Here is a 57,480-nt window from a genome sequence, read left to right on the forward strand (position 1 = left end):
CCACATCGCCGACCGCCACCGGTTTGAGGAAGGTCATACCGTCAGCGCGTACCGTTACCACACGTCCCCCGGCAATCTCTTTCGCCAGGATTGCGCCGCCCATATCCATCTGTGACATCAGCCAGCCGCCAAAAATATCCCCATTGGCGTTAGTATCGGCAGGCATGGCCAGCGTACGCAGCACCATTTCTCCCTGCGGGAGCCTGTTCTCGTCATTATTCATGCATTGTTCTCAGTATTAAGGCTGAAACACCCGGCAGCGAGCCGGGTAGCTGTCTATTTCTCGTCCTGCGGCATCAGACGATAGATATAGAGGCCGCTGATCAGGGTAAAGAGCAGGGTCAGTCCGGTCAGACCGAAGACTTTAAAGTTAACCCAGAATGCCTGAGAGAGCCAAAAAGCGACATAAATATTGGCCAGGCCGCAGACGAGGAAAAAGATCGCCCAGGCAATGTTCAGCCTGCGCCAGGCAGAGGCGGGCAGCGTCAGCTCCTTACCCAGCATGGTCTGAATCAGCGGCTGTTTCATAAATAACTGGCTGTAGATTAGCACCGCGGCAAACAGCGTATAGATCACCGTCACCTTCCACTTGATAAACTCATCATTATGGAAAACCAGCGTCAGGGTGCCGAAGACCGCCACCAGCACAAAGGTAATAATGGTCATTTTTTCCAGCCGGCGATAGAGCAGCCAGCTGACCACCAGCGCCAGACCGGTAGCGACGATCAGCGCGCCGGAAGCAACGAAAATATCGTAGAGCTTATAGAAAACAAAAAAGACGACGAGAGGAAGAAAATCGAGTAACTGCTTCATAAGGGCTTCCAAATACCAGACTGAGGCGAGGTTAAGCAGCGGACGCCCTGACGAGCGCCCGCAGGCGTTAACTAACGTAACAGCATATAAAGACGATAGAGATAGATGATCAGAATGGCCGACACCAGATTGCTCAGCGCGTTAAGCACCACAGAGGCGACGTTCGCCGGCAGAACCGTCAGCGAGGAAGCCATGAGCAAAACCGTGATTTTTGCCAGCAGCCAGAATGCCACTGCCGGCGCGACAATTTTCATCTGGCTCCAGACCAGACGCATACTGGTGCGCAGGGCAGCGAATACGCCAATTTTTTCCGTGCTCAGGATAACCGGCGCCAGCGCCAGGAGCATCGCCAGGATGACGCCCGGCACGACCAGCACCATAAAGCCGAGCTGAACAACCAGCGTTACAATGAACACCAGCAGCAGCAAACGCGGCAGCAGCGGAGCAGAGGCGCCGAGGGCACGCAGCGCGCTGATTCGCTCGCCGGCGGTCACCATCGGGATCAGGCTCAGCATCCCGCCCAGCAGCAGCGTATTGCCAACCAGGGCAGCAAAGGTGCCGGCCGCAGAGGCACGCAGTAAAACATTCTGCTGCTCTGGCGTCATATTCTGCACCATTTCAAGCAGGCTCATGCCCGAGCCACCGTCGCCATCGGTCAGCAGAGAGAGCTGATCGGCTCCCGGCGTCAGGGCATGACCAATCAGAACGGTAATAAATGAGGTCAGCAGCGAAAGCAGCACGATGGTGACCAGCTGGTGGCGTAAAAAATTCCCCGTGTCACGGTATAACGAACCAGCCGTGATAGACATGTAGACTCCTTGAGTGCGGTATTTTGCGATCCCGCGATTGTACATGGTCTGAAGGCAACCTGGCACCCTGACTTACATAACTTTCGATTAAAGAAGAGATTACCCTTCTGGCACCTTCTAAACGTTTTTCATTTCCTTCCGTAAACCGACCGCATTTCACTTTACAAAGACTCTTAACGGCGCTGAAAGTTGATCTATATCAACCACATGTTTTTTAAGGACTTTGAAAAAAATGATTCGGATGATGTTTCCGGTTTTTCGTTGTAAAAATACGGACTTGTGGAACGTTAACTATTGAACACAGGTTATTTTTTGCTAAGGAGTAGTGATGAAACTGAAAGCTTTGGGCGTTGCCGCCTTAACCCTGATGCCGCTGATGGCCTCTGCCCATCAGGCAGGGGATTTTTTTATGCGCGCAGGTACAGCCACGGTACGCCCGACCGGCGGATCGGATAACGTACTGGGGCTGGGGGAGTTTGATGTCAGTAATAATACCCAGTTGGGCCTCACGTTCACCTATATGGCAACCGATAATATCGGTATTGAGCTGCTGGGCGCGACGCCGTTCCGGCATAAGGTTGGGCTAAAATCCACCGGTAACCTGGCGACCGTTCACCAGCTGCCGCCAACGCTGATGGCGCAGTGGTATTTTATGGATAACAGCAGCAAGTGGCAGCCCTATGCGGGCGTCGGCGTCAATTATACCTGGTTCTATGATTCTGATTTCAATCAGACCGGACGTGACGCCGGCCTCACTAATCTGAAGGTTAAAAACTCTTGGGGCGTGGCGGGGCAGGTTGGCCTGGACTACCAGCTAACGCCCGACTGGCTGCTGAACGCCTCGGTCTGGTATATGAATATTGATACTAAAGTCAGCTTTGATGCCGGTGCATCACATCAGAGTATTGATACCAATATTAACCCTTTTGTTTTCTTCTTCGGCGCGGGCTACCGCTTCTGACCCGATGCAGGCACAAAAAAAGGCGCATCAATGCGCCTTTTTACGTTCAGAGTCAGAACTATTTGATCTGCATTTTATTCGACACCGCCGTCACGCCTTTCACGCTACGGGTGAGCTGAACGGCGCGGTTAGCCATCTGTGGTGAAGTGACAAAACCACTGAGCTGAACGTGCCCTTTAAAGGTTTCCACGTTGATTTCGGTGGATTTCAGCGACTCATCCTTCAGCAGCTCCGTTTTCACTTTTGTGGTAATTACCGTATCGTCAATATATCCGCCGGTTCCTTCCTTGGTTGGGGTAGGCGCACAGGCACTCAGCGTAATTGCTACTACTACGGCGGTAACCATACCTGTCAGGACTTTAAATAACTTCATGGTTCATCTCCCTGTTATCTTCACTATTATTTTCAGTAAGCGACAGCTGCGTTACAGAATCTGTTCTGCAGAATGAATTGTTAGCCATAAAAGCAGATTTATCAACGTAGCTGAAGAAAAAGAGCGTAAAAATAGTGCCTTACCAGTGAGGCAAGGCACGGTAAGGCTCAGCGCGTGGCCGCCTTCAGCGAGCTGACAAAGGCAGTAAGTTCAGCCAGCATAACCGGCGGATTGGCGTGATGGCGTTCAATGATCTTGACGATAGCCGACCCTGAAATGGCGCCTGCCGCCCCGGCTGAGAGCGCTTCTTTTACCTGACCAGGTTCGGAAATACCAAAGCCCTGTAAAGGTGGTGCGGCGTGATATTCGCGCAGTTTGGTGACCAGATGTTCCAGAGACTGGCTGGCACCACGCGACTCGGTCCCGGTGACGCCAGCCCGCGAAAGCAGGTAAGTGTAGCCGCGGCCATGAGAGGCAATTTCGCGCAGCAGATCGTCACTGGCATTCGGCGGGCAGATAAAAATTGGCGCCACGTTATGACGCAGCGCTGCCTGACGGAAAGGCGCTGATTCTTCAACCGGCACGTCTGCTACCAGCACCGAGTCCACCCCGGCTTCCTGACAGCGGGCGTAAAAATTGTCGATGCCGTTGGAAAATACCAGGTTAGCGTACATCAGCAGGCCAACCGGCACCGTGGGATGTTTTTGCCGGATGGCGGCCAGCATTTCAAAACAGTGCGACGGCGTTACGCCTGCCGCAAAGGCCCGCAGGGTGGCGTTCTGGATGGTAGGGCCATCCGCCAGCGGATCGGAAAAGGGGATTCCCAGCTCCAGCGCGTCCGCGCCGCCCTCAATCAGCGCATCGACAATTTGCAGGGAAAGCTCGGGAGAGGGGTCGCCAAGGGTCACGAACGGCACAAAAGCGCCTTCTTTTCGTTCTGCAAGACGACGAAACAGCTGATCGTAGCGCTCCATTAAATTTCTCCCTTAGCGGTCAGAATATCGTGAACGGTGAAAATATCTTTATCGCCCCGCCCCGAAAGGTTAACAACCAGCAGCTGCTCTTTATCCGGCGCTTCCCGCATCATCTTGAGCGCGTGCGCCAGAGCATGAGAGGACTCCAGTGCCGGGATAATACCTTCGCTCCGGCAAAGGATTTTAAACGCCTCCATCGCTTCATCGTCGGTAATGGAGACATAGTCCGCCCGTCCGGTGCTGTTAAGGTGTGCGTGCTGGGGTCCGACGGAAGGAAAGTCCAGCCCGGCAGAAATGGAGTAAGACTCCTCAATCTGGCCGTCTGCCGTCTGCATCATCGGCGCCTTCATTCCGAAATAGATGCCGACGCGGCCGTGCTTCAGCGGGGCGCCGTGCTCGCCGGACTCAATCCCGTGACCGGCAGGCTCCACGCCGATCAGGCCGACAGAGGCCTCATCAATAAAGTCGGCGAACATGCCGATAGCGTTAGAGCCGCCGCCCACGCAGGCGATAACGGCATCAGGCAGGCGGCCCTCTTTTTCGAGGATCTGCGCTTTAGTCTCTTCGCCTATCATTCGCTGAAATTCACGCACGATGGTCGGGAAAGGGTGCGGACCGGCAGCCGTACCCAGCATATAGTGTGCGGTCTCGTAGCTTCCTGACCAGTCACGCAGCGCCTCGTTACAGGCATCTTTCAGGGTGGCGGAACCGCTGTGTACAGGGATCACCTCTGCGCCCATCAGGCGCATCCGGAATACGTTAGGGGACTGACGCTCAATGTCTTTCGCGCCCATATAAATGCGGCACTTCAGGCCCAGCAGCGCGCTGGCCAGGGCGGAGGCGACGCCATGCTGTCCGGCGCCGGTCTCGGCAATAATTTCGTTTTTACCCATACGCTTCGCCAGCAGCGCCTGGCCCAGTACCTGGTTGGTCTTATGCGCACCGCCATGCAGCAGATCTTCCCGCTTCAGGTAGAGGCGTGTACGGGTGCCTGCGGTAAGGTTTTTGCACAGGGTCAGCGCGGTAGGGCGGCCCGCATAGTTCTTCAGCAGGTCGGTGAATTCGGCCTGAAATTCGGGATCGCGCTGAGCGCTGACGAAAGCTTCTTCGAGCTGATTCAGCGCCGGCATCAGGATTTGCGGCACGTACATGCCGCCAAATTCACCAAAATAGGGGTTTAATAAAGTCATATCGCTTCTCTTCCTTAATGGACAGGCAGCGCCTGCCCTTATGGTCAGTAGGCCTTCAGGGTCTGAAACACCGAGGCAATTTTTGACGCATCTTTGATACCAGGCTTGCTTTCCACGCCTGAATTGAAGTCCAGTCCGGCGCAGCCCATTTGAGCTGCGCTCACACAGTTATCCGGGCCCAGTCCGCCAGCCAGCAGAACGTTATCCAGCGTCCGATCGCGCAGCAGTGACCAGTCGAAGCTGGCACCCGTACCTCCCGCGCCGTTATCAAAGACGTAGCGATCGATATGGGGCCAGTCGCGCACGGGCAGCGCGTCAACAATACTGAACGCCTTCCAGATTTGTGTGTTTTGCGGAAGCTGCTCACGAAGCGCGGCGACGAAAGCCTTATCTTCTTTTCCGTGCAGCTGGACGGCAGAGAGGGCGAGCGTGCGGGCAGTGGTGACAATGTCACTTATTGCCGCATCGCGGAACACGCCGACGTACTTAAGGCTGGCGCCGTTCATAACCTCCTGCGCTGTTTCCAGGGTGAGCTGGCGCGGCGATCCTTCAGCGAAAATCAGGCCGCCATAAATAGCTCCCGCTTCCAGCGCACTGCGGGCATCTTCAGCGTGGGTCAGACCACAGACTTTGTTCTCACCCAGCATCACGCGGCGTATCGCGGCCGCCAGGTCATCCTCTGACATCAGCGCAGAGCCGATTAAAAATCCGTTAGCGAAGTGGCTGAGTTCGCGCACCTGCGCATAGCTGTTGATGCCGGACTCGCTGATCACCGTCACGCCATGCGCCACTTTTGGCGCCAGACGGCGGGTTCGGTCGAGATCGATCGACAGATCGCGCAGATCGCGATTATTAATGCCGATGACTTTTGCGCCAAGCGCCGTTGCCCGCTCAAGCTCCTCATCGCTAATCACTTCGGTCAGCACGCCCATATTCAGACTGTGCGCGACGGCGGCGAGCTGACGATACTGTTCGTCGTTCAGGACGGAGAGCATCAGCAGTATGGCGTCTGCCTGGTAAAAACGCGCCAGATAGACCTGATAAGGGTCAATCATAAAATCTTTGCACAGCACCGGCTGGGTAATGGTGGCGCTGACGATGGGCAGGAAGTCAAAGCTGCCCTGAAAATATTTTTCGTCGGTCAGCACGGAGACCGCGGAAGCGTAGTGCTTATAAATGCCCGCGATGGTCGCCGGATTGAAATCCTCACGGATCAGCCCTTTTGAGGGAGAGGCTTTCTTACACTCCAGGATAAAGGCGGTTCTGGCCCCCTGCAGGGCATGGTAAAAGTTGCGGGTGGCGGGCTTAATCTCGTTCTGAAACGAGGCCAGCGGCTGCTGCTGCTGGCGGGCCGCCAGCCACACCGCTTTATCCTGGACGATTTTAGCGAGTACGGTTTCCTGCATGATTATCCTCTTGCTGCCAGTGCGATAACGCGTTCGTAAGGCTGTCCACTCTGGATGACGCTGAGCGCCCGCTGCGCATTCTCACGCAGATCTTCGTGTCCAAATATTTTCAGCAGTAGGGCAACGTTCGCCGCAACGGCCTCTTCGTGCGCGCGCTCGCCTTTACCCTGGAGTAAACGCGTCAGAATGTCACGGTTTTCTTCCGGCGTGCCGCCCGCCAGCGCTTCCTGAGGATGGAAGCTCAGCCCGAAATCTTCCGGCGTCAGCTGATAGCTGGTGATTTCGCCTTCGCGCAGTTCGGCAACGTGCGTTGCGCTGTGCAGGGCAACCTCATCCATGCCGCCGCCGTGGACAACCGCCGCACGCTGATAGCCCAGCATCTTCAGCGTATGGGCGATGGGCAATACCAGCTCGGGACTGTAGACGCCAATTACCGCCAGCGGCGGGCGCGCCGGATTAATCAAAGGCCCCAGCACGTTAAACAGCGTACGGGTTTTTAACTGCTGGCGAACCGGCATCGCATGGCGAAAGCCCGTGTGATACTGCGGCGCAAACAGGAAACAGACGTTCAGCTCGTCCAGCGCCTGACGGGCCTGTTCGGCGGGCAGGTCAAGACTGATACCGAAAGCGGCCAGCAGATCGGAAGAGCCCGACTTGCTGGAGACGCTGCGATTGCCATGCTTGGCGACCTTCAGCCCACAGGCGGCGGCAACGAAGGCGCTGGCGGTTGAGATGTTAATGCTGTTGCTGCCGTCGCCGCCGGTGCCGACAATATCGGCAAAAGCGTAGTCCGGGCGCGGAAAGGGCTTAGCATCTTCAAGCAGCGCAGTTGCCGCACCGGCGATCTCTTCCGGGCGTTCGCCCCGGACCTTCATGGCGACCAGCGCAGCGGCAAGCTGGGTCGGTTCCAGTTGTCCGGTAATAATGGCTGAAAAAAGCTGATGGCTCTCTGCCTGCGTCAGGGTGTTCGCCTGGTAAAGTTTTTCCAGAATCGCGTTCATGGTTCTCTCCTTTTTATTATGCCAGCGCCCAGGCGAGCGTTTGCTCAAGCAGGCGGGCTCCCTGCGTGGTCAGAATGGATTCGGGATGAAACTGAAAGCCGCAGACCCGATCTTTGTCGTGGCGAACGGCCATCACCATGCCGTTGAAGGTGGCATTGACCGTCAGTTCGTCAGGAACGTTGCTGCCTACCAGCGAGTGATAGCGCGCCACCGGTAAAGGGCTACTCAGCCCGGCAAACATGCCTTCACCATCATGTGCAATCGCGGAAGCCTTGCCGTGCAGGATTTCCCCCGCCTGGCCGACGTAACCGCCATAGGCTTCGACAATAGCCTGATGGCCCAGACAGATCCCTATAATCGGCAACCGTCCACGCATACGCGCCAGCAGCGCTGGCATACAGCCAGCTTCAGACGGTGAGCCGGGTCCTGGCGAAAGCATCAGCACCGGGTTTTCCATGCTTTGCAACCGCGCTATCAGCGTTTCCGCCGGCACATTGTTGCGATAGATCACCACCTCATGTCCTGAAGCGCGCAGCTGGTCAACGAGGTTGTAGGTAAAAGAGTCGAAGTTATCGAGCAGCAGAATGTCGGCCATCAGAAAATCTCCTTGCAGTGATGCGCGGTGGCAATCGCGCGCAGAACGGCGCGGGCTTTATTCCGGCTTTCATCCGCTTCAGCCTGGGGAATGGAATCCAGCACCACGCCGGCGCCGGCCTGAACGGTAGCAATACCGTCCTCAACATAGGCGGAGCGGATGACGATACAGGTATCGAGATCGCCGCTGGCGGTAAAGTAACCGACCGCGCCGCCGTAGCTGCCCCGGCGGGTACCTTCCGCCGCCGCGATAAGCTGCATCGCCCTGACTTTTGGCGCACCGCTGAGGGTGCCCATATTCATACAGGCGCTGTAGGCGTGGAGGACATCCAGATCCTTGCGCAGCGTGCCGACCACGCGGGAGACCAGGTGCATCACAAATGAATAGCGGTCAACCTTGGTCAAATCGGCAACGTAACGGCTTCCCGGCTCGCAGATGCGGGCCAGATCGTTGCGGGCCAGATCGACCAGCATCAGATGCTCGGCGAGTTCTTTATGATCGGTACGCATTTCCAGCTCAATACGACTGTCAAGATCGCGGTCCAGCGAACCATCAGCGTGGCGGCCACGAGGACGTGTACCGGCGATGGGATAAATTTCAATCTGGCGATTACCGGCATCGTATTTGAGCGAGCTTTCCGGTGAGGCGCCAAACAGGCTAAAGTCCCGGTCCTGCATAAAGAACATATAAGGACTTGGATTACTCTTTTTCAGCGTGTCATAAGCCGCCAGCGGAGAAGGGCAAGGCAGCGAAAAACGCCGTGAAGGCACAACCTGGAAAATTTCGCCGACGCGGATCGCTTCCTGCATCTGACGGACAACGTCGCAGTACTCTTCATCGCTCTGGTTGCAGCTTAACGTCATCGATTCTGGCGTCCGCACCGGCAGCGCGGGTGCGGGTTGTAACATCTGGCTGTGCAGCTGTTCGATGCGGCTTTGCAGGCGCAAAAACTCCGTCGGCGCTGGCGTAAACAGGCTGGCCTGAAGCCGCGCCGTCTGGCGCTGGTGGTCAATCACCAGCAGCGTTTCCGCCAGATAAAAACAGTAGTCAGGGCAGCGCTGATCGTTCTTCAGCGCAGGCAGGTCTTCGAAACCGGCAACGAGATCGTAGGCAAAGAGGCCACCAAGCAGCACCGCTTCCCGCTCTTCCTCCGGGCTGTTCACCAGCTGTGGGATCAGGCGCAGCGCATCGAAAACCGAAACGGCCTTCAGCCGTGAATCTTCATCCTGAACGGTCGCGTCATGCGGGAAGGTCAGCTCGCGACCATCGGGACGGACCACGTTTACCACGCTGGCCGGCAGCGCCGCATCCAGCAGGGAGAGAATGGCCCGGCCGTTTTCGGAAAGCGCCTGCACGCTGACGCCGTTGCCAAAGGCTTTAATGCATAAGGCGCTGTCGACAATCAGCAGGCTTTTCAGGTTACGTTTACTGTCGATATCGGCAGATTCAAGCAGCAGCGTGGCAGGACGGGCCCCACATAATTGATGAAATACGGAGGCCGGATCCTCGCGGTAGGGCGCGCTGCCGGTAATCAACTTCACTGTAGGTTTGGCATTTGGCATGAGGTCAGTTCTCTGAATTTAGCGAAAAAAAAAGCCCGCATCAGGCGGGCTCAGGTATCTGCTCTGTGTCGCGAACGACGCGCAGGACTCCTTCACCCTTTCAGGGAGAAGTGCGCCAGCTGCCGGTGAGGACCATCGTAATCAGCGTCATGAGAGAGACCTTTTAAAGTGAACTTGCGTACTAGTTAACTGGTTCGGGCGGCAAAAGTCAATACTCTTTTTCCCTGCTGCGGAAATTCTGGTTATCATGCTGCGACATTTTTCCGCGCTCACGGAGCCGTTTTGACTGAACCTAGCCCCCATAACGCCTGGCCGATATACGATCTTCACAGCCATACGCAAGCCTCCGATGGATTACTGACGCCTGAGGCGCTGGTGCTGCGCGCGGTGGAGCAGCGTGTCGGGGTCCTGGCCATTACCGACCATGATACGACGGCTGGCGTAAAGCCCGCTCAGGCAGCCATTGAGCAATTTCAGTTGCCGCTGCGATTAATTGCCGGGGTTGAGATTTCGACGCTCTGGGAAAATCATGAAATTCATATCGTTGGCCTTGGTGTGGACTGCGACCATCCAACGCTGACGGCCTTTTTGCAGGAGCAGAATGAACGGCGGATGGAGCGTGCCAGACTGATTGCGGAACGGCTGGAGAAAGCGAATATTCCCGATGCGTTAAGCGGCGCGCTGGCGCTGGCCGGAGAAGGGGCTATCACCCGGGGTCACTTCGCCCGCTTTCTTATCAGTCAGGGTAAAGCCGACACAATGGCACAGGTCTTTAAAAAATATCTGGCCCGGGGGAAAACCGGTTACGTCCCGCCACAGTGGTGTACAATTAAACAAGCTATTGATGCCATTCATCATTCTGGCGGTCGCAGCGTGCTGGCCCATCCGGGACGCTATGGACTCTCGGCAAAATGGCTGAAGCGCCTGATTGCGCACTTCAGTGAAGTGGGAGGCGATGCGATGGAAGTCGCGCAGTGTCAGCAGGCGCCCAATGAGCGTACTCAGCTTGCCCGCTACGCTCAGGATTACCAGCTGGCCGCCTCGCAGGGCTCCGATTTCCATCAGCCCTGTCCGTGGATCGAACTGGGCAAAAAATTATGGCTTCCGGGGGGCGTCGAAGCCGTCTGGCAACGTTTCCCGGAAATCGCACGGGATTGAATGGCCGTCGTAACGGCAACCAGGAGATTTGTAATGAGTCAATTTTTCTATATACACCCGGAAAACCCACAACCGCGCCTGATTAAGCAGGCGGTGGAGCTGCTTAACAAAGGCAGCGTGATCGTTTACCCCACCGATTCCGGCTATGCGCTGGGCTGCAAGCTTGAAGATAAAAACGCGATGGAGCGTATCTGCCGCATCAGAAAGCTGGATGGTAATCATAATTTCACGCTGGTTTGCCGCGATTTGTCGGAGCTTTCAACCTACGCGCACGTAGACAATACGGCGTTCAGGCTGATAAAAAATAACACTCCCGGCAACTACACCTTCATTCTGAAGGCGACTAAAGAGGTTCCCCGGCGTCTGATGAACGACAAGCGGAAAACGATCGGCCTGCGGGTCCCTTCCAATCCGATTGCGCTGGCGCTGCTGGAAGCGCTGAATGAGCCGATGATGTCGACCTCCCTGATTCTGCCGGGCAATAGCATCACCGAGTCCGATCCGGAAGCGATTCAGGATGAAATAGGCAAGCTGGTGGATTTGATTATCCACGGCGGCTACCTGGGGCAACATCCCACCACGGTGATCGATCTGACGGAAAATACGCCAGAAGTGGTCAGGGAAGGGATGGGGGACGTGACGCCTTTCCTCTAAATCCCCCACCTGCCGGCAATTCCACGCCGGCAGGTTTTTTAATTTGCCTTTAAGTTAATTCATTATTCTGAATTAACAGCCAGACGCTTCAATCAGGTCGTCGAGGCCGTTAACCATGTTTCAAAGTTCTTATAAGGGATATAAAGCGAAACATCCTTAAGCGGAGCTGGACTATTTTTATGGCGTTTTATTTCACTGGTGAAGCCAACGATCACGCCACCAATAGTTTCATCGCTATTATAGACGGCACCACCGGACATTCCTTTAACGACGCCAGCATTGGAAACCATCGCCACGCAGGGGCGTTTATTCCACTCATTTCTGATGCCGGTTCGCGCTAAATTAACGCCTGAGGATTCCACCGGCATCGCGGAGATAAAGCTGTAGCCGTACATTTTTACCGGCTCACCAATATCACCACTGCGAAATTTCGGCAGCGATTTAATGTCGTTTTTATGGTAGATGATCGCGAGGTCGCAATAGGGATGGTAAGCCTTCACGCGCTGGACGGAAAGCTTCGCCACGTGGGCTGCGGTAAGGCTGTACTCAGGGGTGATAGGAATGCTGGAGCCCAGCGCACCAATACCCAGAATGGTTGGAATGCCGGTAAAGTTCATATCTACGCGCTTCATCGCTTCGCTGCTGTACTCATACTGGCCAACAGAGCAGCCAGCCAGAGCCAGCGTCAGCAAAGCGGACGTTGGGATCGCCATTATTCTTTTCATGATCGTTCACACTGTCTCGGACACGTCAGGAAATCCCTGGTGAAGATTGATGACGTGTAAGGCCGAAGCTGATGTTAACCAGCTATATTAATAAGGAGCTGAACTCCTCGCTTTTATCTAAAGGCAAATCTGATATTTTTTTATAAATACTAACTTAAGCTAAATCTAAATAATTATAATGAAATCTTATTGTGGCCTCTTGTGCCTGTTTGAATTCTACACAATCAAATCAGCGTGGCAAATCAATTCCGGTATAATTAAGGTAATAGCTGAGATGATAAGGAATTAACTCAACCTTCACTCCGGATAAGCTGATTATTTGTTGTTAAGGCTGTAAACATGACGGTTTATTTTTATTACCAAAGCATAAAATTTTGCTCGGTTATTAAAATTTGGCATTAAAAACCAGCTTATTATTTTTTGGTGGTCATGCGTGCTGAACTCTTCATGAGAGGGGCATCCTTCTGCTTTAATACCCTGATTACAGACCTTTTTTCAAATGCAACTTTGATCGCAAAAATAGCGGCGAACGGGTCTCTTAACAGCCAGCGTCTCCGGGTTGACCGAAATCCTAAAGCATAAGCGTCTTATCTGATTGAGCGCGCCTTTTCACCAGATGAACCGGTACCTTCGCGGCGGCAGGTGCAAAGTCAGTTTCCTCTGGTTCTTCGCCGCCGCAGGCGTGACGCTGTCCGGCAAAGGGACGTTGTATAGCGTTATCAATGGCAGGGAAGTTAGTGTAGAATGCGCTTCCCCTGAAATGGACAGCGAGTCAGCGGCCCGCCGCAGTGGCGTTCCTGCATCCACGTCTGTTTCCTCCACGGGGATCAATTCATTAATGACGCCTGGGAAGGCGACACAGAGGATGCTCCATGAGCGAAAAGTTACAAAAAGTCTTAGCGCGCGCTGGCCACGGCTCCCGCCGCGAGATTGAAACCATGATTTCCGCCGGACGCGTCAGCGTGGACGGCAAACTTGCCACCCTGGGCGACCGCGTCCTGCCGAGCAAGGCCCTGAAGATCCGTATCGATGGTCACCTTGTTTCCGTGGCTGAATCCACCGCCGAAGTTTGCCGCGTACTGGCGTATTACAAGCCGGAAGGTGAACTCTGTACCCGTAACGATCCGGAAGGCCGTCCCACCGTCTTCGATCGTCTGCCAAAACTGCGTGGTGCACGCTGGATTGCCGTCGGGCGTCTGGACGTAAACACCTGCGGTCTGCTGCTGTTCACCACCGACGGTGAGCTGGCCAATCGTCTGATGCACCCAAGCCGTGAAGTGGAAAGGGAGTATGCTGTCCGCGTATTTGGTCAGGTTGATGAAGACAAGCTTAAGCAGCTGAGCCGTGGCGTTCAGCTGGAAGATGGCCCGGCCGCGTTTAAAACGCTGAAGTTTACCGGCGGAGAAGGGATTAACCAGTGGTATACCGTGACGCTGACCGAAGGGCGTAACCGCGAAGTGCGTCGTCTGTGGGAATCAGTAGGGGTACAGGTCAGCCGTCTGATCCGAACCCGCTACGGTGATATCAGTCTGCCTAAGGGCCTACCGCGAGGCGGATGGACCGAACTTGATCTTCCGCCAACGAACTACCTGCGCGAGCTGGTGGATCTGCCGCCGGAGACCGCCAGCAAAGTGCCGGTCGAAAAAGACCGTCGCCGCACTAAAGCAAATCAGATTCGCCGTGCGGTTAAGCGTCATTCTCAGGTCAGCAGCGGCAGCCGTCGTCCTGCCGGCAAGCGCTGATTGCCGGGAACCACGAAAAGGGCGACGCAAGTCGCCTTTTTTTATGACGGATTTTCATGCATCTCGTAGCGGATAAAGTCACTACCAGTCAATGCCCTGCTGGGCCTGGATGCCAGCCTCAAAGGCGTGCTTAACCGGACGCATTTCGGTAACGGTATCCGCCATCGCCAGAATATCCCGATGACAGCCTCTCCCCGTCACGATCACGCTCTGATGAGGGGGGCGTGCTGCCAGCGCGGCGACCACCTCGTCGAGCGGCAGATAATCAAAACTGATCATATAGGTCAGCTCATCCAGAATAACCAGATCCAGCGTTGCATCACTCAGCATGCGCCTGGCATGCTCCCAGGTTTGCAGGCAGGCGGCAGTATCGGTTTCTCTGTTCTGGGTATCCCAGGTGAACCCCGTCGCCATTACCTGAAATTCGACGCCGTGAGGCTCAAGCAGATTGCGCTCGCCGTTCGGCCACTCACCTTTTATAAACTGAATCACGCCTGCCCGCCGCTGATGCCCCACCGCACGGGTCACCGTGCCGAAAGCCGCGGTGGTTTTGCCTTTGCCGTTGCCGGTGTAAACCATCAGGATCCCGCGCGTTTCCGTTGCAGCCGCAACGCGGGCATCCACTTTTTCCTTCAGCTTTTGCTGGCGCTGCTGGTGACGATCGGCGGCCATTATTCTGCTGCTCCGGGTTTACGTCCGGGCTGCGCATCAAAACTGATGCCCGTCTCATCCCTGCTCGCATCCCCCATCAGATAGAGATAGAGGGGCATAATATCCGCTGGGGTTTTAAGTTTACCGGCATCTTCCTGCGGGAAAGCGCTGGCGCGCATTTTCGTTCTTGTGCCACCGGGATTGATGCAGTTAACGCGCAGAGGAAGATCGCGGTACTCATCCGCCAGCACCTGCATCATCCCTTCAGTGGCAAATTTTGAAACCGCATAGGCGCCCCAGTTGGCGCGACCCTGACGACCGACGCTTGAAGTGGTGAAGACCAGAGAACCAGCGGGGGATTTCAGCAGCAGAGGCAGTAGCGCCTGGGTCAGGAAGAAAGTAGCGTCAATATTCACGCGCATCACCTGCTGCCAGACCTGCGGGTCCTGTTCCGCCATCGGCACAATATCGCCCAGCAGACCGGCATTGTGCAGCACGCCGTCCAGCCGAGGCACCTCACTGGCTATCTCTTCAGCGAGCTGAAGGCAGCGCTCCGGGGTGGCCCGATCCAGGTCGAGAAGAAACAGGCTCGCGGGGGCTTTTTCCAGCGCGGCTATCTCATCCGCAACGACGCGCAGCTTCTGCGGGTTTCTGCCGAGCAGCAGCACTCTGGCCCCGTAACGGGCATAGGTGAGGGCGGCTTCACGGCCAATGCCGTCGCTGGCGCCGGTAACAAGAATAATGCGATCGGTCAGCAAATTGCTCTCAGGTTGATAATCCACGGTAAACTCCTCTGGCGGTTGCGGTCAGGCAGGCGGAATTGTTATTCCGGCGCCTCTGTCCGCGCTGAATAGTCTGCTTTATGCCTTAAAACGGGGCCCAGTTCAACGGAAGACGCCGGTAAAAACGTGCATTCCGGTCCGGATTCGGGCGACGCGGGGCAGCGACTCGGCTACACTAGCAGCTGATCTAATACGATGTTAAATAAGGCGGAATGAGTGGAATTACTCTCTTATTATGGACTTTTTCTGGCCAAAACGGTCACGGTAGTGGTGGCTATTGCCGCCGTGGCGCTGCTGTTTACCCATCTCGCGATGCGTAAACGCTCGCAGGGCGGCCAGCTGAAACTAACCCACCTGGGTGAGCGCTACAAAGAGATGAAAGATGACATGATGCTGGCAACCATGACGCATCAGGATCAAAAACTGTGGCACAAAGAGCATAAAAAGAAAGAAAAACGGGAGGCTAAAGCCGCTAAGCTGCGGGCGAAGCAGGGAATCAAGGCCGAAACCGGAAAGCCCACGCTGTTTGTCATGGACTTTAAAGGCAGCATGGATGCTCATGAGGTGGCTTCGCTACGCGAAGAAGTTTCAGCGGTCATCGCCGTAGCCCGGCCGGAAGATGAAGTACTGCTGCGGCTGGAAAGCCCCGGCGGCGTGGTGCATGGCTACGGTCTTGCCTCCTCTCAACTGCAGCGCCTGCGTGACAAGGGCATTCGCCTGACCGTCGCGGTCGATAAAGTCGCCGCAAGCGGCGGTTATATGATGGCCTGCGTAGCTGACCGCATTGTGGCGGCTCCGTTCTCCATCATCGGTTCTATCGGTGTGGTTGCTCAGATCCCAAACTTCAACCGCCTGCTCAAGCGCAATGAGATCGATGTTGAACTGCATACGGCAGGGGAATATAAGCGCACGCTGACGCTGTTCGGAGAAAATACCGAGCAGGGACGGGAAAAATTCAGGGAAGATCTGAACGAAACCCATCTGCTCTTCAAAACGTTCGTTCACCAGATGCGGCCTGCGCTGGATATCGACAATGTGGCAACCGGTGAACACTGGTTTGGTACTCAGGCGCTTGAAAAGGGGCTGATCGATGCCATCGGTACCAGCGACGATCTGATCATTGACCAGCTGGCCGGTCACCAGGTCATTTCGGTGCGTTTTGTTACGCGTAAAAAAATGATGGATCGCTTTACCCAAAGCGCGGCGGGCAGCGTAGAACGCCTGCTGCTGCGTCTCTGGCAGCGAGGCGAGAAACCGCTGCTCTGAGGAAGGGATTCAGGCAGCGGCGTCGCTGGTCGCTGCCTTTAATCAAGTTGCCTTCGGAATTACTCTTCAAGGTGGTAACGGGCGGAAAGCGTGGTGGCCAGGAATTTAAACACGTTGAACACCTGGGTACTTCTGGCTGTAGGTAACCCTTGCTCATCCAGAAAGTAATCGCCACGGAAAACCAGCACGTCGCCGTTCTGTTCCACGTCAGTTGCAGTCAGCCCCGGAAAAGCAAGTTCATGTTCCGCAATCATGCCGTTAGCCTCGCTTAGCAGGGAAGCCCGATCGATACCCTGAGTCTGATTCACAGATTTCTCTCCTTTATAGTCCTATTTACCGACGCTATATTACGTCCGGCGCTGTCAGAACCGCAAGGCGGTTAAAAAAACGCCCTGCCGTTAGCAGGCGACTATTTTCTGCCCGGTGAAAGCGGGTTTTTTTGTTCACTTTCTGGCGTAAACGTCAGGCAGATGCTAATTAAGTTGCGTATCGAATTTTATCAGGTAGAGTGTGGGCGTTTCGGGTTCCGGGCGTAAAACAGGCTTTACGCTTTGTTAGAAATTCGCTTAACAGGTTGTAAAATGTGTCGTAAAACAGCCAGTTGGCTTTAACGGCAGAGGGCATTAAGCACCGTCCGTTAATCAGAGATTGTTTTCAATCCCGGCCGTAATAGCGTTATGCGACTCTTGTGTTTCAGAACAAACGGCACAATTTACTCTCGGATGTTTTAAACAGGTAAAGGTAAATATGGGCAAAGCTCTCGTAATAGTTGAGTCCCCGGCAAAAGCCAAAACGATCAATAAATATCTTGGAAATGACTACGTGGTGAAATCCAGCGTCGGTCATATCCGTGATTTGCCGACCAGTGGATCAACGGTTAAAAAGAGCGCTGACTCTACAACCAGTAAAACAACCAAAAAAGTTAAAAAGGACGAAAAAACGGCGCTGGTAAACCGCATGGGCGTCGATCCTTACCACGGCTGGGAAGCGAATTATCAGATCCTCCCTGGCAAGGAAAAGGTCGTTTCCGAGCTTAAAGCGCTCGCAGAGAATGCCGACCACATCTATCTCGCAACCGACCTTGACCGCGAAGGGGAAGCCATTGCCTGGCACCTGCGGGAAGTGATCGGCGGCGATGACTCGCGCTTCAGCCGCGTCGTCTTTAATGAAATCACCAAGAATGCGATCCGTCAGGCTTTTGAAAAGCCGGGCGAACTGAATATCGACCGGGTCAATGCGCAGCAGGCAAGGCGATTTATGGACCGCGTGGTGGGCTATATGGTCTCACCTCTGCTGTGGAAAAAAATCGCCCGCGGTCTCTCCGCCGGCCGCGTTCAGTCCGTAGCCGTACGCCTGGTCGTGGAGCGTGAGCGGGAAATTAAAGCTTTTGTCCCGGAAGAGTACTGGGAGCTTCACGCCGATCTGAACACCCCGAAAGGAACGGGCCTGCCGATGGAAGTTACCCATCAGCACGACAAACCTTTCCGTCCGGTGAACGGCGAGCAGACGCAGGCAGCGGTCAGCCTGCTGGAAAAAGCGCGCTATCAGGTAACCGACCGTGAAGATAAGCCCACCAGCAGCAAGCCTGGTGCACCTTACATTACCTCCACGCTGCAACAGGCGGCCAGTACCCGTCTGGGCTACGGCGTGAAGAAAACCATGATGATGGCGCAGCGTCTCTATGAGGCGGGTCATATCACTTATATGCGTACTGACTCCACCAACCTGAGTCAGGATGCGGTCAGCATGGTGCGCGGCTATATCGAAGATGAGTTCGGCGCTAAGTATCTGCCGAAGGCCGCTAACGTCTATACCAGCAAAGATAACTCTCAGGAAGCGCACGAAGCGATCCGCCCATCTGACGTCGGCGTTCTGGCCGACCATCTGAAAGACATGGAAGCGGATGCGCAGAAGCTGTATCAGCTCATCTGGCGACAGTTTGTCGCCTGTCAGATGATGCCTGCGCAGTATGATTCAACCACGCTGACCGTTACGGCGGGTGATTTCAAACTTAAAGCGAAGGGCCGCACGCTGCGCTTTGACGGCTGGACAAAAGTGATGCCTGCGCTGCGTAAAGGCGATGAAGATCGCACCTTGCCGCCGGTTGAAGTGGGAGAGGAGCTTAAGCTGCAACAGCTGAAGCCAAGCCAGCACTTCACCAAGCCGCCGGCACGCTTCAGCGAAGCATCGCTGGTCCGCGAGCTGGAAAAACGCGGGATCGGTCGACCTTCGACCTATGCGTCAATCATCTCTACCATCCAGGATCGCGGCTACGTGCGTGTTGAGAGCCGCCGCTTCTATGCGGAAAAGATGGGGGAAATCGTAACCGACAGGCTGGAAGCTAACTTCCGCGAGCTGATGAATTACGACTTCACCGCGCATATGGAAGACAATCTGGATAAGGTCGCGAATAACGAAGCGCAGTGGAAAGGCGTGCTGGATAAATTCTTCGCGGATTTCAGCCAGCAGCTTGAGCAGGCGGATAAGGATCCGGAAGAGGGCGGCATGCAGCCGAACCAGATGATCCTGACCTCCATCGACTGCCCGACTTGCGGCCGTAAAATGGGTATCCGTACCGCCAGCACCGGCGTGTTCCTTGGCTGTTCCGGTTACGCACTGCCGCCTAAAGAGCGCTGTAAGCAGACCATCAACCTGATCCCTGAGAATGAAGTCCTGAATATTCTTGAGGGTGAAGATGCCGAAACCAACGCGCTTCGCGCCCGTCGTCGCTGCCAGAAGTGCGGCACGGCCATGGACAGCTATCTGATCGACAATCAGCGTAAGCTTCACGTCTGCGGTAATAACCCAGGCTGTGATGGTTATGAGATCGAGCAGGGCGAGTTCCGCATTAAAGGCTACGATGGCCCGATTGTTGAGTGCGAAAAATGTGGCTCCGAAATGCACCTGAAAATGGGTCGTTTCGGCAAATACATGGCTTGTACTAACGACGAATGTAAAAACACCCGTAAGATCCTGCGCAACGGCGACGTCGCGCCACCGAAAGAAGATCCGGTGCCGCTGCCTGAGCTTGAGTGTGAAAAGTCAGATGCTTACTTTGTTCTGCGCGACGGTGCCGCAGGCGTCTTCCTGGCGGCAAATACGTTCCCTAAATCCCGGGAAACGCGCGCACCGCTGGTGGAAGAGCTTCAGCGATTCCGCGATCGCCTGCCTGAAAAGCTGCGTTATCTGGCTGATGCGCCTGCCGCTGATGCCGAAGGCAACAAGTCGGTCGTCCGCTTTAGCCGTAAAACAAAGCAGCAGTATGTCAGCACCGAAAAAGAGGGCAAGGCGACGGGCTGGAGCGCTTTCTACGTTGACGGCAAATGGACCGTGACGGAAAAAAGTACCGCAAAAGCGGATAAAGCTTCCGCTAAGAAGTAATCACAGGGCCGGCATTTGCCGGCCCTCTCTTTTTCTCCCGCAGGCCCGCTATACATCTCAGCCATGTTTGGTATAGTGGTTATAAATATCCCCTTTCTTATTATCTAATTGCATTAGACCGGGCACTTTGGCGCTAAGCCTGCAAGCGTAACCGGCGTGTCGCTCCAACCCCTGGACGGAATGAAAAATGAAATTGCAGCAGCTGCGTTATATTGTCGAAGTGGTTAACCATAACCTTAACGTCTCTTCCACCGCAGAGGGGCTCTATACCTCTCAGCCCGGCATCAGTAAGCAGGTGCGTATGCTGGAGGATGAGCTGGGGATTCAGATTTTTGCCCGAAGCGGTAAACACCTGACGCAGGTTACGCCAGCGGGGCAGGAGATTATCCGCATTGCCCGTGAAGTCCTCTCTAAAGTCGATGCCATCAAGTCCGTTGCGGGCGAACATACCTGGCCTGACAAGGGGTCGCTTTACGTTGCCACAACGCACACGCAGGCTCGCTACGCGCTGCCGAATGTGATTAAAGGGTTTATTGAGCGCTATCCGCGCGTCTCGCTGCATATGCATCAGGGATCGCCTACGCAGATTGCTGAGGCGGTTTCAAAAGGGAATGCAGACTTCGCCATCGCGACTGAAGCCCTGCATCTTTATGATGATTTAGTGATGCTGCCTTGCTATCACTGGAACCGGGCTATAGTCGTCACCGCTGACCATCCGCTGGCCGGAAAAGAGAAAGTGACCATTGAGGAACTTGCGGAATTCCCGTTAGTAACCTACACCTTTGGCTTTACGGGCCGTTCAGAACTGGATACGGCGTTCAACAGGGCAGGGCTGACCCCGCGTATCGTCTTTACCGCCACCGATGCGGATGTGATTAAAACCTACGTCAGGCTGGGACTGGGTGTTGGCGTGATTGCCAGCATGGCGGTCGACCCTGTATCCGATCCCGACCTGGTAAGAATCGAGGCGGCAGAGGTCTTTAGTAACAGTACGACTAAAATCGGCTTTCGCCGCAGTACCTTTTTACGAAGCTATATGTATGACTTCATCCAGCGCTTTGCGCCCCATCTGACGCGCGATGTTGTTGATACTGCTGTAAGTTTAAAATCCAACGATGATATCGAAGCGATGTTTAAAGATATCAAACTGCCGGCCCGATAAATCTCACCACGCCCCTTTCTCTTCCGTCAAGAGCCGCTCAGGCGGCTCCCTCTCGTTACCAGATGGACCTTTCTTAAGCTTTAACGATAAAACCTTTTTATTATTTTACGTAAATGAAACATCTATCACAGGTTTTTCCATTGTTATTCATTAAATGAGAAATAGTACACATTTTTCAGCGGACAGCTTTGCGGGTTACCAGGATGATTCTCATACTCTAGTTAACAAGACGTTGAGGGCTGCGGTTTCAAAGGAAGCGCGGCCGGGGCAACAGGAATTAATGGATCTGAACGGCGCTGGCGAGAGGGTAATCCGCTGTGATTTTTCCTCTTCAGTTATCAGTTTTGCTAATGACAGGCGATAAAGATTATCTTGTTTGATAAATCTCATTAATCGTTCTGTTAAATAAAAATGACTGGATTTCGCTTCGCAAAATGTTTAGGATTCATCCTAATTTCTGATTGGTTCAGACAATCGTTTTAATAAGAGTGATTATCAAAAACTATGGCTACCAGATTAACAGCACAACATGACTTCGGGCATAAAACCCTTAAGGTTCAGCGTAACAGCAATCTGAAACGCAAAGCATGGTTAGCAGTATTCGCAGGCTCAGCGGTGTTCTGGATTGTTGCAGTATTCATGATTTGGCGTATGTGGGGTTAATTATGCAGCTACAGGCATTAAGTCGTAAATCAGAGCAAACGCGCAAAATTAAAGAGACGTACTGTAAAGATAAAGAAACGTCTGAGGTGACTATTCCTGACTCATGGAGCCTCAATCAGTTACAGCGTAACTTTATTGAATCAATGATGGATAAAACAAACAAATAACCAAAAGTTATAACGCAATGCCTTTATAAATTGTTGGGCTATAAAATAAATAAAGCGTTATGGGTGATGACTTATAAACCTGGTCAGGCAGCTTATCGCCAGCAATATAATCCCGGGTATTTATAATGTAGCGAATGTTGTTGTTTTGAATGGTTTTTTTTCGGTGGTTTCTGATTAATTCGCAGAGTGAGGGCAGAGCAATGAATTTAACCCAAATGACCTGGTTTAGTACCTGGACCTTCTCCGCTTTATTCTGGACAAGCTTACTTTGGCTGGTCATGGTAATCAGATAGTGGCGACAATAGCCAGTTAATGAATTCTTTAAAAACGCCCTGGGGTTCAGACCGCAGGGCGTTTTTGTCTGGGCGACAGTCTTAAAATTGCACATTTGGTGTTGTTATCAAAACGTTACTTTAAGTTTGTACTATCTTTAAATGAGACCCTGTAATGACTCAGGTTATCTGTGATGAGAGTCGAACAAAGGAGGAGTAATGTCGTCCACCCTACACCAAATAAGTAAGGATACGCTGGAGGTCAAAGGCCAACGTTACCATTACTACAGTCTTCCTCATGCCGCTGAGCAACTCGGCGATATCTCCCGCTTGCCCAAATCTCTGAAAGTCCTGATGGAAAATCTGCTGCGCTGGCAGGATGAAAGCTCCGTGACCACCGATGATATTGCGGCGCTGGCCGGATGGCTGAAAGATGCGCACGCCGATCGTGAAATCGCTTACCGGCCTGCCCGCGTTTTAATGCAGGATTTTACCGGGGTTCCGGCCGTGGTCGACCTCGCTGCCATGCGTGAAGCGGTTAATCGTCTCGGTGGGGATGTGGCTAAGGTAAATCCACTTTCACCTGTCGATCTGGTGATCGATCACTCCGTAACGGTTGATAAATTCGGTAATGATGACGCGTTTGGAGAGAACGTCAGGCTGGAGATGGAGCGTAACCACGAGCGCTACGTATTTCTCCGCTGGGGCCAGAAAGCCTTCAATAAATTCAGCGTCGTGCCGCCAGGTACCGGTATTTGTCACCAGGTAAACCTTGAGTATCTGGGTAAATCCGTCTGGCATGAAACGCTCGATGGTGAGGAAGTGGCCTATCCGGATACGCTTGTAGGCACCGATTCGCATACCACCATGATCAACGCGCTGGGCGTGTTAGGATGGGGCGTTGGCGGCATTGAGGCGGAAGCCGCAATGCTGGGTCAGCCGGTATCGATGCTGATCCCGGATGTAGTGGGCTTTAAGCTCACTGGCAAACTTAATCCAGGGATTACCGCAACAGATCTGGTACTGACCGTCACGCAGATGCTGCGTAAGCACGGCGTGGTCGGTAAATTCGTCGAATTTTACGGCGATGGACTGGACGATTTGCCGCTGGCCGATCGCGCGACCATCGCCAATATGGCGCCTGAGTATGGTGCAACCTGCGGATTCTTCCCGGTCGATGATGTCACGCTGGGTTATATGAAGCTGACCGGCCGCAGCAGCGAGCAGGTCGCGTTAGTCGAAGCCTACACCAAAGCGCAGGGGCTGTGGCGCGAACCCGGCGATGAGCCTGTGTTCTCCAGCTCACTGGCGCTGGATATGAGTACCGTAGAAGCCAGCGTGGCCGGCCCGAAACGCCCGCAGGACCGCGTGTCTCTGAACGGCGTCCCTCAGGCTTTCCAGGCCAGCCATGAGCTTGAAGTTAACCACGCTCAGAAGCAGCACAAGGCGGTAAGCTATACGGATAGCGAGACAGGGCGTTCGCACGACCTGGAAGATGGCGCCGTAGTCATTTCCGCCATCACTTCCTGCACGAATACCTCGAACGCAAGCATATTGATGGCTGCCGGCCTGCTGGCGAAAAAAGCGGTAACGCTCGGACTCCAGCGGAAACCCTGGGTAAAAGCGTCACTGGCACCCGGTTCAAAAGTGGTATCCGATTATCTTGCCACTGCCCGGTTAACGCCTTACCTCGATAAATTAGGCTTTAACCTGGTGGGTTACGGATGTACGACCTGTATCGGTAACTCCGGCCCACTTCCTGACGCTGTAGAAAGTGCCATCAAAGAGGGCGATCTTACCGTAGGCGCGGTGCTTTCCGGCAACCGCAACTTTGAAGGGCGCATTCACCCTTATGTGAAAACTAACTGGCTCGCCTCTCCGCCGCTGGTGGTTGCCTACGCGCTGGCAGGGAATATGAATGTCAATCTGGCAACGGATCCTCTGGGCGAGGATAAAACGGGTAAGCCTGTCTATCTGAAGGATATCTGGCCATCGCCGGAAGAGATTGATGAAGCGGTCCAGCTGGTTTCCACCGAAATGTTCCATAAAGAGTATGCTGAAGTTTTCGAAGGCACGCCTGAGTGGCAGGAAATTAAGGTTAGTGAAGCGGCAACCTACGACTGGGATGAGGGGTCGACCTATATCCGGCTTTCGCCTTTCTTTGACGATATGGGCAAAGAGCCTGCGCCGGTAACGGATATCCGGGGCGCGAGGATTCTGGCGATGCTCGGTGATTCGGTCACCACTGACCACATCTCACCGGCTGGGAGCATTAAAGCGGAAAGTCCGGCAGGGCGCTATCTTCAGGAGCATGGCGTCGAGCGCGGCGATTTTAACTCCTATGGTTCACGACGCGGCAATCACGAAGTGATGATGCGCGGCACGTTCGCCAACATCCGTATCCGTAATGAAATGGTGCCTGGGGTGGAAGGCGGCGTTACCCGCTTCGTTCCGGGTAATGAACAGATGGCCATTTATGACGCCGCCATGAAATATCAGCAGCAGGCGACGCCGCTGGCGATAATTGCCGGTAAAGAATATGGTTCAGGTTCGAGCCGCGACTGGGCGGCAAAAGGACCGCGTCTGCTGGGAATCCGGGTGGTTATTGCCGAATCCTTTGAACGCATCCACCGCTCTAACCTAATCGGTATGGGAATTCTGCCGCTGGAGTTTCCGGAAGGCGTGAGCAGGAAAACGCTTCAGTTAACCGGTGATGAGCAGATAGATGTTGAGAACCTCGACCAGCTTAAACCCGGCGGTACCGTGAGCGTTACGCTGACGCGGGCGAATGGCGAGAAAGAAACGCTGGAGACGCGTTGCCGTATCGATACCGGCAATGAGCTGACCTATTATAAAAACGATGGGATTTTGCACTACGTTATTCGCAATATGCTCACCTGATGGAAAAGGGACGGGAAACCGTCCCTTTTTTGCAGGGCTGCTACTCTTTGGTCAGCAGGTGACCCATTTTCGCCGCCTTGGTATCAAGGTAGTGCGCATTTGCGGGGTTACGGCCCACGATAAGCGGCACGCGTTCAACAATATTGATGCCAGCCTCGCTCAGGATCTCCACCTTGCGCGGATTATTGGTCAGCAGGCGAACCTCATTCACCCCCAGCAGCTTGAACATATCTGCGCACAGCGTGAAGTCGCGCTCATCGGCGGCAAACCCCAGCTGGTGGTTAGCCTCAACCGTATCAAATCCTTTGTCCTGCAACGCATAGGCGCGAATTTTATTCAGCAGCCCGATATTGCGGCCCTCCTGGCGGTGGTAGAGCAGCACGCCCCGGCCTTCTTCCGCAATGTGATTAAGGGCGGCCTCAAGCTGAAAACCGCAGTCGCATCGCAGACTGAACAGGGCATCCCCCGTCAGGCACTCTGAGTGAACGCGGGCCAGAACGGCTTCGCTGTTGCTGATTTCACCATACACCAGCGCAACGTGATCCTGTCCGGTCGCCAGTTCTTCAAAACCGACCATCAGGAAATCGCCCCATGGCGTCGGCAGTTTAGCTTCTGCCACCTTCTTAAGCTGCATGTGATTCTCCAGAATCTTAAGATGTTGCGCTATCATCATGGTAGCGCGCTGTCAGCTGTCTGACATTTGATTAAGGCTATTTTGCCACAATCAGAACAGAGACGGTAAACGAGATAGTGCGATTGCGCTAAATGCGCACAATTATCACCTTCTGCGACAGTATGTTATTATTTTTGGTCAACTATTCGTTAGGTCAGGTCAGCAGACCAGAACCGGTGTTAAGGACAACTATGTTAGCTATCATGAAACGCACCACTCTGGGTACGCTGTTGTTACTGATTATGCCGGTTGGCGTCTGGCTGTCGGGGTGGCAGTGGCATCCAACCGAAATGGGCGCAGGCTATAAAGCCCTGTTCTGGGTAACGGAAACCGTCACCCGCCCCTGGGGGATCCTGACCAGTGCCGTTCTCTGCGGCTGGTTTTTCTGGTGTCTGCGCTTCCGGCTAAAACCGGCCGTCATCCTGCTGCTGATCGTCACCGCAGCGCTGCTGACCGGACAATACAGTAAAAGCTATATCAAAGAGCAGGTGCAGGAACCACGCCCGTATGTACTCTGGCTGGAAAAAACTCAGGGTCTGGACCCGCAACTGTTTTACGGGCAGGCGCGTGAGATTCGTAGCCAGCAGGTGATTGAGACGATAGAGAATGATGCCCAGCTGCCGCAGTGGTTGAAAGATCACTGGGCGTTTGAAACCGGCTTTGCATTTCCCTCAGGGCATACCATGTTTGCAGCAAGCTGGGCGCTGTTGGGCATTGGCCTGCTCTGGCCGCGCCGCCGCATTCTGACGGTAGTGGTTATACTCGCCTGGGCGACCGGCGTAATGGCAAGTCGTCTGGTGCTGGGAATGCACTGGCCAGGCGATCTGATCACCTCAACCCTGATAAGCTGGCTGCTGATTACGGTAGCTACCTGGCTGGTACAGCGCTTTGCTGGCCCGCTAACCGTGCCGCCAGCCGAGCATAAAGAGATAGAAGCGCGCGAGCAGGAGTAATTGAGTTCTGGACTTTTGCCCCCATAACAGGGGTATCGCAAAAGATGATTTCCAGCGTCCAGCCGCGCACCGATCTATCAGGCAAGCAACCGGGCATTTTTTTTGGCATAATTCATCTGATAATCATCAGACTATGGGACGGACTGTGAAATATTTGCTGATTTTCTTACTTGTATTAGCGATCTTCATCATCTCGGTTACGCTCGGAGCGCATAACGATCAGGTGGTGACGTTCAACTACCTGCTGGCGCAGGGGCAGTATCGTATTTCAACGCTTCTGGCGATCCTGTTTGCCGCTGGCTTTATTCTGGGGTGGGCGATTTGCGGTCTGTTCTGGCTTCGCGTCCGGGTCTCGCTCGCGCATTCTCAACGTAAACTGAAACGTCTCCAGCAGCAGCTGGGGCAGGCAGAGGAACCCGTGAACGCGTCCTCTGTCCCTGCCATAAAGGAATAATTACTCATGCTGGAACTGCTTTTTCTGTTACTCCCTGTCGCCGCCGCCTACGGCTGGTATATGGGGCGCAGAAGTGCGCAACAGAATAAGCAACAGGAAGCCAGCCGCCTCTCACGGGATTACGTTGCCGGCGTCAACTTTCTGCTTTCTAATCAGCAGGATAAGGCAGTGGATCTCTTTCTTGATATGCTGAAAGAGGACAGCGGAACGGTTGAAGCACACCTGACGCTCGGTAATCTTTTTCGCTCAAGAGGGGAAGTGGATCGCGCTATCCGTATTCACCAGGCGCTAATGGAAAGCGCTTCCCTGACTTACGATCAGCGGCTTCTGGCCGTTCAGCAACTCGGCCGCGACTATATGGCGGCCGGTTTTTACGATCGTGCCGAAGAGATGTTTGCCCAGCTGGTGGATGAAACGGATTTTCGCATCGGCGCGCTTCAGCAGCTGCTGATTATTCATCAGGCGACAAGCGACTGGCCTAAAGCCATTGAGGTGGCCGAGCGGCTGGTTAAGCTGGGTAAAGAAAAGCAGCGAATGGAAATTGCCCATTTTTACTGCGAGCTGGCCCTTCAGGCGATGGGCAGCGACGATCTCGACAGGGCGATGGGGCTACTCAGGAAAGCAGAGTCTGCCGACCGGCAGAGCGCGCGGGTCTCGATCATGATGGGGCGCATCTTTATGGCGAACCGCGACTATGCAAAAGCCGTGGAACAGTTGAAGCGCGTCATTGAGCAGGATAAAGAGCTGGTCAGCGAAACGCTGGAAATGCTGGAAACCTGCTACCATGAGCTAAACCAGCCTGACGCCTGGGCAGACTATCTTAAACGGTGCGTGGAAGAGAACACCGGTGCGGTGGCTGAACTCTATCTGTCTGAGGTCATTGAGCAGAAAGAGGGCGGTGAAGTCGCTCAGCTCTATATCAACCGTCAGCTGCAGCGTCATCCGACTATGCGGGTGTTCCACCGGCTGATGGATTTTCACCTGCACGAAGCGGAAGACGGGCGGGCAAAAGAGAGCCTGATGGTCCTGCGCGACATGGTGGGGGAGCAGATCCGCACCAAGCCTCGCTATCGCTGTCACAAATGTGGCTTTACCGCTCACGCCCTCTACTGGCACTGTCCTTCCTGCCGGGCATGGTCCTCCGTCAAACCTATTCGCGGCCTTGATGGTCAGTAAAAACGCGGCTTAACGTCGCGAATACTGACGCTCAGCGCTTGTTTATTAGTTACAACATACTAATATCTCAAAGCAGGAAAAGGTTTCAGAAGCTTCAGCGAAATCCCCGGTCTGGCAGAAATGAGTCGCAAAAGTCAGCGGGTTAACTGTGAATTTCGCTATCCCACAGGTAGAATGCTTGCCGTTTATCTCCTGCGCCGCCCGGTGCTTCATCTTCAGAGGGCTTATCATGCATTCACCTCAGGTAACTGGTTCACCGATTCTGCTGGCGTTAGATTACGCCGATCTCAATAGCGCTCTGGCCTTTGTTGACGGCATTGAGCCAGGCAGCTGTCGTCTGAAAGTCGGCAAGGAGATGTTTACGCTGTTTGGACCGCAGCTGGTACGCGACTTGCAGGGTCGTGGCTTTGAGGTGTTTCTCGACTTAAAATTTCATGATATCCCTAATACGACCGCGCATGCGGTGGCCGCGGCGGCTGATTTAGGCGTATGGATGGTCAATGTCCACGCCAGCGGGGGAGCGCGCATGATGACAGCGGCCAGAGAGGCGTTGCTGCCGTTCGGTAAGGATGCGCCAATGCTGATTGCGGTTACGGTACTGACCAGCATGGATGCAGAAGATCTGAAAGGGCTGGGCATTGATGTTTCTCCGGCCGAACATGCCGAGCGCCTGGCGCGTCTTACTCATCAGTGCGGGCTGGATGGCGTTGTCTGCTCTGCGCATGAAGCGGTACGCCTGAAAAGCGCCATCGGACAGGACTTTAAACTGATCACTCCAGGTATCCGGCCCGAGGGCAGCGATGCCGGCGATCAGCGCCGTATTATGACCCCGCAGCAGGCCCGCCAGGCTGGCGTAGACTATATGGTAATCGGTCGTCCGGTGACCCAGTCTGCCGATCCGGCTGCGACCCTGGCTTCAATTCTGGCATCGTTACGGGAGGCATAATGGCCGATAACAACAGCAGGTTAGTCTACTCAACGGATTCAGGCCGCATTGATCGGCCTGAAGCAGTGGTGCAGCGTCCGAAAGGGGATGGCATCGTGCGGATTCAGCGGCAAACCAGCGGCAGAAAAGGCAAGGGCGTCAGCCTGATCGCCGGAATCGATTTACCGGACGCAGATCTGGAAAAATTAGCGGCTGAGCTGAAGAAAAAATGTGGATGCGGCGGCTCGGTAAAAGAGGGCGTGATTGAGATTCAGGGTGATAAGCGCGAACTGATTAAAACGCTGCTTGAAGCTAAAGGAATGAAGGTTAAGCTCGCCGGCGGCTGACATAAGAAAGCCGCGAGAAATCGCGGCTCTCATTTACGGGGATGCAGGCTGTGAAAGCACAGGACTTACCGGTCGATTTGGTGACCGATAATGCCCCCTACCGCTGCGCCGCCAACGGTGCCCAGACCGCTGCCGTTCGTGAGCACAGAACCACCGATTGCACCGGCCCCTGCACCGATAGCGGTATTACGATCGCGTTTAGACCAGTTTGAGCAGGCGCTCAGTGAAAGAACCAACGTGGTGGCCAGCAGGCCTGCTGTGATGCGTTTTGCAGTCAAAGACATAATCATTTCTCCATAATTTTACTGCGCTAAATATTCCATTAAGTATAGCCGCTTATAGCACTTCTCAACCTTTAACCGCTCATTATCAGACGAATATTTCACCAGGTAGCGTCAGTTTAAACAGGACCGGTCGGAAGCCTGAGCGCGCAATACTCTGCATACTTGAGTAACCGCGCCTGGTCAACTGAGCAGAAGTAAAGATCTTACTCATTCAGGCTTATATCTGGCCTGAGTTAATTTCATTCACCAGAGATAGCGGGAGATACGTCACTGACAGGGTTAGAGTCTTTTTACCGCCGTCATGACCCTGATATTACCATGGTTTTGTTTGCCAGGTATATTCCGTTAATCTGCTAACTATTCTACAAATCCGTAAAGGGCAAATCCGATCCCGCATCATGCGCCTTGCCAAAAACCTCTCTTGCCAGCTCAACTTGTGCTCTGTAGCCATTTCCTGCCGCGCATCCAGCTAAAAGCTCCATACATTAAAAGCGCCGTAGCGATGAAAATAAAAGAAAGAACGCACGGAGAAAAGTGATGTTAGAACAACTCAAACAGCAGGTACTGGAAGCCAATCTTGCCCTGCCAGAGCATGGCCTTGTGGTTTTCACCTGGGGCAACGTCAGCGCAGTCGATCGCTCCTCTGGCCTGATGGTTATTAAGCCTTCCGGCGTCAGCTATCCGGTGATGCAGCGTGACGATATGGTCGTGGTCGATATCGCTACAGGAGAGGTTGTTGAGGGCAGCAAGCGACCTTCCTCCGATACGGACACCCACAGAGCGCTCTATCTGGCCTGGCCTGAAGTTGGCAGTATTGTGCATACGCACTCCCGTCATGCCACTATCTGGGCACAGGCGGGTAAATCCATTCCGGCCTGGGGCACGACACACGCTGATGATTTTTATGGTGCTATTCCCTGTACCCGACAGATGCGTCCCGGAGAGATCCAGACGCGCTATGAATGGGAAACCGGGCAGGTGATCGTTGAAACCTTCCGTGAAGAAGGCCTGGACCCGATGGCTATTCCGGCGGTACTGGTCAACTCCCATGGCCCGTTTTGCTGGGGCAAAACTCCTCAGGAGGCAGTGCATTCGGCCGTAGTGCTGGAAGAGGTGGCCTATATGGGCATCTACAGCCAGCTTCTGACGCCGTCACTCCCTTCGATTCAGCAACCGCTGCTGGATTGCCACTATTTACGCAAGCACGGCAGTAATGCGTGGTATGGACAAAAATAGTCTTTCCGATAGTTACTTAATCCTTCCAGAACGCCATTCCGCCTGACTTCGTCACCCTGATGCCTGTTTTTCCCCAGCCGTAAGGCTGGGAATGTCCCGTCCTCTTTTTTCTTAAAAATCAAAAGCTCGTTTAGTGATTTGACGCTCTGCATTACGCTGGGGGCGCGCTTGAGCGCACCCATAAACAGAGGATAAGACTATGACAGTGATTAATCAGACAACATGCAGGCTGTTCACCGAAGCTGGACAAACGACTCAGCTATCCGCGTATTATGAAGAGGGGCGTCGTACCATGTGGATGATGCTGAGAGCGCAACCGCGACCCAGCTTTAACCACGAGCTTATTGAAGAGATCATGAATCTTAGCTACGCCGCGCAGCGCGCCGGTATAGCCATAGATTTTTGGGTGACGGGCTCGCTGGTGCCGACCATGTTCAACGCAGGCGGCGACTTACGGTTTTTCGTGGAGTCGATCAAAAACGGGCGCCGTGAGGCGCTGCGTGCCTACGCCCGGGCGTGCGTGGACTGCATTCACGCCGCTGCCCGCGGGTTTGATACGGGCGCGGTCAGCATCGCGATGATCGAGGGGAGCGCACTGGGCGGCGGATTTGAAGCCGCCCTGGCACACCACTTTATTCTGGCGCAAAACACCGCAAGAATGGGCTTCCCGGAAATCGCCTTCAATCTGTTTCCCGGCATGGGAGGCTACTCGCTGGTCGCGCGACGTGCCGGAATGAAGCTGGCTGAAGAGCTGATTTGTGAAGGCGAATCGCACACGGCTGAGTGGTTTGAAACACGGGGCCTGGTCGATAAGCTGTTTCAGCCGGGTGAAGGATATCAGGCCACCCGCACCTTTATCGATGTTCTGCGGCCCAAGCTGAACGGAGTAAGGGCAATGCTGAAAGCGCGTCAGCGCGTGCTGCAACTGACGCGGGCGGAGCTGATGGACATTACCGAGGACTGGGTCGATTTCGCCTTCTCCATTGAACCCAAGGATATCGCCTATATGGAACGTCTGGTTCAGCTACAAAACCGGCACAGTGCCCAGGTACTGCGTAAAGTTGGATAATTACTGACCGGCAGGAAGCCGCGCAAGCCAGTGCTCGAGTTCATCGGCGGGCATTGGCTTCGCGTACAGATACCCCTGACGAATATCCACGCCGTTTTCCATCACAAACGCTTCCTCCTCCGGCGTTTCGATGCCCTCCGCGATCACGCTTAAATCCAGCGCCCTGGCGACGGCGACGATCGCCTTTACCAGCGACTGGGATACCGGCTGATCGTTAACGCCACGGACAAAACTCTGATCCAGCTTGATGGTGTCGACCGGCATCCTGGCGAGCTGTGACAGGGAAGAGTAGCCGGTGCCAAAATCATCCAGGTGCACTTCCGCACCCAGTTCTTTGAACTGCGCCATCAGTGATAACGCCTTCTCTTCATTTTCGATCAGGCAGCTCTCCGTCAGCTCAATATCTATCGGGCTTTTGGTCAGTCCGAGCCGATCCAGTGCCTGTTTAAGATCGGCATAGATACTCTGATCGACCAGCTGTCTGGGCGACACATTTACCGCCACGCGGAGAAAAATGCCTTTTTCCTGCCAGCGCATAATCTGCTCAAGGGCCGTCAGCATCACCCAGCGTCCCAGCGGGACAATCAGACCTGACTCTTCGGCATAGGAGATAAAGCTGCCGGGAGGAACGAGCCCGCGCTCGGGTGAGAGCCAGCGCACCAGCGCTTCCACGCTGGTAACCTTGCCCGCCGGGTCCAGCTTGGGCTGATAATGAATAATCAGCTGGTTTAGCTCCAGCGCTTTACGAAGGTTTGTATCCAGCCAGAGGTACTCGAACACGCGCTTATTCATCTCGGCGCTGAAAATGCAGTATTTACCCCGGCCGCTCTCTTTAGCGGTGTACATGGCAGTATCCGCGTTACGGATCAGGCTCTCCCGATCTTCGCCATGCTGCGGGCTGACCGCGATGCCAATTGAACAGCCGGAATAGACCTCTATCAGGCCAATGCGGAAAGGCTGCCGGAGCCGATCCAGGATACGGGACGCCATGGCCTCCAGCGTAGCCTGGTGGGTATCGGTGGCCAGCACGATGAATTCGTCGCCGCCAAGACGGGCGAGGGTCTGATTTTTTTCCAGACAGCTAAGAATGGCCAGCGAAACGGCCTGAAGCAGCTGATCGCCAAACATATGGCCGTAGGCATCGTTGACCTTTTTGAAATTATCCAGGTCGAGATAGACGATACCGGTCTGGCCCTCCTGACGCTCCTCAAGGGCCGTCGCTATCTCCTGGTTAATCGCATGACGATTGGGCAGGCCGGTGATGCTGTCCGTGTTGGCTAACAGCCTCAGGCGCTCCTGGGCGCGGCGTTCTTCCGTAATGTCGGTGCCAGAACAGATGAGATAGATTTCATTTCTGCCGCTGCCGCTATGCACGAATTTATTGCGGAACAGGAAGAGACGCTGCCCCTTTTTCGTTTTGATCCAGCGTTCCACTTCGTAAGAGCTGCCGTCGCGGAAAAAACCACTGATGTTACGGCGCGACGCGGCGGCTTCTTTCCGGGTCATAAAAAGCTGGAAAACGTTACGGCCTATAACCTCCTGTTCATTCAGGCCGGTGTATTCTTCGCTCATGCGATTAAAACGCTGAATATTGCCACGCTGATCGAGGATAACAATTACCGAGTTGGCCTCGGACACAACTTGTTCGGCAAAAGAGAGCCCCAGCACCAGATCGCGGGCCACTGCAGTGGTATCACCCCAGGCGGACGCGCTGCCAGCCCATTCAGACTGGTTAACCTTCCTGCCAACCAGATGCATCGCCAGCTCTTCACCGTAGAAAGAGAGAGTCAAATTAATGCTGGATGTAATCACCGTCATACTGCGCAGCAGTTTTGCCTGCGCAAAGGTCAGGGGCACGGCAATATGCGTGCTGGACGTTTCATCTTCAGCAAAGTGCAGTGCGTCACTGTCGGAGGTTAAGCGCCAATGGGGGCTCGACGTACCAAACCAGGTATATAGTCGCGATTGCCCCAGTTCATCGGTCATCAGTGGTTTCCTCGGAAAATCCTTAGCGGTCTGTATCTTCTTATTTTAACAACAGTATTCGGCAATCAGATGAATCACAAGTTCTCTGATGAATATATTTTTTTAGCTGGGCGGTAAAGCGGGGATAAAACGCCCCGATCGGACGATCGGGGACGCGGCTTAACAGGGGCATTTTCCCAGCTTGCCCGCCTGGCTTGGGAAGCGGGCATCCAGACAATAACGGTGAAACTCTTTTTCCGTCATGGGTTTAGTGCCAGGGTGCTGTTGATGCATATGGCGTAAATAGGTGGGGTAATCCTGTACGCCCACCATCAGACGGAAACTTTGCGCCAGCCGTGACATTAGCAGCCTTAACGTTAACGGTGCTGGAGCAGATGAAACTTCCATCACGGCAACACAGCGGCGGATTTTCAGCGTGCTTAAGGAACGGCGGGCGAAAATGGCATCAGACATGGCTGACCTCTTTTCTCAGTGATGGATCGGTTTCATGTACGGTAGGCGTCGGGCTGGCCAGCGCACGGCGGATCACAAAGAAGGCGGAAATCAGCATGGTGACCGCAACAAGCATAAAGAAGGCGCAGAGGGCGGCGTTAATCTGATTACTGAATACAATAGTTTGCATATCCGCCACGCTTTTCGCCGGGGCGATGACAATACCTTCTTCGATGCCTCTTGAGAATTTGTTGGCCTGAGCAAGGAAGCCAATGTTCGCTTTCTCATGGAAGATTTTCTGCCATCCGGCGGTCATTGAGGTAATGAACAGCCAGATGGTTGGCAAAATGGTGACCCAGGCGTAGCGCTGTTTCTTCATTTTAAACAGCACAACGGTGCCCAGTATCAGCGCCATGGAGGCCAGCATCTGGTTGCCGATACCAAACAGCGGCCAGAGGGTGTTGATGCCGCCTAGCGGATCGATGACGCCCTGATAGACGAAGAAGCCCCAGCCCGCCACGGCGACGGTGGTGCCCGCCATATTGCCCAGCCATGAACGGTTATTCGCCAGCGAAGGGACCACCGTACCGGCAAGATCCTGCACCATAAAGCGGCAGGCGCGGGTGCCAGCATCCACGGCGGTCAGGATAAACAGCGCTTCAAACAGGATCGCGAAGTGATACCAGAACGCCATCATCGTCCGGCTGTTAAATACCTCGGTGATGATGTGCGCCATACCAACCGCAAAAGTTGGCGCGCCGCCGGCACGGGAGAGGATAGTGGTTTCACCCACATCGCGGGCCACCGCGCTCAGCATTTCAGGCGTAACCACAAAGCCCCAGCTGTTGATCGCCTGGGAAGCGCTCTCCACGGTAGTGCCGATCAGCGCTGCCGGTGAGTTCATGGCAAAGTAAACGCCCGGATCGATCACCGACGCGCAGATTAACGCCATGATGGCGACGAACGACTCCATCAGCATGGCGCCGTAGCCGATAAAGCGGATATGACTTTCCCTTTCCACCAGCTTCGGCGTGGTGCCGCTGGAAACCAGGGCGTGAAAGCCGGAGATGGCACCGCAGGCGATGGTGATAAAAAGGAACGGGAAGAGGCTGCCTGAGAAGACCGGTCCGCTGCCGTCGATAAATTTGGTCACCGCGGGCATTTTCATTTCAGGCATGGCGAATATGATACCGATAGCCAGGCCGATAATAACGCCAATTTTCAGGAAGGTTGACAGATAATCGCGCGGCGCAAGCAGTAGCCAGACGGGCAGCACTGAGGCGATAAAACCATAAATAACCAGCACCCAGGTCAGCGTGGTGCCCTTGAGGGTAAAGAAGGGGCCCCAGTAGGGATGCTGGGCAATATCGCCGCCATAGACGATGGCCGCCATCATCAGCACGAAACCGATCAGCGAGACCTCGGCAATTTTACCTGGCCGGATAACGCGCATATAGATGCCCATAAAGAGCGCGATTGGAATAGTGGCGGCGATGGTGAAGAGTCCCCAGGGGCTGTTTGCCAGCGCTTTGACCACAACCAGCGCCAGAGCTGAAAGAATAATGATCATTACGCCCAGCGCGCCGAGCATGGTGACCACGCCAGCAAACGCACCCAGCTCCTGCTTCGCCATTTCACCTAAAGAGCGTCCATCCCGGCGGGTGGAGATAAACAGAATCAGGAAATCCTGCACCGCGCCCGCCATCATCACGCCAATCAGGATCCAGATAGTGCCGGGTAAAAAGCCCATCTGCGCCGCCAGGATAGGGCCGACCAGCGGGCCTGCACCGGCAATCGCCGCAAAGTGGTGACCAAACAGCACCCATTTATTGGTGGGAACATAGTCCAGACCGTCGTTATTACGCTCCGCAGGCGTTCTGCGGCGGTCGTCCAGCTCAAAGATATCGCGGGCGATAAACAAGCTGTAGAAGCGGTAGGCGATGCTGTAGCAGGCCACCGAGGCGATAACCAGCCACATTGCGTTGACATGCTCTCCACGGCTGAGGGCAAGCATGGCGAACGCGCCTGCGCCCACCAACGCCACGGCTGACCAGATAACACCGGTTTTGACGTTTTTCATCCATTACTCCTTCCATGTTCGATAAGCGATCTGCTCATGAATTAAAAGTAATGTAATTATTTGTTTGTGAAAGTTACCAACGGAAGAAGTGTGAGGAGGAAGGCGTTTTATACTCTGACTGATATTGGGATGGCGAAGAGGGAGAAAGTGGAGGGTAAAAAAGAGGTGGGATAATTGCTTATCCCACCTTATGAAGCTATCAGACGGCCGGACGCGCCACGACGCTGCGGTTTTCCATACGAACTTCAGCGATGGTCACATCAATCACATCCGTCACGCGGTAGGCCACGTCGCCTTTGATCTGCACGGTGCCGTTTTCCTGGCTGCACACCAGCTCATCGCGCACGGCGTGAATGAACGGGGCAGGGATAAAGGCCACGGCGCCGTTGGCGGTCAGGCGCACGCGCATGCCGCCACGGGAGACGTCAATAATCTCCGCGCTGAAGCGCTCATCGGTACCCGCCGATTTTTGCAGGAAACGGGAGTAGAGCCAGTCGCCCACGTCGCGCTCGGCCATGCGGTTCTGACGGCGTCGCTCGCCCATTTTCACCGTAATCTCATCCTGAGGAGGCGTTGCGGTTTCGCCTTTGATCATCGCCTTAAGCAGGCGGTGGTTGATCATATCGCCGTATTTACGGATTGGCGAAGTCCAGGTCGCGTACGCGTCCAGACCGAGACCAAAGTGAGGGCCGGGCTGGGTGCTGACTTCGGCAAAGGACTGGAAACGGCGGATGCGGCTGTCGAGGAACTGGGTAGGCTGCGCGTCAAGTTCGCGTCGCAGCGTGCGGAAGCCTTCCAGCGTGGCGATCGCCTGGGGATCGACCTTCACGCCGTGATTTTCCAGCACGGCGGCGGCCTGTTCGGCGCCAGCGGCATCAAAGCCCAGGTGAATGTTATAGATACCAAAGCCCATTTTATCGCGCAGCACGGTTGCGGCACAGATATTGGCGGTGATCATCGCCTCTTCAACGATGCGGTTGGCGATGCGGCGATGCTCGGCAATGATGTCCAGCACTTCGCCTTTTTCGCCCAGCAGGAAGCGGAAATCCGGGCGATCTTTGAACACCAGCGCGTGGGCCTGTCGCCACTCTGCACGGGCCAGACAGACGCGATGCAGTAAACGGATCTGGTTTCCTACGGCATCGCTTGCTGGCTGCCATTCGCCCAGGTTTTCCAGCCAGTCGGAAACGTTGTCATAGGCCAGCTTGGCCTTAGACTCGATCCAGGCGGCGAAGAAGTGGATATCTTCCCCCAGCGTGCCGTCTGCGGCAACGCGCACGCGGCAGGCCAGCACCGGACGACGCTCGTCAGGACGCAGCGAGCAGATATCATCAGAAAGCTGACGCGGCAGCATCGGAATATTAAAGCCGGGCAGATAATTGGTAAAAGAACGTTCGGCCGCGATGGCGTCCAGTTCACTGCCTGCCGGCACATAGGCGGTAGGATCGGCGATGGCAATGGTCAGCAGCAGATCGCCCTCCGGCGTCTCGGCAACGTGCAGCGCATCATCCATATCTTCGGTGCTGGCGCTGTCGATGGTGACAAATTCCAGCGCGGTCAGATCTTCCCGCTCTAGCTGTTCATCCAGCATTTCACCGGTCACCGCTTCTGGCGCTTCGCGTTCCAGATTATGACGGGAAAGCGTCACCCACCACGGCGCGAGATGATCGTCCGCAGTGGTAATAAACTCGGTCAGTTCTGCATAAAAGGTGCGGTCGCCCTTCAGCGGATGACGGCGCATTTCGGCGACGGCCCAGTCACCCGCCTGAAAGTCATGCTGTACGCTGCGATCGGCGCGGCACTGAATAGCGTCTCTGAGCAGGGGATGGTCCGGCACGATGGAAAGACGATCGTCTTTTCTCTGCACCCGGCCAACAAAACGCGTCAGGAAGGGCTCAACCAGCTTCTCAGGATCGGCGACTTCACGATCCTTATCGGTTTGCAGCACCGCGATAATACGATCGCCGTGCATCACTTTCTTCATAAAAGGCGGTGGAATGAAATAGCTCTTCTGAGCATCAGCTTCAAGGAAACCGAAACCTTTTTCGGTGCCTTTGACTACCCCTTCAACACGCGGCGTCTGGGAGTGGAGTTTCTCTTTGAGCTGCGCGAGCAGCGGGTTATCCTGGAACATAATCTCAACAGTTTTCGTGGCCTAAAGCGGCAGACAGTTTTACGCGATTAACCGCCGCGCGGCAAGTAAAAAGCCGGGAAAACCCGGCTTCAGATGGCTGACAAAATAACAAAAAGGGGGATGAAGAGGGCAGCAAAGTAAAGCGTGCCACGCCAGGGGCGGAGTGGCATCAATCGTCAGTAATAACGTCTTTTGCGTCCGGGCGATCTGACCTTTTCCTGTGCGGGTACGTTGGCAATAAGTCAAAGCCGGGATACCCGGCTTTGACTGCAACGATAAGGCATCAGGATCAGGCGATGCGCAGGCCCGCTTTTGCCGGAGAAAGGCTGATTTTTACCGGTACGGACTTGGAGGTCGGGGTGCCGCTGCCGTCGCCAAAGCTGGAGAGGGGAACCAGCGGGTTGGTTTCAGGGTAGTAGGCAGCCAGGTTCCCCTGCGGGATGTTGTAAGGCACCAGTTTAAATCCGCTGACCCGGCGGGTAATGCCGTCATTCCACAACGTTTCGATATCCACTTCATCGCCGGCGGCAAGACCCTGTGCGGCCATATCATCCGGGTGGATAAAGAGCACTTCGCGCTGACCGTAGACGCCACGATAGCGATCGTCGAGACCGTAAATGGTGGTGTTGTACTGATCGTGCGAACGCAGCGTTTGCAGCGTAAACGGTACTTCAACGTCGCCAAGCTGAGGGAAGAGCGATTCCGGCAGGCTGCCGCTGCTGAACTGGGCTTTATTGTTCAGCGTATTGAAGCGGAATTCCGCAGCGGCGTTACCCAGGTAGAACCCACCTTTGATTTCGCACTTCTCATTGAAGTCACTGAAGCCCGGAATAGTGGCGGCAATATGATCGCGGATTTTGTTATAGTCGCCCGCGAGTTCAAGCCAGTCCAGCTTCTCGCTGCCCAGTACCGCATGCGCAATGCCCGCCACGATGGCGGTTTCAGAACGCTGAGTTTCTGCCAGCGGCTTACCGACGCCTTCGGAAGCGTGAACCATGCTGAAGGAGTCTTCCACGGTAATAAACTGCGGTCCGCTTGCCTGAATATCCTGCTCGGTACGACCAATGGTCGGCAGGATAAGCGCATCTTCGGCGCCGGGGCAGAGGTGGCTGCGGTTAAGCTTGGTGGAGATCTGTACGGTCAGGCCACAGCGGCGCAGAGCCTGTTCCGTGCGTGGGCTGTCCGGTGCGGCAGCGGCAAGGTTGCCGCCCAGGGCGATCAGCACTTTCACTTCTCCGCGAAGCATCGCTTCCAGCGCCTGAACGGTGTTGTGACCGATGTTGCGCGGCGGTTCAAAATCAAAATGGGCGGCCATGCTGTCGAGAAACGCCTGAGAAGGCTTCTCGTCGATGCCCATTGTGCGGTTGCCCTGAACGTTGCTGTGTCCCCTGACCGGGCAGAGGCCCGCGCCTTTTTTACCCAGTTGACCAAACAGAAGCTGGAGGTTGACAATTTCGCGTACGGTTTCAACCGAATGCTTGTGCTGGGTGATGCCCATAGCCCAGGTACAAATCACGCGTTCTGCGCTCTGGTAAATGGCTGCCGCTTCACGGATCTGCTGTTCGCTCAGACCAGACTGCTTCTCAATATGCGACCATTCGGTTGCATCAACGGCGGCCAGGTAGGCCTCCATTCCCTCGGTCTTGGCGTTGATAAAGACTTCATCAAACAGGCCTTTTTCACCGGCCGCCACGCGGGCGCGATGGGTTTCCGCCAGCGCTTTGACCATACCGCGTACCGCCGCCATATCGCCGCCCAGGTTTGGCTGGTAATAGGTTGAGCTGATGGTGCCTGCCTTGCTGGTCACCACTTCCAGCGGTTTCTGCGGATCGGCGAAGCGCTCCAGTCCACGTTCACGAAGCGTGTTAAAGGTGACAATTTTCGCGCCGTGATCGGCCGCGTGGCGGAGGCTGTGCAGCATACGCGGATGGTTTGTTCCCGGGTTCTGGCCGAAAACGAAAATGGCATCAGCATGATCGAAATCATCCAGGCGGATAGTGCCTTTGCCGACGCCGATGCTGCGCTTCAGGCCGGAGCCGCTCGCTTCATGGCACATATTGGAGCAGTCCGGGAAGTTATTACTGCCGTTCATGCGGCCAAACAGCTGATAAAGCCAGGAAGCTTCATTGCTGGCGCGTCCGGAGGTGTAAAGCTCCATCTGGTCCGGGTTATCCATCGCCTTGATATGACGGGCGATCAGCGCGAAGGCATCTTCCCAGCTGATGGGCTCGTAGCGGTCGGTGCTGCGGTTATAACGCAATGGTTCGGTAAGACGGCCCTGATATTCCAGGAAGTAGTCGCTCTGCTGGTAAAGCGCGGAAACGGTATGCTGAGCGAAAAAGCGCGCGTCAATAAAGCGGCGGGTTGCTTCCCAGGTCACGGCTTTGGCGCCGTTCTCGCAGAAGCTGAAGGTACTTTTATTGTCATCGCCCCAGGCACAGCCCGGGCAGTCAAAACCTTTTGCTTTATTCATGCGCATCAGGTTGCGCATGTTTTTCAGGACTTGCTTGCTGTCGAAGACGAAACGGGTCGTGGCCTCAAGAGATCCCCAGCCGCCGGCCGCAGCCTCATAGGGCTTAATTGCAGTTTTAAATTTCATATTGCTTCGCAGGTTTAATTTATGTTTTTGGTTTGTTAAGAAATCATTTCTTATTTTGTAGGATTAGTCTGCAAGCAGGTAAAATGATTGTCTAATTGATTGGTTTAATGGTGCGATAAGTCCGGTTTATCGCGAAAGCGTGATCTCCCTCAAAGAATATAATCAGAAAAGCAGTATTCGCCCTGCTGCCCGGCGCGGCTGACTAATAATTAGGCTTTCGTTCAGAATGACGAGGGGCCTATGAAAGAATTTGCCAGCAAAGTCCACGCCTTTGGTAAAGCGCTGATGATGCCGATTTCGGTCATTGCCGCCGCCGGTATATTTCTGGGTGTGGCGGCCGCCATGCAAAACCCGGCGATCACCGGAGAGGCGTTCGCCAGTCTCGAAGTGCCTCAGCTGATTATTGGCTTTATCCGCAAGGTTGCCGGCGCACTATTTGCCAACCTGCCGCTCTTTTTTGCCGTTGCCAGCGCCATCGGTCTGGCGAAGGCAGAAAAACCGACGGCGGCTTTTGCCTCCGTGATTGGTTTTATCGCTATGCATGTGGGCGTCAGCGCCACGCTGGGGGCACAGGGGCTGACCGCCCTGACCACCACGCCGGAAGCGCTACAGGCGCAGGGGATGGGGCAGACCGAAGCCATGATGAACTCGGCAGAGTACATCGCAATGCTGGGGATCTTTACCTATAACATGAGCGTGCTTGGCGGGGTTATTGCCGGTTTGCTGACGGTCGCTATCCATAACCGCTTCTACACCACCCAGCTGCCGACGGCGATAAGCTTCTTCGGCGGCAGACGCTTAGTGCCTATCATCACCGTGCTGGTATTGCCTCTGGTGGGCGTGTTGCTTGCCATGATTTGGCCAACGATAGGGGCAGGCATTGCGTGGGTGGGAGAACTGATTGGTAGCAGTGGGCAGTATGGCGCGTTTCTTTATGGCACCAGTGAAAGGCTGCTTATCCCCACGGGCCTGCATCATATTCTCAATGAAACGGTCCGCTTTACGCCAATTGGCGGCATCGCTACCGTGGATAATCAGACGATCGTCGGCGCGCTGAATATTTTCAACACGGCGCTGACGCATCCCGGCTCGGTACCGGATGATATTGTCCGCAACGCCACCCAATTCCTGGCACAGGGAAAAATTCCGGTCATGATGTTTGGCCTGCCGGCAGCGGCGCTGGCGATGTATCACTGCGCCAGGCCGGAGCATAAGCAGCGGGTTAAGGCGCTGGTGCTGGCCGGTGCGCTGACCTCCTTTACCACCGGGATTACCGAGCCGCTCGAATTCTGCTTTATTTTTGTCTCACCCGTGCTTTACCTCCTCCATGCGGTGCTGAGCGGCCTTTCCTTCATGCTGATGTCACTGATGCATCTGATGATTGGCAATATCCAGGGAGGGGCTATCGATCTGGTCGTTTTCGGTATTCTCGGCGGTAGCAAAACGCAGTGGTGGTGGAGCATCCTGCTCGGCCTTATTTATATCCCGGTCTATTACTATGGCTTCCGTTTCGTCATTACCCGGATGAGTGTTGAAACGCCGGGCAGAGAGTCTGAAGAGGTCGAAAAAGAGAGCACCACCGTGCCGACTGACCAGCGTACGCAGGTTATCATCAGCGGGCTGGGCGGTGAGGGCAATATAGAGGACGTCGATTGCTGCTTTACCCGTCTTCGCGTCCGCGTCAAAGAGATGAAAGAGGTCGTCGATCAGACGCTTATGTCTACCGGCGCTAACGGCGTTAACCGCGTAAGCGACCATGATGTGCAGGTTATTTATGGGCCTCAGGTCGAAAAAATTGCCAATGAAGTGAAAACAGCACTGGGCGTTGCCTGATTTCTGCCGATAACCGTTCGGGTGCCAGCTCACCCGGGCGGCCGGTGTACATGTTACACTGCCTGACTTTTTTAGCGACGCGTACAGTAATGGACATTAAACAGCTTACCTACCTCGTCAATCTTGAGCGGGAACGCCACTTTGGCCGGGCCGCCGAGGCCAGCTTTGTCAGCCAGCCCACGCTCTCGATGCGCCTGAAAAACCTGGAGCGCGAACTGGGCCTCTCGCTGATCAACCGCAGCAACAACTTTGATGGCTTCACCGCTGAAGGGGAGCGGGTTCTCTCCTGGGCGCGGGAAATCGTTTCGGTTTACCAGGGGCTGAAGCTGGAAGTTGAGTCTTTGAAGCATGGCGTCAACGGTACGCTGCGCATTGGCGTGGTGCCGCAGTGCAGCATTTCACTACCGCTGATGCTGAAAGCGATAGGCGACCGCTATCCCCAGCTGGATTACCGGGTGGCGGTTCTGAGTGCCGATCAGCTGCTTGAAGCGCTGAACAGCCACACTGTCGATGTCGGTATCGGCTTTTTCGAGCTGGCCACGCTACGCGAACTGCATTTTCAGGCCGAACCCCTGCACGACCGCAATGTCGAGGTGGTTTTCCATCCGCGCTACTTTCCGCAGCTTTGCGGCGACAAGCCGCTTTCGCTGGCGGCGCTGTCAGAGGTGCCTCTCTGTCTGGCGGATCAGACCCGCTATTTCCGGCGTTATCTGGATGCCCATTTTCGCGAAGCCGAAGTACGGATGCGGGTGATCCTTGAAACAACCTCGGTTTTCCAGCTTTTACAGAGCACGCAGGTGGGGCTGGGCTGCCTGATCTCACCCTGCGGACATCTTCTGCCGGAGATGACGCCCGACCTGCAAAGCCGCCCGCTGGATATTGCGCCGATGTCCCGCGAGGCGGCGGTGGTTATCGCCGAGCCGGGCCGGGCGACGCCGCTTTCACAGCACTTCTTTGATGAAGTTCGCCGCTGGCTGAGCGAGCGTTAGCCAGACCGGCCCGCAACGCTGTGATTCTTAAAACGGGGAATTGCCCACCTCAGCGACAGGCGATGGCCGGTCAGGCCGTTTTTGCGCCGCTGGCCTCAGTCGAACCCAGTGCCAGCATCAGACGGTTATGCCAGCAGGCCAGGGCCGTAAGCTGCAACAGCCCGAAAAGTGACTGAAGATCCATGCCTTGCTCTTTAAGCGGCTGGATATGCGCGGCGCTGAACCGTTCAGGCGAGCGGGTAAGCTGCGCAGCCAGGCTGATAACGGCCTGTTCTTTCACCGTTGCCACCAGCGCCGCCTGCTCAACGTCCTGCTGTAGCGCGTCACGCAATTTTCCCTCAGCGTAGCGGTAAAAACAGGTCGCGCTGCCGTTAATTCTTGCGGATACGGCACCTGCCAGCGCGCCTTGCGGCGTTTTTCGCTGCGCCTCCAGCGAGCAGAACAACAGATTCAGGCAATCCAGCACCGGCGCATCGTGGGCCAGGAGTGCGCTATTTTCCCTGAAGATGCTCTTTTTCTGGCAGCGCGCCAGTATCTCAAGCTGCTGGGGGCAGGCGTGACGCTGCTCTACCGGTGTTAAATCAGAATGCCAGCGATCGTGCGGCCTGGGCGGTTCCGCATCCTGCGGCATCGTCATGCCGGGTATCCAGCGGACCGGCAGGGCGAGCAGGGCATGAATACCGGCCACTACCCGCGCCTGATAGCTGACAAAGCCGATAATCTGACTGAAGGTGATGATATCGACGGTGGTCAGGCCCGCCTCGTGCAGCCGCAGCAGGGCTGCGTTGTCAATCACGCCCGGCTGGCTGGCAAGCTGGCGGGAAAACTCGGTGATCAGCGTCAGCCGGCGGTTACTTTCCCGCGAGGGATCGGGGCCGGTCAGGGGATTCAGGCGGGCTGCATAATGATTGCACAGGCGTTGAATGCCCGTGACCTGCGCGACGATCAGTGCCGAACTGAGGCGATCGTAAAGCGTAAGCGTCTGTGCCGGGCTGGTCGTAAGGCGTTCCGGAAAAAGCAGATGATAGAGCCGGCGGGAGGCCAGCAGGGCAGGCCCGCTCTGATGCAGCACGCTTTGCAGATCGCTGTTGCACTCGGCGGCCAGCCCTAGCAGGAAACGATCGTCAACATCCGCCGCCTCCGGAAAGAGGGGGGCGGCGTGGATGTCGAGCGTTGAAAGCGTTTCATGATACCAGTGAGTGTGGCCGGGAAAGCGGCGCGGTTCCATGGTCATTCCTTTTCAAGTTAGCCGGTCCGGAAATGCCATAAAACGGGATTGCGCATCACCGGCCCTGAAGAGCATAACTATCCTGCCGCAGGGCTGCCGGGGAACCAAAGAATGATCGGTGCTAACAAATAGCAGAACGGTATAACCCGCCAGCGCGGGCTTTTACAGGATGGCTGTTTTCAGGGCGTGCACTGCTTGATCTGCAAACGGAGAGGGGCCGGATTGTCAGGGAAAAAAACCATCACTTTCTCAGCGGAAAGGAACAGCGTCTTATGAGGCAGCATAGCCCAGACGTCACGGCAATAATCGCGATCGTTGAAGTCTGCCCAGAGCGCAACGTTAACGATCAACTCATTTTTGAACGTGCCGACCCGCTGAAAAATCTGTGCAGAGTAGCTAATCAGCCCGGTGGCCAGCAGCAATAAAGCAAAGCGTAAAAACGTTCTTTTCCACTCTTCACCTCCGTTAACTATTAACCAGACAAACAGCAACGGCGAAATAATTAAGGCCAGCAAGACAGAGACGATTAAAATGCCGTTTGAGACAATATCGTTAAAAATAAAATTAAAGGGGATATAGAGTGGCGTAATAAGCTGCGCAGTGAGGGGGGTAAGTGAAGGATCGACGGAAAAAACCTGATTTATTGCGCCGTTAGCCCACTGGCGTGAAAGAATAAAAAAGAGAAAAAGAAAGACTGAAAACAGCACGCCCACCATCCAGAATCGCGCTGATGAGGCCCTGATTGATTTCCCCCATGAGGAAACTGAAAACCAGGCCAGAACAAAATAAAAAGGGGCCAGGCAGGTTACAATCAGCGCCGTGCCGGCAAAGTAAATATTGCCGGTAAAGAAAAATAACGCGGGCATGAGAACAAGCAGCCATAAATAGCCTGTGTAAACATTCAGTTTAAATAAACGCAAAACGCGTTTCCTTAGTCTGTTGATCAGCGATCTTTACGCCAGGCATCCGCGCTCAGCGCTTCGCCGAAATGACTGGTAACCAGGCGCTTAGTCAGGTCATGCAGCGGGCAGGCCAGTACGCCTGCGGTGCTGCCGCGCTCCACCACCTCGCCATGGTGCATCACCAGGACCTGATCGCTGATATGCTTCATCATCCCCAGATGCTGGGTCACATAGATATATGAAATTCCATGTTTGTCCTGTAGCTCCAGCATCAGGTTAACCAGCTGAGAACGCATCGACATATCGAGCGAGGCCAGCGCCTCATCGGCAACAATCACCTTCGGCTGAAGAATTAGCGCGCGGGCCAGGCCTACGCGCTGCTTCTGTCCGGGGGCCAGCATATGCGGATAGTAAGACGCATGATCGCGCAGCAGACCAACCTGCCTTAGTGTTTCAATAATCCGTTTTTCGCGCGCTTCGCTGGTCAAATCGGTATTCAGCCTGAGCGGGAAGTCGAGGATCTGGCCGATGCGCTGTCGGGGGTTGAGCGAGGTGGAGGAATCCTGAAAAATCATGCGGATCCGCTGACTGCGGTAGCCGTAATCGCCGTACTCAAGCTGGCGGTCGTCAATGACGATCTCGCCTTCGGTGGGTTCTATCATGCCGCTGAGCATTTTTGCCAGCGTCGACTTACCCGAACCGTTCTCTCCGATAATCGCCAGCGTTTGCCGTTCGCGCAGGGTGAAGCTGACCGCCTTGACCGCCTCCACGTGCTGTCGCCGGAACAGGCCGGTACGATAGCGGAATGTTTTACTGAGATTGCGCACTTCCAGCAGCGTCTCAACCATTACTGACTCTCCATATTAAGCGGGAAGTGGCAGGCAAACAGGTGCGAACGCGGGCCAGCCAGGCGCGGCGTCTGAATACAGGTTTTCTGCGCATAGGGGCAGCGCGGACCGAGACGGCAGCCTATCGGCAAATGCTCCAGAGAAGGGATGGCGCCAGGCAGCGTATTGAGGCGGCTTTTGTGCGGCAGCGACAGCCCAAAGTCAGGCATCGCGCGGATTAATGCCTGGGTATAAGGATGGTGCGGCGTGGCGATCAGATCTTCACTGCGCGCCGTTTCCACGGTTTGCCCGCAGTAAAGGACGTTAATGCGATCGGCCCAGTGGCTGAGCATCTGCAGGTCATGGCTGATCAGCAGAATTGTGGTGTTATTGTTCTGGTTAAGCCGGGTCAGCAGGCGGAATATCTGCGCCTGAGTGGTTGGCTCCATCGCGTTGGTGGGTTCGTCGGCAATCAGCAGGCGCGGCTGGTTCGCCAGCGCAATGGCAATCATCACCTTCTGACACTCACCGTCGGTCAGCTCATAGGGATAGCTGCTCATAATATCTTTATGATCTTTGATCCCCACGCGGTGCAGCAGCTCAATGGCGCGGCGGTGACGCCAGCGGAAGCGCTGATACCAGCGGCCTTTCCACGTCCAGCCAGGGATCGCCTGCATCAGCTGCCGGCCAATACTTTCCGACGGATCGAGACAGGACTGTGGCTCCTGAAAGATCATCGAGACATTGTGGCCGACGATTTTACGTCGCTCCGCCGGAGAGAGGTGCAGCAGATCGATGTCATTAAAGCGCATCCGGTCTGCGGTGATGCGCCAGTTATCCTTGGTGACGCCGCAGATGGCTTTGGCAATCAGGCTTTTTCCGGAGCCGGATTCGCCCACCAGACCGCGAACCTCGCCCTCCGTCAGGGTGATGCTGACCCGGTCAACTGCCTTAACCGGCCCGTCGGCGGTCATAAACTCAATGGTCAGATTACGGATATCGAGCAGCGGCATTTATTCAACTCCCGACACGATAGCCCGGCGGATACCGTCGCCGAGCACGTTAACAATCAGTACGCTGAGCATAATTGCCGCGCCGGGCAGCATAACTGTCCAGGGGGCGACATAAATCAGCTCCAGCGAGTCGCCAAGCATCGCTCCCCATTCCGGAGAAGGCAGCTGGGCGCCCAGATCCAGAAAGCCCAACGCGGCGATATCCAGAATAGCCATCGACAGCGCCCGCGTAAATTCAGACACCAGCAGCGCCAGAATGTTAGGTAACACCGCGTAACGCAGGATATTCATGCTGGTCGCACCATCAAGCCGCGCGGCAACCACGTAATCTTTCTCCAGCTCATCATGTACCGCGGTATAAATCGCCCGGACAAGACGCGGAATAATCGCCAGAAAGACCGCCAGCAGGGCATGCTCAAGCTTCGGCCCCAGAAACGCCACCACGATAATGGCCAGCAGCAGCGAAGGAATAGAGAGCAACGTATCCAGCAGATGGTTAAACAGCGCCGAACGCAATCCCCGCGTCAATCCCGCCAGCAGGCCGAGCACCATGGCGCAGGCGGCGGCAAGGAGGGTAACCAGAATGGCCGAGCCCACCGTTGGCGCCGCACCGCTTAACAGACGGCTCAGAACGTCACGGCCCAGATCGTCGGTGCCGAGAAAGAAGGAGACGTCACCGTACCTGGACCATGAAGGTGGCTGGAGCTGATAGCCCAGGAACTGCTGATCGAGTCCGTACGGGGCCAGCAGCTGACCAAAAATACACAGCAGAAGCAGCGCGATAAAGGTGTAAAAGCCAACCATCGCCACCGTATCCCGGTAAAACAGCCGCCAGGTGTAGCGCAGCGGACTCGGGACACGCTTCTCCGCATAAATATTATCTAAGGGCATACCATTCCTTATGCTTCAGCGGGTTAGAGAGCGCACCCAGAATATCGGCCAGCACGTTGACGGTGATCACCAGTGCGCCCACCACCATAACGCCTGCTGAGATCGCGGCATAATCCTGCTGGCGGATGGCATCCACCAGCCAGCGGCCCAGTCCCGGCCAGTTGAAGACCATTTCCGTAATCATCGCCAGCGTCAGCATGGTGGAAAACTGCAGCCCCAGGCGTGGAATAACCGGCGGCAGCGCGTTATGCAGGACGTGGCGGCGAATGATGGTAAAGCGGGAGAGGCCACGGGTGGCGGCCGCTTTAATGTAGTTCTGCTCCATCACCTCGCGGGTGCTGAGACGCAATAGCCTGACCACCTCCGTCGTGGGTGCCACGGCCAGCGCAAGTACGGGCAGGATCATATGCTGGATGGCGCTGATGATCATCTCATGCCGCCAGGGAGAAGGGCTGAGCCAGGCATCAATCAGCGCAAAGCCGGTGATATTTTCCACCGGATAGAGCAGATCAAAGCGGCCGGAGACGGGCAGCCAGCCGAGCGTCAGCGAGAAAAAGAGCGTCAGCAGCAGCGCCAGCCAGAAAATCGGCATGGAAAAACCGATCAGCGCCAGCGCGCTAATCAGCTTATCCTGCCATTTATTGCGCATTACCCCGGCGGCAATACCCAGCGGGATGCCGGCCAGCATCGCCAGCGTAAAAGCCAGAATACAGAGCTCAAGCGTGGCGGGAAAAACTTCCAGGATCTGCTGATTAATCGGCTCGCCGTTGGTGCTGGAGACCCCGAAGTCGAGCTGAAACAAGCCCTGATACCAGAAGAGAAATGCGTCGCCGAACGAAGCGCCCTGAAGCGGAGCGTGCGGCGTAAAATAGCTCAGGCTGAAGCCGACCAGCGTCAGCATAAAAAGCGTCACGATCCAGAGCACCAGACGACGCAGCGTATAGATCATCATGGTTTAGTTTTCCTCGCCGTTAACACGATGCACGCCGGCAAACGAGGCATTGCCAAAGGGGCTGAGGACCAGGCCTCTGATGTCCGCGCGATAGGCCTGAAGCCGGAGCGAAGAGGCCAGCGGAAGCACCGGCAGCGCCTCCGCCAGCATCATCTGCGCCCGGTCATAATAGTCAATTCGCGACGCTAACTGCTGTGAGAGCAGCGCCTTATGCAGCGTATCGTCAAATTCTGGCTCACACCAGTGAGCATAGTTGGTCTGGGATGCGATAGCCGCACAGCTGAACAGCGGGCGGAAAAAACTGTCCGGATCGTTACTGTCGGTCGCCCAGCCGGTCAGGGTTAAATCGTGCGTCATCTCCATCAGCCGCGCCTCCTGAAAGCGTCCCTCAACCGCCACAATGGTGACGGTAACGCCCACCTGGGCAAGATCGGCCTGAATTAACTCTGCGGTTTTCAGCGGGCTGGGATTCCACGCCTGCGAGGCGGAGGGAACCCATAAATTAAGATGCAGATCCTCCACTCCCAGCGCCTTAAGCTGCGCCCGGGACTTTTCAGGATTATATTCGGTGACGCGGGCCTCATTGTTATAGGCCCAGGAGGCGCGCGGCAGGATGGAGGCAGCGGTTTCGGCCGTCCCGTAATAGATCGATTCCATCAGCCGTTCGTTATTAATGGCCAGCGCCAGCGCCTGACGCACTTCGGGACGGTCCATCGGTGCTTTACGGGTATTAAACGCCAGATAAGCGATATTCATGCCCGGGCGCAGCGTCAGCCGCAGGCGCGGATCGTCACGCAGGACCGAAATCTGGCTGGCGGCAGGGTAGGCCAGCACGTCACATTCCCCGGTCAGCAGTTTGGAAAGTCGCCCGGTGCCCCCGGCGCCCATATCGATCACTACCTGAGACATTCTGGGCAGGCCTTTCCAGTAGTGCTGGTTGCGCGCCAGCCGGATGTACTGACCGGTACGGTATTCACTGAGCATAAAAGGTCCGGTCCCCACCGGCTGGCGGTCCATCAGTTCCTGACGATCGGCTTTAGTCAGCTGGTTGCCATACTCGGCGGAAAGCACGGGCGCGTAATGGGTGGCCATATGCCAGAGGAACGACGCATCGGGCCTGTGCAGGCGGATCTCAACGGTGTAGTTGCCCAGCTTTTTAATGCTTTTCACCGCGTCGGCAAATTGCAGACTGTCAAAGTAGGGATAATTACCGCCGTTAACGCCATGCCAGGCGGATTTGCGGTCAAAAATACGCCGGAAGCTGAAGACCACATCATCCGCGTTTAGCGGGCGGGAAGGGGTGAACCACTCAGTGGTCTGAAAGGGCACATTATGACGCAGGTGAAACCGGTAAGTGGCGCCGTTATCCAGCACCTCCCAGCTTTCAGCCAGTTCAGGTATCAGGCGATAGGTGTAAGGGTCCACATCAAGCAGCCGGTCATACAGCTGAGCCGCAAGCGTATCGACAATTAACCCACCGCTGGCGAGCTGGGGGTTAAAGGAGGCGATGTTTCCGTTCACGCAGTAGACAAAACCGGTCTGGCGAATATCGCCCGGCACGGCGGACCAGGCGGCAGAGGTTGCCAGCAGCAGGCCAGTAAGGAGAGTCGAAATTAATGTGCGCATAAGTCATCTGAAATATCAGGCAATCATCAGAGTGTACCGCACTCTCGGGGAACGCCCAAAGATTGCCGGGGTAACTGGCGTTTTTCCAGGCGAAAAGCGCAGGCAGCTGAACTTTGCACGGCTTATCTGACCTGTTTGCTGAAAAAACTATGCGTGCGGAGCAGGCCGGGGCGAAGACAAACGCGGCGTATATGCCCGACGTTAATGGGGGAATGAGAAGAATTCTCAACAAACCGCTTTACAAGGTGGAGTGAGAATGATTATTATTCAGTTGCGCTTCACCGGTGGCTCTGCCGGAAAGGCGCACGACATTGCTCACATTGCTTCCAGTATTTTTTTCAGCCCGCCTCGTGCGGGCTTTTTTTTATCTGGACGTTTGCGGTAAATCTCAGCCGCAAAGGCCGCGACCTCAGCTACCCGGAGCGAAAGCGCCGCTGGCGAGAAACCAGCCCATAAAAATGATGGCGGCAGCAAGAATAATGAGGGGCGGAATAAATTTCAGGTTCATGGATAAAGTCTCAAGGTTTGCCGGGATCGATGCCGTGTTTTTTCAGCATCGCCCGCAGCTGGTGATAGGTGACGCCCAGTAGTTCAGCGGCGCGGCGCTGATTAAAGCGCGCCTGCGAGAGCGCCTTCTCCAGCAGCGCCTGCTCCTGCTGATGCTGCCAGCGGCGTAAATCCAGCGGTAAAACCGGGAGCGCCTCCGTTTCCGCCTCTGCTTCGGGCAGTTCTGACTGTAGCCCCGGTTTGAACGGATTGAGGATCACCCGGTCCAGCGGTTCATCAATCTCGCTATGGCGGTAAACCGAGCGTTCAACCACGTTTTTCAGCTCACGGATATTACCCGGCCAGCCATAATCCAGCAGTACCTGACGGGCCGCGGAGGTAAATCCGGGAAAGAAAGCGCGGCCCAGCTCGCGGCACATCTGGATAGCAAAATGGTCAGCCATCACCAGAATGTCGCTGCGGCGTTCGCGGAGCGGCGGCAGTTGTACCACGTCGAAGGCAAGCCGGTCGAGGAGATCCGCACGGAATTTCCCCTGCTGCGCCAGCAGGGGAAGGTTGTCATTGGTGGCGCAGACCAGCCTGACGCTGACCTGCAACGGCTGGCTGCCGCCGACGCGCTCCAGCTGACCATACTCAATCACTCTCAGCAGCTTTTCCTGAACCAGCATGGGCGCAGTGGCTAACTCATCCAGAAACAGCGTCCCGCCGTCGGCGCGTTCAAAGCGGCCCAGGTGGCGCTTCTGGGCGCCGGTAAAGGCGCCGGCCTCATGTCCAAACAGCTCGGAGTCAAGCAGGCTCTCGTTAAGCGCGGCGCAGTTAAGTGAGATAAAGGGGCCCTGCCAGCGATTAGAGAGATAGTGGAGGCGGCTGGCGATCAGTTCTTTGCCAGTCCCGCGTTCACCGGTTACCAGCACCGGTTTGTTTAACGGCGCTAACCGTGAAACCTGCTCCAGCACTTCCAGAAAGTTATTTGACTCGCCGAGCAGGTTATCGCTGTGATCGTTCATGAAATTCACCAGGTGTTAGTGATTTCCACCACACTAACCTCTCGCTGCAAAGCTGTAAAGTGCAGGAATAGTGCGAAATCAAAGAGATAAAAGTTGGCACGCGAATTGAATAGTAACTGACAGCGCATCGCGCCTTTTAAAACCAATTAATGAGGATTTTGATTATGGGTATTTTTTCTCGTTTTGCCGACATCGTAAATGCCAACATCAATTCGCTGCTGGAAAAAGCGGAAGATCCGCAGAAACTGGTTCGCCTGATGATTCAGGAAATGGAAGATACGCTGGTGGAAGTTCGCTCCACGTCGGCCCGCGCGCTGGCAGAAAAAAAACAGCTGCTGCGCCGCATTGAGCAGGCTGAGACTCAGCAGACCGAATGGCAGGAAAAGGCGGAGCTGGCGCTGCGCAGAGATAAAGACGATCTTGCCCGTGCCGCGCTGATCGAAAAACAGAAGCTGACCGATCTGATTACGCTGCTCAGCCGTGAGTCTGAACAGGTTGAGGAAACCCTGGTGAGAATGAAGGGTGAAATCGGCGAGCTTGAAAGCAAACTGGGCGAAACCCGTGCCCGCCAGCAGGCGCTGACGCTGCGTCATCAGGCCGCTTCTTCGTCCCGCGATGTACGTCGTCAGCTGGACAGCGGTAAGATTGATGAAGCGATGGCCCGTTTTGAATCTTTTGAACGCCGCATCGATCACATGGAAGCCGAGGCGGAGAGCCAGAGCTTTGGCAAGAAAAAGACGCTCGATCAGGAGTTCGCCGAGCTTCATGTTGATGACGAAATCAACGAGCAGCTGGCGGCGTTAAAAGCCAAAATGAACAACCGCAGCGAATAACTGAGTGAGGCACCTGTCCGGTGCCCCCCGAAGCCATTGGGTTAGAGCGATTCAAGGAGACAGAATGAGCGCGTTATTTCTTGCCATACCCTTAACTATCTTTGTGCTGTTTGTGGCGCCGATCTGGCTCTGGCTGCACTACAGCCGACAGAACAGCGGCACCGAGCTGTCGCAAAGTGAACTTCAGCGCCTTCAGCAGCTGACGCTTGACGCAAAACGCATGCGTGAGCGCATTCAGGCGCTGGAGGAGATCCTCAACGCCGAACATCCTAACTGGAGGCAGCCATGAGCAATGCGATCGTAAAAGGCAAAAAGCTCTGGCGTATTCCTTCACGCGGTAAAGTGAAAGGCGTCTGTGCCGGCATTGCCGACTATTTTGAGATCCCGGTTCGTCTGGTGCGGGTTATCGTCGTACTGTCGATGTTTTTTGGCCTGTTTATGTTCACCTTAATCGCCTATTTCGGGCTGGCGTTTGTTCTTGATGAAATGCCCGATGAGATGGCTAATCAGGGTGAAAGGACGCCGTCCGCAGGAGAGCTTCTTGATAATCTCAGCGCCGAGCTGAACGGGGGGGAGCGACAGCTGCGCGATATGGAACGTTATGTCACCTCTGAGACGTTCAGCGTGCGCAGCCGCTTCGGCCAGCTCTGAACAACCCTGACCTTTTTCTTTTGCGGGCCTGCACAGGCCCCTCACCGGTATCTGGAGAGAATCTATGCGTAAATGGCAGTCCGTTTTACAATACAATGCCTCGCCCGCAGCGAAAAGGGTCGGCAAGTTTATCCTCCTCGGCGCGCTGAGTTACGGCCCGGCAGGCGTGGCTGGCTGGGCGGTGAAATCCGTCACGCGCCGGCCGCTGAAAATTCTGCTGGCCTGGGCGCTGGAGCCGCTGCTGCGTCGCCTGGTGCGTGGGGCCACCGCACGCTGGCATAAACCCTGAATCCCACGCCGCTTATTTACGCCATAGTGGACAGCGCGTACTCTCTCCAGACTGATAAAAAGAAAAAGGTGCCGACACCCAGATGAAACGACTTCAAAATGAATTGCTGTCGCTGGTCAACCGGGGCGCGGATCGCCACCTGCGCCTTGCCGTAACCGGACTGAGCCGGAGCGGAAAAACGGCTTTTATTACCTCGCTGGTTAATCAACTGCTTAATGTGAATTCGGGCTCGCGCCTGCCGATGTTCTCGGCCGTGCGCGAAGAGCGGCTGCTCGGCGTCAAGCGGGTGCCGCAGCGCGATATGGGCATTCAGCGCTTCACCTACGACGAAGGGCTGGCCCAGCTTTACGGGTCACCCCCCAGCTGGCCAACCCCCACGCGCGGCGTCAGTGAAATGCGCCTGGCGCTGCGTTACCGCTCCCGTGAGTCGCTCATGCGCCATTTCAAAGAGACCTCCACGCTCTACCTGGAGATTGTCGACTATCCCGGCGAATGGCTGCTGGATCTGCCGATGCTGGCGCAGGATTATCTGAGCTGGTCGCGTCAGATGACCGCCTTGCTCAGGGGAGACCGGGCCGACTGGTCCGCCCGCTGGCTGAAGCTCTGTGAAAACCTCGATCCGCTGGCGCCGGCTGATGAAAATCGCCTCGCGGAGATCGCAGACGCCTGGACTGAGTACCTGCTGAAATGCAAACAGGAAGGGCTGCACTTTATTCAGCCGGGGCGCTTTGTGCTGCCTGGCGATATGGCCGGCGCGCCCGCGTTACAATTTTTCCCCTGGCCGCAGGCGGACGAGGGCGGGGCGGCTAAGCTGGCCCAGGCGGACGGCGGCAGCAATATCGGCATGCTGCGGGCGCGTTACCGTTACTACTGCCAGCATGTGGTAAAAGGATTCTACAAAGACCATTTTCTGCGTTTCGATCGCCAGATTGTGCTGGTCGACTGCCTGCAGCCGCTCAACAGCGGCCCCCAGGCGTTCAATGATATGCGTCTGGCGCTGACGCAGCTGATGCAGAGCTTCTCATACGGCCAGCGCACGCTGTTTCGCCGCCTTTTTTCACCCGTTATCGACAAGCTGCTGTTTGCGGCTACCAAATCGGATCACGTTACGGCCGATCAGCACGCCAATCTGGTGTCGCTGCTTCAGCAGCTGGTTCAGGATGCCTGGCAAAATGCCGCTTTTGAAGGCATCACCATGGACTGTATCGGACTGGCGTCCGTGCAGGCAACGGAGAGCGGGCTGGTCGATCATAAAGGCGAAAAGATCCCTGCGCTGCGCGGTCACCGTCTGGAGGATAACGAGCCGCTAACCGTTTATCCGGGAGAGGTGCCGCCCCGGCTGCCGGGACACGCTTTCTGGCAGGAGCAGGGCTTCCATTTTGAACAGTTCCGGCCACGGGATGCGGACGTGGATCGGCCTCTGCCGCATATCCGCCTTGATTCGGCGCTTGAATTTTTGCTGGGAGATAAACTGCGATGAGTGCACCGCTTAAACCGCGTATCGATTTCGCACAGCCTCTGGAAGAGGAGAAAGCGCCGGTGCTTAAGGCTGCCCGGGCCTTTGACCATCAGGAAGCGGCGTTTATTGCACCGCATCCTGAAGCGCAACCGGAAGAAGAAGGGAGCGGCGAGCGCGCCGTTGAGGCCGCGCTGCGGCCAAAACCGAGCCTCTGGCGCAAAATGGTCAAAGCCGGGCTGGCGGTATTTGCCGTGAGCGTGGTGGCGCAGGGCCTGCAGTGGGCGCATAACGCCTGGCTTCAGCAGGACTGGATCGCGATGGGCGGCTGCGTGGCAGGCGGCCTGATCGTCTTTGCCGGGGTCGGATCGCTGGTGGGCGAATGGCGCAAGCTTTATCGCCTTCGCGAACGTGCCGAAGAGCGGGACGTGGCGCGTGAACTGCTCGGCAGCCACGGCATGGGCAAGGGGCGTGAATTTTGTGAAAAACTGGCCCGTCAGGCCGGGCTCGATCAGTCGCATCCTGCGCTTCAGCGCTGGCATGCCTCACTGCATGAAACCCTGAACGATCGTGAAATTGTGGCGCTTTATGCCCAGCTGGTACAGCCGGTCCTCGATCGTCAGGCCCGGCGGGAGATTGGCCGCAGTGCGGCGGAATCAACCATGATGATCGCCGTCAGCCCGCTCGCGCTGGTGGATATGGCGTTTATTGCGTGGCGCAATCTTCGGCTGGTAAACCGCATCGCAGCCCTTTATGGCATCGAGCTGGGCTACTTCAGCCGTATCCGCCTTTTCCGCCTGGTGCTGCTGAATATCGCGTTTGCCGGCGCCTCCGAACTGGTGCGGGAAGTGGGCATGGACTGGATGTCCCAGGATCTGGCCGCCCGCTTCTCCGCCCGCGCGGCGCAGGGTATTGGTGCG

At 55.5% G+C, this 57,480-nt stretch carries 53 protein-coding genes and 1 pseudogene (2 of these 54 cut by a window edge); 26 read left to right on the top strand and 28 right to left on the bottom strand.

Annotated elements, in window-relative coordinates:
* From yciA to AAH446_RS01100, 3 genes are all read right to left on the bottom strand, one after another.
* Positions 1-223: the 5' portion of an acyl-CoA thioester hydrolase YciA gene (gene yciA / locus AAH446_RS01090; RefSeq protein ID WP_342904882.1), read on the bottom strand. 209 nt of this gene lie to the left of the window's left edge; only the first 223 of its 432 coding nucleotides appear in the window; the start codon lies at positions 221-223; its stop codon lies off the left edge, out of view.
* A gap of 53 nt (positions 224-276) precedes the next feature.
* Entirely contained in the window at positions 277-813 is a 537-nt protein-coding gene (locus AAH446_RS01095; protein WP_342904883.1) for a septation protein A, read from the bottom strand.
* Between the two features lie 71 nt (positions 814-884).
* Positions 885-1,622 (bottom strand): YciC family protein, encoded by a 738-nt coding sequence (locus AAH446_RS01100; RefSeq protein WP_342904884.1) that lies wholly within the window; start codon positions 1,620-1,622, stop codon positions 885-887.
* Positions 1,623-1,950: 328 nt separating this feature from the next.
* On the opposite strand from AAH446_RS01100, the gene ompW reads away from it, so the two are divergent.
* Complete coding sequence (gene ompW, locus AAH446_RS01105) at positions 1,951-2,583, top strand: outer membrane protein OmpW (RefSeq protein ID WP_342904885.1); 633 nt, start codon at positions 1,951-1,953, stop codon at positions 2,581-2,583.
* Between the two features lie 58 nt (positions 2,584-2,641).
* On the opposite strand, the gene AAH446_RS01110 is transcribed toward ompW, so the two are convergent.
* The 6 genes and pseudogenes from AAH446_RS01110 to AAH446_RS01135 all read right to left on the bottom strand — a co-directional run bounded on the left by AAH446_RS01110 (position 2,642) and on the right by AAH446_RS01135 (position 9,684).
* Positions 2,642-2,956, bottom strand: coding sequence for a BON domain-containing protein (locus AAH446_RS01110; RefSeq protein WP_342904886.1), 315 nt, complete (start codon positions 2,954-2,956; stop codon positions 2,642-2,644).
* Positions 2,957-3,123: 167 nt separating this feature from the next.
* A complete protein-coding gene (gene trpA, locus AAH446_RS01115) occupies positions 3,124-3,930 on the bottom strand; it encodes a tryptophan synthase subunit alpha (protein ID WP_342904887.1) in 807 nt (268 codons plus the stop codon).
* Complete coding sequence (gene trpB, locus AAH446_RS01120; RefSeq protein ID WP_342904888.1) at positions 3,930-5,120, bottom strand: tryptophan synthase subunit beta; 1,191 nt, start codon at positions 5,118-5,120, stop codon at positions 3,930-3,932. The genes trpA and trpB overlap by 1 nt, the downstream gene beginning before the upstream one ends.
* 44 nt (positions 5,121-5,164) lie before the next feature.
* Entirely contained in the window at positions 5,165-6,526 is a 1,362-nt protein-coding gene (gene trpCF / locus AAH446_RS01125) for a bifunctional indole-3-glycerol-phosphate synthase TrpC/phosphoribosylanthranilate isomerase TrpF (protein WP_342904889.1), read from the bottom strand.
* A 2-nt stretch (positions 6,527-6,528) separates the two neighbouring features.
* Positions 6,529-8,122, bottom strand: a pseudogene (trpD, locus tag AAH446_RS01130) (bifunctional anthranilate synthase glutamate amidotransferase component TrpG/anthranilate phosphoribosyltransferase TrpD).
* On the bottom strand, positions 8,122-9,684 hold the full coding sequence (locus tag AAH446_RS01135; RefSeq protein WP_342904890.1) for an anthranilate synthase component 1: 1,563 nt from the start codon (positions 9,682-9,684) through the stop codon (positions 8,122-8,124). Before AAH446_RS01135 ends, trpD begins: the two are co-directional and overlap by 1 nt.
* A 282-nt stretch (positions 9,685-9,966) precedes the next feature.
* Between AAH446_RS01135 and rnm the strand changes: the two genes are divergently transcribed.
* On the top strand, positions 9,967-10,842 hold the full coding sequence (rnm, locus tag AAH446_RS01140; RefSeq protein ID WP_342904891.1) for an RNase RNM: 876 nt from the start codon (positions 9,967-9,969) through the stop codon (positions 10,840-10,842).
* Between the two features lie 33 nt (positions 10,843-10,875).
* Positions 10,876-11,496 carry an L-threonylcarbamoyladenylate synthase gene (locus AAH446_RS01145; protein ID WP_342904892.1) on the top strand — a complete coding sequence of 207 codons (621 nt, stop codon included), beginning with the start codon at positions 10,876-10,878 and terminating at the stop codon, positions 11,494-11,496.
* 92 nt (positions 11,497-11,588) lie between these two features.
* On the opposite strand, the gene AAH446_RS01150 is transcribed toward AAH446_RS01145, so the two are convergent.
* Positions 11,589-12,209: a serine protease family protein gene (locus AAH446_RS01150; RefSeq protein WP_342904893.1), complete on the bottom strand. Its 621-nt coding sequence runs from the start codon at positions 12,207-12,209 to the stop codon at positions 11,589-11,591.
* Positions 12,210-13,093: 884 nt separating this feature from the next.
* Here AAH446_RS01150 and rluB point away from each other — a divergent pair.
* Positions 13,094-13,963 carry a 23S rRNA pseudouridine(2605) synthase RluB gene (gene rluB / locus AAH446_RS01155; RefSeq protein WP_342904894.1) on the top strand — a complete coding sequence of 290 codons (870 nt, stop codon included), beginning with the start codon at positions 13,094-13,096 and terminating at the stop codon, positions 13,961-13,963.
* Positions 13,964-14,044: 81 nt separating this feature from the next.
* Here the strand turns inward: rluB and cobO are convergent, their stop codons facing one another.
* Positions 14,045-14,635, bottom strand: coding sequence for a cob(I)yrinic acid a,c-diamide adenosyltransferase (gene cobO / locus AAH446_RS01160; protein ID WP_342904895.1), 591 nt, complete (start codon positions 14,633-14,635; stop codon positions 14,045-14,047).
* Positions 14,635-15,396 carry a YciK family oxidoreductase gene (locus AAH446_RS01165; RefSeq protein WP_342904896.1) on the bottom strand — a complete coding sequence of 254 codons (762 nt, stop codon included), beginning with the start codon at positions 15,394-15,396 and terminating at the stop codon, positions 14,635-14,637. Before AAH446_RS01165 ends, cobO begins: the two co-directional genes overlap by 1 nt.
* A gap of 216 nt (positions 15,397-15,612) precedes the next feature.
* On the opposite strand from AAH446_RS01165, the gene sohB reads away from it, so the two are divergent.
* Positions 15,613-16,662, top strand: coding sequence for a protease SohB (gene sohB, locus AAH446_RS01170; RefSeq protein ID WP_342904897.1), 1,050 nt, complete (start codon positions 15,613-15,615; stop codon positions 16,660-16,662).
* A 59-nt stretch (positions 16,663-16,721) separates the two neighbouring features.
* Here sohB and AAH446_RS01175 read toward each other — a convergent pair whose 3' ends face one another.
* Positions 16,722-16,970: a DUF2498 family protein gene (locus AAH446_RS01175; protein WP_342904898.1), complete on the bottom strand. Its 249-nt coding sequence runs from the start codon at positions 16,968-16,970 to the stop codon at positions 16,722-16,724.
* A gap of 439 nt (positions 16,971-17,409) precedes the next feature.
* Between AAH446_RS01175 and topA the strand changes: the two genes are divergently transcribed.
* The 5 genes from topA to acnA all read left to right on the top strand — a co-directional run bounded on the left by topA (position 17,410) and on the right by acnA (position 25,208).
* A complete protein-coding gene (gene topA, locus AAH446_RS01180) occupies positions 17,410-20,043 on the top strand; it encodes a type I DNA topoisomerase (protein ID WP_342904899.1) in 2,634 nt (877 codons plus the stop codon).
* 187 nt (positions 20,044-20,230) lie between these two features.
* Positions 20,231-21,205, top strand: coding sequence for an HTH-type transcriptional regulator CysB (gene cysB, locus AAH446_RS01185; protein WP_342904900.1), 975 nt, complete (start codon positions 20,231-20,233; stop codon positions 21,203-21,205).
* Positions 21,206-21,709: 504 nt separating this feature from the next.
* Positions 21,710-21,868 carry a YmiA family putative membrane protein gene (locus AAH446_RS01190; protein ID WP_342904901.1) on the top strand — a complete coding sequence of 53 codons (159 nt, stop codon included), beginning with the start codon at positions 21,710-21,712 and terminating at the stop codon, positions 21,866-21,868.
* Entirely contained in the window at positions 21,793-22,035 is a 243-nt protein-coding gene (locus AAH446_RS01195; RefSeq protein ID WP_342905833.1) for a hypothetical protein, read from the top strand. The genes AAH446_RS01190 and AAH446_RS01195 overlap by 76 nt, the downstream gene beginning before the upstream one ends.
* A gap of 491 nt (positions 22,036-22,526) precedes the next feature.
* Positions 22,527-25,208 carry an aconitate hydratase AcnA gene (gene acnA / locus AAH446_RS01200; RefSeq protein ID WP_342904902.1) on the top strand — a complete coding sequence of 894 codons (2,682 nt, stop codon included), beginning with the start codon at positions 22,527-22,529 and terminating at the stop codon, positions 25,206-25,208.
* Between the two features lie 40 nt (positions 25,209-25,248).
* Here acnA and ribA read toward each other — a convergent pair whose 3' ends face one another.
* Positions 25,249-25,842: a GTP cyclohydrolase II gene (gene ribA, locus AAH446_RS01205; RefSeq protein ID WP_342904903.1), complete on the bottom strand. Its 594-nt coding sequence runs from the start codon at positions 25,840-25,842 to the stop codon at positions 25,249-25,251.
* Positions 25,843-26,072: 230 nt separating this feature from the next.
* On the opposite strand from ribA, the gene pgpB reads away from it, so the two are divergent.
* The 5 genes from pgpB to yciH all read left to right on the top strand — a co-directional run bounded on the left by pgpB (position 26,073) and on the right by yciH (position 29,736).
* Positions 26,073-26,834: a phosphatidylglycerophosphatase B gene (gene pgpB, locus AAH446_RS01210; RefSeq protein ID WP_342904904.1), complete on the top strand. Its 762-nt coding sequence runs from the start codon at positions 26,073-26,075 to the stop codon at positions 26,832-26,834.
* Positions 26,835-26,979: 145 nt separating this feature from the next.
* Complete coding sequence (locus AAH446_RS01215) at positions 26,980-27,288, top strand: LapA family protein (protein ID WP_342904905.1); 309 nt, start codon at positions 26,980-26,982, stop codon at positions 27,286-27,288.
* A 6-nt stretch (positions 27,289-27,294) separates the two neighbouring features.
* A complete protein-coding gene (lapB, locus tag AAH446_RS01220; protein ID WP_342904906.1) occupies positions 27,295-28,464 on the top strand; it encodes a lipopolysaccharide assembly protein LapB in 1,170 nt (389 codons plus the stop codon).
* 229 nt (positions 28,465-28,693) lie between these two features.
* Positions 28,694-29,410, top strand: coding sequence for an orotidine-5'-phosphate decarboxylase (gene pyrF, locus AAH446_RS01225; RefSeq protein WP_342904907.1), 717 nt, complete (start codon positions 28,694-28,696; stop codon positions 29,408-29,410).
* Positions 29,410-29,736 (top strand): stress response translation initiation inhibitor YciH, encoded by a 327-nt coding sequence (gene yciH, locus AAH446_RS01230; RefSeq protein WP_342904908.1) that lies wholly within the window; start codon positions 29,410-29,412, stop codon positions 29,734-29,736. The genes pyrF and yciH overlap by 1 nt, the downstream gene beginning before the upstream one ends.
* Before the next feature lie 65 nt (positions 29,737-29,801).
* On the opposite strand, the gene osmB is transcribed toward yciH, so the two are convergent.
* The gene (osmB, locus tag AAH446_RS01235) at positions 29,802-30,020 is read right to left on the bottom strand and encodes an osmotically-inducible lipoprotein OsmB (RefSeq protein ID WP_024968186.1); all 219 of its coding nucleotides are present in this window, start codon (positions 30,018-30,020) and stop codon (positions 29,802-29,804) included.
* Between the two features lie 537 nt (positions 30,021-30,557).
* Between osmB and AAH446_RS01240 the strand changes: the two genes are divergently transcribed.
* Both AAH446_RS01240 and AAH446_RS01245 read left to right on the top strand, forming a co-directional pair.
* Positions 30,558-31,256: an L-ribulose-5-phosphate 4-epimerase gene (locus AAH446_RS01240; protein ID WP_342904909.1), complete on the top strand. Its 699-nt coding sequence runs from the start codon at positions 30,558-30,560 to the stop codon at positions 31,254-31,256.
* 199 nt (positions 31,257-31,455) lie between these two features.
* The gene (locus tag AAH446_RS01245; RefSeq protein WP_342904910.1) at positions 31,456-32,325 is read left to right on the top strand and encodes a crotonase/enoyl-CoA hydratase family protein; all 870 of its coding nucleotides are present in this window, start codon (positions 31,456-31,458) and stop codon (positions 32,323-32,325) included.
* Here AAH446_RS01245 and pdeR read toward each other — a convergent pair whose 3' ends face one another.
* The 5 genes from pdeR to AAH446_RS01270 form a co-directional block, all read right to left on the bottom strand.
* Positions 32,326-34,311 (bottom strand): cyclic di-GMP phosphodiesterase, encoded by a 1,986-nt coding sequence (gene pdeR / locus AAH446_RS01250; RefSeq protein WP_342904911.1) that lies wholly within the window; start codon positions 34,309-34,311, stop codon positions 32,326-32,328.
* 159 nt (positions 34,312-34,470) lie between these two features.
* A complete protein-coding gene (locus tag AAH446_RS01255; protein WP_342904912.1) occupies positions 34,471-34,764 on the bottom strand; it encodes a YbdD/YjiX family protein in 294 nt (97 codons plus the stop codon).
* Entirely contained in the window at positions 34,757-36,823 is a 2,067-nt protein-coding gene (locus AAH446_RS01260) for a carbon starvation CstA family protein (RefSeq protein ID WP_342904913.1), read from the bottom strand. The genes AAH446_RS01255 and AAH446_RS01260 overlap by 8 nt, the downstream gene beginning before the upstream one ends.
* 199 nt (positions 36,824-37,022) lie before the next feature.
* A complete protein-coding gene (locus AAH446_RS01265) occupies positions 37,023-38,957 on the bottom strand; it encodes an exoribonuclease II (protein ID WP_342904914.1) in 1,935 nt (644 codons plus the stop codon).
* A gap of 289 nt (positions 38,958-39,246) precedes the next feature.
* Positions 39,247-41,556 (bottom strand): FdhF/YdeP family oxidoreductase, encoded by a 2,310-nt coding sequence (locus tag AAH446_RS01270; protein WP_342904915.1) that lies wholly within the window; start codon positions 41,554-41,556, stop codon positions 39,247-39,249.
* A 240-nt stretch (positions 41,557-41,796) separates the two neighbouring features.
* On the opposite strand from AAH446_RS01270, the gene AAH446_RS01275 reads away from it, so the two are divergent.
* Complete coding sequence (locus AAH446_RS01275) at positions 41,797-43,389, top strand: PTS transporter subunit EIIC (RefSeq protein WP_342904916.1); 1,593 nt, start codon at positions 41,797-41,799, stop codon at positions 43,387-43,389.
* An 89-nt stretch (positions 43,390-43,478) separates the two neighbouring features.
* The gene (locus tag AAH446_RS01280; RefSeq protein WP_342904917.1) at positions 43,479-44,378 is read left to right on the top strand and encodes a LysR family transcriptional regulator; all 900 of its coding nucleotides are present in this window, start codon (positions 43,479-43,481) and stop codon (positions 44,376-44,378) included.
* A gap of 70 nt (positions 44,379-44,448) precedes the next feature.
* Here AAH446_RS01280 and AAH446_RS01285 read toward each other — a convergent pair whose 3' ends face one another.
* The 7 genes from AAH446_RS01285 to sapA all read right to left on the bottom strand — a co-directional run bounded on the left by AAH446_RS01285 (position 44,449) and on the right by sapA (position 51,817).
* Positions 44,449-45,606, bottom strand: a complete 1,158-nt coding sequence (locus AAH446_RS01285; RefSeq protein ID WP_342904918.1) for a CMD domain-containing protein — start codon at positions 45,604-45,606, stop codon at positions 44,449-44,451.
* Between the two features lie 179 nt (positions 45,607-45,785).
* Positions 45,786-46,472 carry a hypothetical protein gene (locus AAH446_RS01290; protein ID WP_342904919.1) on the bottom strand — a complete coding sequence of 229 codons (687 nt, stop codon included), beginning with the start codon at positions 46,470-46,472 and terminating at the stop codon, positions 45,786-45,788.
* A 77-nt stretch (positions 46,473-46,549) separates the two neighbouring features.
* Positions 46,550-47,356 (bottom strand): putrescine export ABC transporter ATP-binding protein SapF, encoded by an 807-nt coding sequence (gene sapF, locus AAH446_RS01295; protein ID WP_342904920.1) that lies wholly within the window; start codon positions 47,354-47,356, stop codon positions 46,550-46,552.
* Positions 47,356-48,348, bottom strand: coding sequence for a putrescine export ABC transporter ATP-binding protein SapD (sapD, locus tag AAH446_RS01300; protein ID WP_342904921.1), 993 nt, complete (start codon positions 48,346-48,348; stop codon positions 47,356-47,358). Before sapD ends, sapF begins: the two co-directional genes overlap by 1 nt.
* Entirely contained in the window at positions 48,349-49,239 is an 891-nt protein-coding gene (gene sapC / locus AAH446_RS01305) for a putrescine export ABC transporter permease SapC (RefSeq protein ID WP_342904922.1), read from the bottom strand. It abuts the gene before it with no gap.
* Positions 49,226-50,191: a putrescine export ABC transporter permease SapB gene (gene sapB, locus AAH446_RS01310; protein WP_342904923.1), complete on the bottom strand. Its 966-nt coding sequence runs from the start codon at positions 50,189-50,191 to the stop codon at positions 49,226-49,228. Before sapB ends, sapC begins: the two co-directional genes overlap by 14 nt.
* Before the next feature lie 3 nt (positions 50,192-50,194).
* Positions 50,195-51,817, bottom strand: coding sequence for an ABC transporter substrate-binding protein SapA (gene sapA, locus AAH446_RS01315; RefSeq protein WP_342904924.1), 1,623 nt, complete (start codon positions 51,815-51,817; stop codon positions 50,195-50,197).
* Between the two features lie 256 nt (positions 51,818-52,073).
* On the opposite strand from sapA, the gene AAH446_RS01320 reads away from it, so the two are divergent.
* Complete coding sequence (locus tag AAH446_RS01320; protein ID WP_342904925.1) at positions 52,074-52,202, top strand: hypothetical protein; 129 nt, start codon at positions 52,074-52,076, stop codon at positions 52,200-52,202.
* A 133-nt stretch (positions 52,203-52,335) separates the two neighbouring features.
* On the opposite strand, the gene pspF is transcribed toward AAH446_RS01320, so the two are convergent.
* Entirely contained in the window at positions 52,336-53,331 is a 996-nt protein-coding gene (pspF, locus tag AAH446_RS01325) for a phage shock protein operon transcriptional activator (RefSeq protein WP_342904926.1), read from the bottom strand.
* A 164-nt stretch (positions 53,332-53,495) separates the two neighbouring features.
* Here pspF and pspA point away from each other — a divergent pair, with 164 nt between their 5' ends.
* The 6 genes from pspA to AAH446_RS01355 form a co-directional block, all read left to right on the top strand.
* Positions 53,496-54,164: a phage shock protein PspA gene (gene pspA / locus AAH446_RS01330; RefSeq protein ID WP_342904927.1), complete on the top strand. Its 669-nt coding sequence runs from the start codon at positions 53,496-53,498 to the stop codon at positions 54,162-54,164.
* 64 nt (positions 54,165-54,228) lie between these two features.
* Positions 54,229-54,453, top strand: coding sequence for an envelope stress response membrane protein PspB (gene pspB / locus AAH446_RS01335; protein WP_342904928.1), 225 nt, complete (start codon positions 54,229-54,231; stop codon positions 54,451-54,453).
* The gene (pspC, locus tag AAH446_RS01340; RefSeq protein ID WP_342904929.1) at positions 54,450-54,815 is read left to right on the top strand and encodes an envelope stress response membrane protein PspC; all 366 of its coding nucleotides are present in this window, start codon (positions 54,450-54,452) and stop codon (positions 54,813-54,815) included. Before pspB ends, pspC begins: the two co-directional genes overlap by 4 nt.
* A 64-nt stretch (positions 54,816-54,879) precedes the next feature.
* Complete coding sequence (gene pspD, locus AAH446_RS01345) at positions 54,880-55,104, top strand: phage shock protein PspD (RefSeq protein ID WP_342904930.1); 225 nt, start codon at positions 54,880-54,882, stop codon at positions 55,102-55,104.
* An 82-nt stretch (positions 55,105-55,186) separates the two neighbouring features.
* On the top strand, positions 55,187-56,584 hold the full coding sequence (locus AAH446_RS01350; protein WP_342904931.1) for a YcjX family GTP-binding protein: 1,398 nt from the start codon (positions 55,187-55,189) through the stop codon (positions 56,582-56,584).
* A protein-coding gene (locus tag AAH446_RS01355) for a YcjF family protein (protein ID WP_342904932.1) crosses the window boundary here: on the top strand, positions 56,581-57,480 show its 5' portion. 159 nt of this gene lie beyond the right edge of the window; only the first 900 of its 1,059 coding nucleotides appear in the window; the start codon lies at positions 56,581-56,583; the stop codon falls past the right edge of the window. Before AAH446_RS01350 ends, AAH446_RS01355 begins: the two co-directional genes overlap by 4 nt.

Origin of the sequence: Erwinia psychrophila (genome assembly GCF_039023475.1) — a bacterium.
Classification (GTDB): Bacteria; Pseudomonadota; Gammaproteobacteria; order Enterobacterales; family Enterobacteriaceae; genus Erwinia.

Bases quoted from the DNA above. Each gene is read 5' to 3' on its own strand.
- AAH446_RS01095 (WP_342904883.1), bottom strand. From the start codon at position 813: ATGAAGCAGTTACTCGATTTTCTTCCTCTCGTCGTCTTTTTTGTTTTC.
- AAH446_RS01100 (WP_342904884.1), bottom strand. From the start codon at position 1,622: ATGTCTATCACGGCTGGTTCGTTATACCGTGACACGGGGAATTTTTTA.
- ompW (WP_342904885.1), top strand. From the start codon at position 1,951: ATGAAACTGAAAGCTTTGGGCGTTGCCGCCTTAACCCTGATGCCGCTG.
- AAH446_RS01110 (WP_342904886.1), bottom strand. From the start codon at position 2,956: ATGAAGTTATTTAAAGTCCTGACAGGTATGGTTACCGCCGTAGTAGTA.
- trpA (WP_342904887.1), bottom strand. From the start codon at position 3,930: ATGGAGCGCTACGATCAGCTGTTTCGTCGTCTTGCAGAACGAAAAGAA.
- trpB (WP_342904888.1), bottom strand. From the start codon at position 5,120: ATGACTTTATTAAACCCCTATTTTGGTGAATTTGGCGGCATGTACGTG.
- trpCF (WP_342904889.1), bottom strand. From the start codon at position 6,526: ATGCAGGAAACCGTACTCGCTAAAATCGTCCAGGATAAAGCGGTGTGG.
- AAH446_RS01135 (WP_342904890.1), bottom strand. From the start codon at position 9,684: ATGCCAAATGCCAAACCTACAGTGAAGTTGATTACCGGCAGCGCGCCC.
- AAH446_RS01145 (WP_342904892.1), top strand. From the start codon at position 10,876: ATGAGTCAATTTTTCTATATACACCCGGAAAACCCACAACCGCGCCTG.
- AAH446_RS01150 (WP_342904893.1), bottom strand. From the start codon at position 12,209: ATGGCGATCCCAACGTCCGCTTTGCTGACGCTGGCTCTGGCTGGCTGC.
- rluB (WP_342904894.1), top strand. From the start codon at position 13,094: ATGAGCGAAAAGTTACAAAAAGTCTTAGCGCGCGCTGGCCACGGCTCC.
- cobO (WP_342904895.1), bottom strand. From the start codon at position 14,635: ATGGCCGCCGATCGTCACCAGCAGCGCCAGCAAAAGCTGAAGGAAAAA.
- topA (WP_342904899.1), top strand. From the start codon at position 17,410: ATGGGCAAAGCTCTCGTAATAGTTGAGTCCCCGGCAAAAGCCAAAACG.
- cysB (WP_342904900.1), top strand. From the start codon at position 20,231: ATGAAATTGCAGCAGCTGCGTTATATTGTCGAAGTGGTTAACCATAAC.
- AAH446_RS01190 (WP_342904901.1), top strand. From the start codon at position 21,710: ATGGCTACCAGATTAACAGCACAACATGACTTCGGGCATAAAACCCTT.
- AAH446_RS01195 (WP_342905833.1), top strand. From the start codon at position 21,793: ATGGTTAGCAGTATTCGCAGGCTCAGCGGTGTTCTGGATTGTTGCAGT.
- acnA (WP_342904902.1), top strand. From the start codon at position 22,527: ATGTCGTCCACCCTACACCAAATAAGTAAGGATACGCTGGAGGTCAAA.
- ribA (WP_342904903.1), bottom strand. From the start codon at position 25,842: ATGCAGCTTAAGAAGGTGGCAGAAGCTAAACTGCCGACGCCATGGGGC.
- pgpB (WP_342904904.1), top strand. From the start codon at position 26,073: ATGTTAGCTATCATGAAACGCACCACTCTGGGTACGCTGTTGTTACTG.
- lapB (WP_342904906.1), top strand. From the start codon at position 27,295: ATGCTGGAACTGCTTTTTCTGTTACTCCCTGTCGCCGCCGCCTACGGC.
- pyrF (WP_342904907.1), top strand. From the start codon at position 28,694: ATGCATTCACCTCAGGTAACTGGTTCACCGATTCTGCTGGCGTTAGAT.
- yciH (WP_342904908.1), top strand. From the start codon at position 29,410: ATGGCCGATAACAACAGCAGGTTAGTCTACTCAACGGATTCAGGCCGC.
- osmB (WP_024968186.1), bottom strand. From the start codon at position 30,020: ATGTCTTTGACTGCAAAACGCATCACAGCAGGCCTGCTGGCCACCACG.
- AAH446_RS01240 (WP_342904909.1), top strand. From the start codon at position 30,558: ATGTTAGAACAACTCAAACAGCAGGTACTGGAAGCCAATCTTGCCCTG.
- AAH446_RS01245 (WP_342904910.1), top strand. From the start codon at position 31,456: ATGACAGTGATTAATCAGACAACATGCAGGCTGTTCACCGAAGCTGGA.
- pdeR (WP_342904911.1), bottom strand. From the start codon at position 34,311: ATGACCGATGAACTGGGGCAATCGCGACTATATACCTGGTTTGGTACG.
- AAH446_RS01255 (WP_342904912.1), bottom strand. From the start codon at position 34,764: ATGTCTGATGCCATTTTCGCCCGCCGTTCCTTAAGCACGCTGAAAATC.
- AAH446_RS01260 (WP_342904913.1), bottom strand. From the start codon at position 36,823: ATGAAAAACGTCAAAACCGGTGTTATCTGGTCAGCCGTGGCGTTGGTG.
- AAH446_RS01265 (WP_342904914.1), bottom strand. From the start codon at position 38,957: ATGTTCCAGGATAACCCGCTGCTCGCGCAGCTCAAAGAGAAACTCCAC.
- AAH446_RS01270 (WP_342904915.1), bottom strand. From the start codon at position 41,556: ATGAAATTTAAAACTGCAATTAAGCCCTATGAGGCTGCGGCCGGCGGC.
- AAH446_RS01275 (WP_342904916.1), top strand. From the start codon at position 41,797: ATGAAAGAATTTGCCAGCAAAGTCCACGCCTTTGGTAAAGCGCTGATG.
- AAH446_RS01280 (WP_342904917.1), top strand. From the start codon at position 43,479: ATGGACATTAAACAGCTTACCTACCTCGTCAATCTTGAGCGGGAACGC.
- AAH446_RS01285 (WP_342904918.1), bottom strand. From the start codon at position 45,606: ATGGAACCGCGCCGCTTTCCCGGCCACACTCACTGGTATCATGAAACG.
- AAH446_RS01290 (WP_342904919.1), bottom strand. From the start codon at position 46,472: ATGCCCGCGTTATTTTTCTTTACCGGCAATATTTACTTTGCCGGCACG.
- sapF (WP_342904920.1), bottom strand. From the start codon at position 47,356: ATGGTTGAGACGCTGCTGGAAGTGCGCAATCTCAGTAAAACATTCCGC.
- sapD (WP_342904921.1), bottom strand. From the start codon at position 48,348: ATGCCGCTGCTCGATATCCGTAATCTGACCATTGAGTTTATGACCGCC.
- sapC (WP_342904922.1), bottom strand. From the start codon at position 49,239: ATGCCCTTAGATAATATTTATGCGGAGAAGCGTGTCCCGAGTCCGCTG.
- sapB (WP_342904923.1), bottom strand. From the start codon at position 50,191: ATGATGATCTATACGCTGCGTCGTCTGGTGCTCTGGATCGTGACGCTT.
- sapA (WP_342904924.1), bottom strand. From the start codon at position 51,817: ATGCGCACATTAATTTCGACTCTCCTTACTGGCCTGCTGCTGGCAACC.
- AAH446_RS01320 (WP_342904925.1), top strand. From the start codon at position 52,074: ATGATTATTATTCAGTTGCGCTTCACCGGTGGCTCTGCCGGAAAGGCG.
- pspF (WP_342904926.1), bottom strand. From the start codon at position 53,331: ATGAACGATCACAGCGATAACCTGCTCGGCGAGTCAAATAACTTTCTG.
- pspA (WP_342904927.1), top strand. From the start codon at position 53,496: ATGGGTATTTTTTCTCGTTTTGCCGACATCGTAAATGCCAACATCAAT.
- pspB (WP_342904928.1), top strand. From the start codon at position 54,229: ATGAGCGCGTTATTTCTTGCCATACCCTTAACTATCTTTGTGCTGTTT.
- pspC (WP_342904929.1), top strand. From the start codon at position 54,450: ATGAGCAATGCGATCGTAAAAGGCAAAAAGCTCTGGCGTATTCCTTCA.
- pspD (WP_342904930.1), top strand. From the start codon at position 54,880: ATGCGTAAATGGCAGTCCGTTTTACAATACAATGCCTCGCCCGCAGCG.
- AAH446_RS01350 (WP_342904931.1), top strand. From the start codon at position 55,187: ATGAAACGACTTCAAAATGAATTGCTGTCGCTGGTCAACCGGGGCGCG.